This is a genomic window from Marinobacter pelagius (assembly GCF_900114925.1).
In the GTDB taxonomy this organism is placed as follows: Bacteria; Pseudomonadota; Gammaproteobacteria; order Pseudomonadales; family Oleiphilaceae; genus Marinobacter; species Marinobacter pelagius.
This window is the reverse complement of the sequence record NZ_FOUR01000003.1, coordinates 1-57328: the sequence shown is the minus strand read 5'-3', so window position 1 is coordinate 57328 and position 57328 is coordinate 1. Positions and strand designations below refer to the sequence as shown.

55 protein-coding genes (1 of these 55 cut by a window edge) are annotated in these 57328 nt (G+C 57.4%); 28 read left to right on the top strand and 27 right to left on the bottom strand.

The window, feature by feature from the left end; genetic code table 11:
- Nucleotides 1-91, top strand: the 3' end of a protein-coding gene (locus tag BM254_RS07275; protein ID WP_092000980.1) for a YhdP family phospholipid transporter. It extends 3644 nt beyond the left edge of the window; only the last 91 of its 3735 coding nucleotides appear in the window; its start codon lies off the left edge, out of view; it ends in the stop codon at nucleotides 89-91.
- 20 nt (nucleotides 92-111) lie between these two features.
- Complete coding sequence (locus BM254_RS07270; RefSeq protein WP_092000977.1) at nucleotides 112-957, top strand: carbon-nitrogen hydrolase family protein; 846 nt, start codon at nucleotides 112-114, stop codon at nucleotides 955-957.
- 325 nt (nucleotides 958-1282) lie between these two features.
- On the opposite strand, the gene yjgA is transcribed toward BM254_RS07270, so the two are convergent.
- The 12 genes from yjgA to BM254_RS07210 form a co-directional block, all read right to left on the bottom strand.
- Nucleotides 1283-1804: a ribosome biogenesis factor YjgA gene (gene yjgA / locus BM254_RS07265; RefSeq protein ID WP_092000973.1), complete on the bottom strand. Its 522-nt coding sequence runs from the start codon at nucleotides 1802-1804 to the stop codon at nucleotides 1283-1285.
- A 231-nt stretch (nucleotides 1805-2035) separates the two neighbouring features.
- Entirely contained in the window at nucleotides 2036-3397 is a 1362-nt protein-coding gene (gene mgtE / locus BM254_RS07260) for a magnesium transporter (protein WP_092000971.1), read from the bottom strand.
- 305 nt (nucleotides 3398-3702) lie between these two features.
- Complete coding sequence (locus tag BM254_RS07255; protein ID WP_092000968.1) at nucleotides 3703-3972, bottom strand: HPr family phosphocarrier protein; 270 nt, start codon at nucleotides 3970-3972, stop codon at nucleotides 3703-3705.
- Nucleotides 3973-3978: 6 nt separating this feature from the next.
- Nucleotides 3979-4863 (bottom strand): RNase adapter RapZ, encoded by an 885-nt coding sequence (rapZ, locus tag BM254_RS07250; protein ID WP_092000954.1) that lies wholly within the window; start codon nucleotides 4861-4863, stop codon nucleotides 3979-3981.
- 28 nt (nucleotides 4864-4891) lie between these two features.
- Nucleotides 4892-5362, bottom strand: a complete 471-nt coding sequence (gene ptsN / locus BM254_RS07245) for a PTS IIA-like nitrogen regulatory protein PtsN (RefSeq protein ID WP_092000951.1) — start codon at nucleotides 5360-5362, stop codon at nucleotides 4892-4894.
- A gap of 83 nt (nucleotides 5363-5445) precedes the next feature.
- Entirely contained in the window at nucleotides 5446-5757 is a 312-nt protein-coding gene (gene hpf / locus BM254_RS07240) for a ribosome hibernation promoting factor (protein WP_092000948.1), read from the bottom strand.
- 15 nt (nucleotides 5758-5772) lie between these two features.
- Nucleotides 5773-7290 (bottom strand): RNA polymerase factor sigma-54, encoded by a 1518-nt coding sequence (locus BM254_RS07235; RefSeq protein ID WP_092002172.1) that lies wholly within the window; start codon nucleotides 7288-7290, stop codon nucleotides 5773-5775.
- A gap of 421 nt (nucleotides 7291-7711) precedes the next feature.
- The gene (gene lptB / locus BM254_RS07230) at nucleotides 7712-8437 is read right to left on the bottom strand and encodes an LPS export ABC transporter ATP-binding protein (protein WP_092000945.1); all 726 of its coding nucleotides are present in this window, start codon (nucleotides 8435-8437) and stop codon (nucleotides 7712-7714) included.
- Nucleotides 8415-8966, bottom strand: coding sequence for a lipopolysaccharide transport periplasmic protein LptA (gene lptA / locus BM254_RS07225; RefSeq protein ID WP_092000942.1), 552 nt, complete (start codon nucleotides 8964-8966; stop codon nucleotides 8415-8417). The genes lptB and lptA overlap by 23 nt, the downstream gene beginning before the upstream one ends.
- Complete coding sequence (gene lptC / locus BM254_RS07220) at nucleotides 8950-9555, bottom strand: LPS export ABC transporter periplasmic protein LptC (protein WP_092000939.1); 606 nt, start codon at nucleotides 9553-9555, stop codon at nucleotides 8950-8952. Before lptC ends, lptA begins: the two co-directional genes overlap by 17 nt.
- A complete protein-coding gene (gene kdsC / locus BM254_RS07215; RefSeq protein WP_092000936.1) occupies nucleotides 9552-10121 on the bottom strand; it encodes a 3-deoxy-manno-octulosonate-8-phosphatase KdsC in 570 nt (189 codons plus the stop codon). Before kdsC ends, lptC begins: the two co-directional genes overlap by 4 nt.
- The gene (locus BM254_RS07210; protein ID WP_092000932.1) at nucleotides 10121-11101 is read right to left on the bottom strand and encodes a KpsF/GutQ family sugar-phosphate isomerase; all 981 of its coding nucleotides are present in this window, start codon (nucleotides 11099-11101) and stop codon (nucleotides 10121-10123) included. The genes kdsC and BM254_RS07210 overlap by 1 nt, the downstream gene beginning before the upstream one ends.
- Nucleotides 11102-11268: 167 nt before the next feature.
- Between BM254_RS07210 and BM254_RS07205 the strand changes: the two genes are divergently transcribed.
- The 11 genes from BM254_RS07205 (at nucleotide 11269) to BM254_RS07155 (ending at nucleotide 20341) form a co-directional block, all read left to right on the top strand.
- On the top strand, nucleotides 11269-12081 hold the full coding sequence (locus tag BM254_RS07205; protein WP_245777412.1) for an ATP-binding cassette domain-containing protein: 813 nt from the start codon (nucleotides 11269-11271) through the stop codon (nucleotides 12079-12081).
- Nucleotides 12081-12863 carry a lipid asymmetry maintenance ABC transporter permease subunit MlaE gene (mlaE, locus tag BM254_RS07200; RefSeq protein WP_092000926.1) on the top strand — a complete coding sequence of 261 codons (783 nt, stop codon included), beginning with the start codon at nucleotides 12081-12083 and terminating at the stop codon, nucleotides 12861-12863. Before BM254_RS07205 ends, mlaE begins: the two co-directional genes overlap by 1 nt.
- A gap of 22 nt (nucleotides 12864-12885) precedes the next feature.
- Nucleotides 12886-13335: an outer membrane lipid asymmetry maintenance protein MlaD gene (mlaD, locus tag BM254_RS07195; RefSeq protein WP_092000923.1), complete on the top strand. Its 450-nt coding sequence runs from the start codon at nucleotides 12886-12888 to the stop codon at nucleotides 13333-13335.
- Nucleotides 13336-13376: 41 nt separating this feature from the next.
- Nucleotides 13377-14030 (top strand): MlaC/ttg2D family ABC transporter substrate-binding protein, encoded by a 654-nt coding sequence (locus tag BM254_RS07190; protein WP_092000920.1) that lies wholly within the window; start codon nucleotides 13377-13379, stop codon nucleotides 14028-14030.
- The gene (locus BM254_RS07185) at nucleotides 14027-14335 is read left to right on the top strand and encodes an STAS domain-containing protein (RefSeq protein ID WP_092000918.1); all 309 of its coding nucleotides are present in this window, start codon (nucleotides 14027-14029) and stop codon (nucleotides 14333-14335) included. Before BM254_RS07190 ends, BM254_RS07185 begins: the two co-directional genes overlap by 4 nt.
- A 48-nt stretch (nucleotides 14336-14383) precedes the next feature.
- Nucleotides 14384-14626, top strand: coding sequence for a BolA family protein (locus tag BM254_RS07180; RefSeq protein WP_092000915.1), 243 nt, complete (start codon nucleotides 14384-14386; stop codon nucleotides 14624-14626).
- 28 nt (nucleotides 14627-14654) lie between these two features.
- Nucleotides 14655-15917, top strand: coding sequence for a UDP-N-acetylglucosamine 1-carboxyvinyltransferase (gene murA, locus BM254_RS07175; protein ID WP_092000912.1), 1263 nt, complete (start codon nucleotides 14655-14657; stop codon nucleotides 15915-15917).
- Between the two features lie 29 nt (nucleotides 15918-15946).
- Entirely contained in the window at nucleotides 15947-16594 is a 648-nt protein-coding gene (gene hisG / locus BM254_RS07170; RefSeq protein ID WP_092000909.1) for an ATP phosphoribosyltransferase, read from the top strand.
- A gap of 149 nt (nucleotides 16595-16743) precedes the next feature.
- Nucleotides 16744-18051 carry a histidinol dehydrogenase gene (gene hisD, locus BM254_RS07165; protein WP_092000906.1) on the top strand — a complete coding sequence of 436 codons (1308 nt, stop codon included), beginning with the start codon at nucleotides 16744-16746 and terminating at the stop codon, nucleotides 18049-18051.
- 331 nt (nucleotides 18052-18382) lie between these two features.
- Nucleotides 18383-19435, top strand: a complete 1053-nt coding sequence (gene hisC, locus BM254_RS07160; protein WP_092000902.1) for a histidinol-phosphate transaminase — start codon at nucleotides 18383-18385, stop codon at nucleotides 19433-19435.
- 162 nt (nucleotides 19436-19597) lie between these two features.
- Complete coding sequence (locus tag BM254_RS07155) at nucleotides 19598-20341, top strand: Nif3-like dinuclear metal center hexameric protein (protein WP_092000899.1); 744 nt, start codon at nucleotides 19598-19600, stop codon at nucleotides 20339-20341.
- Between the two features lie 351 nt (nucleotides 20342-20692).
- Here the strand turns inward: BM254_RS07155 and BM254_RS07150 are convergent, their stop codons facing one another.
- Nucleotides 20693-21139, bottom strand: a complete 447-nt coding sequence (locus BM254_RS07150; RefSeq protein ID WP_092000896.1) for a Z-ring associated ZapG family protein — start codon at nucleotides 21137-21139, stop codon at nucleotides 20693-20695.
- 230 nt (nucleotides 21140-21369) lie between these two features.
- Between BM254_RS07150 and zapE the strand changes: the two genes are divergently transcribed.
- The 5 genes from zapE to BM254_RS07125 all read left to right on the top strand — a co-directional run bounded on the left by zapE (nucleotide 21370) and on the right by BM254_RS07125 (nucleotide 30597).
- Nucleotides 21370-22467 carry a cell division protein ZapE gene (gene zapE / locus BM254_RS07145; protein WP_245777411.1) on the top strand — a complete coding sequence of 366 codons (1098 nt, stop codon included), beginning with the start codon at nucleotides 21370-21372 and terminating at the stop codon, nucleotides 22465-22467.
- A 281-nt stretch (nucleotides 22468-22748) separates the two neighbouring features.
- A complete protein-coding gene (locus BM254_RS07140) occupies nucleotides 22749-23933 on the top strand; it encodes a thiolase family protein (RefSeq protein ID WP_092000890.1) in 1185 nt (394 codons plus the stop codon).
- A gap of 399 nt (nucleotides 23934-24332) precedes the next feature.
- On the top strand, nucleotides 24333-26165 hold the full coding sequence (locus BM254_RS07135; protein ID WP_092000888.1) for a DUF1302 domain-containing protein: 1833 nt from the start codon (nucleotides 24333-24335) through the stop codon (nucleotides 26163-26165).
- Nucleotides 26166-26198: 33 nt separating this feature from the next.
- Nucleotides 26199-27560 carry a DUF1329 domain-containing protein gene (locus BM254_RS07130; protein ID WP_092000885.1) on the top strand — a complete coding sequence of 454 codons (1362 nt, stop codon included), beginning with the start codon at nucleotides 26199-26201 and terminating at the stop codon, nucleotides 27558-27560.
- Between the two features lie 346 nt (nucleotides 27561-27906).
- Nucleotides 27907-30597: a LuxR C-terminal-related transcriptional regulator gene (locus BM254_RS07125; protein ID WP_092000882.1), complete on the top strand. Its 2691-nt coding sequence runs from the start codon at nucleotides 27907-27909 to the stop codon at nucleotides 30595-30597.
- Between the two features lie 288 nt (nucleotides 30598-30885).
- Here BM254_RS07125 and BM254_RS07120 read toward each other — a convergent pair whose 3' ends face one another.
- From BM254_RS07120 to pilB, 12 genes are all read right to left on the bottom strand, one after another.
- Nucleotides 30886-31794 carry an acyltransferase gene (locus BM254_RS07120; protein ID WP_092000879.1) on the bottom strand — a complete coding sequence of 303 codons (909 nt, stop codon included), beginning with the start codon at nucleotides 31792-31794 and terminating at the stop codon, nucleotides 30886-30888.
- A gap of 40 nt (nucleotides 31795-31834) precedes the next feature.
- Nucleotides 31835-32764 carry a glucosaminidase domain-containing protein gene (locus tag BM254_RS07115; RefSeq protein ID WP_092000877.1) on the bottom strand — a complete coding sequence of 310 codons (930 nt, stop codon included), beginning with the start codon at nucleotides 32762-32764 and terminating at the stop codon, nucleotides 31835-31837.
- Between the two features lie 89 nt (nucleotides 32765-32853).
- Nucleotides 32854-35031, bottom strand: a complete 2178-nt coding sequence (locus BM254_RS07110; RefSeq protein WP_092000874.1) for a hypothetical protein — start codon at nucleotides 35029-35031, stop codon at nucleotides 32854-32856.
- Nucleotides 35032-35151: 120 nt separating this feature from the next.
- Complete coding sequence (locus tag BM254_RS07105) at nucleotides 35152-35712, bottom strand: YfaZ family outer membrane protein (protein ID WP_092000871.1); 561 nt, start codon at nucleotides 35710-35712, stop codon at nucleotides 35152-35154.
- Nucleotides 35709-35906 carry a DNA gyrase inhibitor YacG gene (gene yacG, locus BM254_RS07100; protein WP_092000867.1) on the bottom strand — a complete coding sequence of 66 codons (198 nt, stop codon included), beginning with the start codon at nucleotides 35904-35906 and terminating at the stop codon, nucleotides 35709-35711. Before yacG ends, BM254_RS07105 begins: the two co-directional genes overlap by 4 nt.
- 44 nt (nucleotides 35907-35950) lie before the next feature.
- A complete protein-coding gene (locus BM254_RS07095; RefSeq protein WP_425434486.1) occupies nucleotides 35951-38188 on the bottom strand; it encodes a response regulator in 2238 nt (745 codons plus the stop codon).
- Between the two features lie 157 nt (nucleotides 38189-38345).
- On the bottom strand, nucleotides 38346-39038 hold the full coding sequence (gene tsaA, locus BM254_RS07090; RefSeq protein ID WP_175497237.1) for a tRNA (N6-threonylcarbamoyladenosine(37)-N6)-methyltransferase TrmO: 693 nt from the start codon (nucleotides 39036-39038) through the stop codon (nucleotides 38346-38348).
- A gap of 354 nt (nucleotides 39039-39392) precedes the next feature.
- On the bottom strand, nucleotides 39393-40382 hold the full coding sequence (locus BM254_RS07085; protein ID WP_092002169.1) for a hypothetical protein: 990 nt from the start codon (nucleotides 40380-40382) through the stop codon (nucleotides 39393-39395).
- Nucleotides 40383-40470: 88 nt separating this feature from the next.
- Nucleotides 40471-41163, bottom strand: a complete 693-nt coding sequence (coaE, locus tag BM254_RS07080) for a dephospho-CoA kinase (RefSeq protein ID WP_281248035.1) — start codon at nucleotides 41161-41163, stop codon at nucleotides 40471-40473.
- Nucleotides 41164-41165: 2 nt separating this feature from the next.
- Nucleotides 41166-42041 (bottom strand): prepilin peptidase, encoded by an 876-nt coding sequence (locus tag BM254_RS07075; protein WP_092000858.1) that lies wholly within the window; start codon nucleotides 42039-42041, stop codon nucleotides 41166-41168.
- A 97-nt stretch (nucleotides 42042-42138) separates the two neighbouring features.
- The gene (locus BM254_RS07070) at nucleotides 42139-43359 is read right to left on the bottom strand and encodes a type II secretion system F family protein (protein WP_092000855.1); all 1221 of its coding nucleotides are present in this window, start codon (nucleotides 43357-43359) and stop codon (nucleotides 42139-42141) included.
- Nucleotides 43360-43361: 2 nt separating this feature from the next.
- A complete protein-coding gene (gene pilB, locus BM254_RS07065; protein ID WP_092000852.1) occupies nucleotides 43362-45080 on the bottom strand; it encodes a type IV-A pilus assembly ATPase PilB in 1719 nt (572 codons plus the stop codon).
- A gap of 437 nt (nucleotides 45081-45517) precedes the next feature.
- Here pilB and BM254_RS17860 point away from each other — a divergent pair, with 437 nt between their 5' ends.
- From BM254_RS17860 to BM254_RS07035, 6 genes are all read left to right on the top strand, one after another.
- The gene (locus tag BM254_RS17860) at nucleotides 45518-45976 is read left to right on the top strand and encodes a pilin (protein WP_281248034.1); all 459 of its coding nucleotides are present in this window, start codon (nucleotides 45518-45520) and stop codon (nucleotides 45974-45976) included.
- Nucleotides 45977-46042: 66 nt separating this feature from the next.
- A complete protein-coding gene (locus BM254_RS07055; protein WP_139227041.1) occupies nucleotides 46043-47950 on the top strand; it encodes a hypothetical protein in 1908 nt (635 codons plus the stop codon).
- Nucleotides 47947-48852, top strand: coding sequence for a glycosyltransferase family 2 protein (locus tag BM254_RS07050; RefSeq protein ID WP_092000846.1), 906 nt, complete (start codon nucleotides 47947-47949; stop codon nucleotides 48850-48852). Before BM254_RS07055 ends, BM254_RS07050 begins: the two co-directional genes overlap by 4 nt.
- On the top strand, nucleotides 48849-49904 hold the full coding sequence (locus tag BM254_RS07045; RefSeq protein WP_092000843.1) for a DUF354 domain-containing protein: 1056 nt from the start codon (nucleotides 48849-48851) through the stop codon (nucleotides 49902-49904). The genes BM254_RS07050 and BM254_RS07045 overlap by 4 nt, the downstream gene beginning before the upstream one ends.
- Before the next feature lie 18 nt (nucleotides 49905-49922).
- A complete protein-coding gene (locus tag BM254_RS07040; protein ID WP_092000840.1) occupies nucleotides 49923-50834 on the top strand; it encodes a glycosyltransferase family 2 protein in 912 nt (303 codons plus the stop codon).
- 45 nt (nucleotides 50835-50879) lie between these two features.
- Nucleotides 50880-52841, top strand: coding sequence for an acyltransferase family protein (locus tag BM254_RS07035; protein ID WP_175497215.1), 1962 nt, complete (start codon nucleotides 50880-50882; stop codon nucleotides 52839-52841).
- Between the two features lie 70 nt (nucleotides 52842-52911).
- Here BM254_RS07035 and BM254_RS07030 read toward each other — a convergent pair whose 3' ends face one another.
- Together BM254_RS07030 and BM254_RS07025 are read right to left on the bottom strand one after the other, a co-directional pair.
- Complete coding sequence (locus tag BM254_RS07030; protein ID WP_092000833.1) at nucleotides 52912-54273, bottom strand: MBL fold metallo-hydrolase; 1362 nt, start codon at nucleotides 54271-54273, stop codon at nucleotides 52912-52914.
- A gap of 155 nt (nucleotides 54274-54428) precedes the next feature.
- Nucleotides 54429-54953 (bottom strand): hypothetical protein, encoded by a 525-nt coding sequence (locus tag BM254_RS07025; protein WP_139227039.1) that lies wholly within the window; start codon nucleotides 54951-54953, stop codon nucleotides 54429-54431.
- 207 nt (nucleotides 54954-55160) lie between these two features.
- On the opposite strand from BM254_RS07025, the gene BM254_RS18005 reads away from it, so the two are divergent.
- The 4 genes from BM254_RS18005 (at nucleotide 55161) to rfaH (ending at nucleotide 57171) form a co-directional block, all read left to right on the top strand.
- Nucleotides 55161-55421 (top strand): DUF4258 domain-containing protein, encoded by a 261-nt coding sequence (locus tag BM254_RS18005; protein WP_092000828.1) that lies wholly within the window; start codon nucleotides 55161-55163, stop codon nucleotides 55419-55421.
- Nucleotides 55418-55609 (top strand): DUF2283 domain-containing protein, encoded by a 192-nt coding sequence (locus BM254_RS07015; protein WP_092000825.1) that lies wholly within the window; start codon nucleotides 55418-55420, stop codon nucleotides 55607-55609. Before BM254_RS18005 ends, BM254_RS07015 begins: the two co-directional genes overlap by 4 nt.
- Nucleotides 55610-55729: 120 nt before the next feature.
- Nucleotides 55730-56497 carry a 3'(2'),5'-bisphosphate nucleotidase CysQ gene (gene cysQ, locus BM254_RS07010; protein ID WP_092000822.1) on the top strand — a complete coding sequence of 256 codons (768 nt, stop codon included), beginning with the start codon at nucleotides 55730-55732 and terminating at the stop codon, nucleotides 56495-56497.
- A gap of 194 nt (nucleotides 56498-56691) precedes the next feature.
- Nucleotides 56692-57171, top strand: coding sequence for a transcription/translation regulatory transformer protein RfaH (gene rfaH, locus BM254_RS07005; protein WP_092000819.1), 480 nt, complete (start codon nucleotides 56692-56694; stop codon nucleotides 57169-57171).
- Nucleotides 57172-57328 lie beyond the last annotated feature (157 nt).

Sequence of the window (57328 nt, the reverse complement as noted above, 5' to 3'; positions counted from 1 at the left end):
GAGTAAACTGACCAGTGCCACCTATAGTGTTACCGGGACCTGGGATAATCCCGAGGTAGACCTGCGCCGGGTCTTCGACACCGGCGAATAGTGCGAGTGGAGAAGGATTTTATGAGCACACAGACAAAACAGCGGGTAGCCGCGATTCAGATGGTGAGCACGAGGGACATCGAGGCGAACCTGCGGGAAGCGGAGCACTTGCTGGCCGAAGCCGCCCGGCAGGGGGCGAAAGTGGCGGTGCTGCCGGAGAACTTCGCGGTGCTGTCCACCGCCGATATGATCGACTGTGGTCGCACCGAGGCTGGCGAAAAGCCGGTGATCCGGGAATTCCTGTCAGCCCAGGCCCGGAAACTCGGAATCTGGATTGTGGGTGGTTCCCTGCCGCTGGCACAGAGACCGGATGGTACCGAAATCGGGGATCGGGTGCGGGCCACCTGCCTGGTGTATGACGACCAGGGCCAGGAAGTGGGCCGTTACGACAAGATCCATCTCTTCGACGCCAAAGTGGACGATGCACACGGCCAGTACCGGGAATCGGACACCTTTGAGCCCGGGGAGCAGGTGATGACCGTGGATACGCCGGTGGGCAAGCTCGGGATGGCCATCTGCTACGACCTGCGCTTCCCGGAGCTGTTCAGGCTCTTGCGGGAGCAGGGTGCTGACTGGGTCTGCCTGCCAAGCGCCTTTACCTGGCAAACCGGCGATGCCCACTGGCACGCCCTGATCCGCGCCAGGGCCATCGAAAACCAGGTCTGGGTCGTCGCCCCCGGCCAGGGCGGCCAGAACAGCGAACGCCGCCGCACCTACGGCCACACCCTTATCTGCGACCCCTGGGGCAAAATTATCGCGGAACGCGAAGAAGACGGCCCCGGAGTGATTACCGCCGAGCTGGACCTGGAGCGACTGAAGCAGGTGAGGGCAAACATGCCGGTGTGGGAACACCGGCGGCTGGTTTAACTCAGAGGGCTAACGCCGGGGTCTGATGAACTCGTTCATCTGACCCCATTTTGGCGTCTGATTCCGACTCAGGGGTCTGATGAAAACCTTCATCTGACCCCTTGTTCAGGCCAAACTCCGGGATCGCATCTAAAAACGGGGTCAGAAGAAAGCGTTCTTCAGACCCCTTGGCGGGATGACCCCGACTTCTTCCTGGCTCAGGGGTCTGATGAACTCGTTCATCTGACCCCATCTTGGCGTCTGATCCCGAAGCTGCATCTGAAAACGGGGTCAGAAGAAGGCGTTCTTCAGACCCCTAGGGGGGGAGGATGACCCCAATTTCTCCCTATTCAACCTCGTCAATACACTCCCGCAAATACCGAAACAGCTTCTTCGCCTGCCCGGTATTCTTCTCCTTCTCGGCATCCCGCTTCGCATTCCGTGCCAGGTTGCGCAGGTGCTGGATATCCGCCGACGGGCAGTAGTCAATAAACTCGCCAACCGCCGAATCCCCCTCGGCCACCATCCGGTCACGCCAGCGCTCGGCCAGGTGATGGCGGCGGGTATGCTCGGCGCTGCCGGAATCAAAAGCATCCAGGCCACGTTCGATGGCTTCCGGGTCTTCCTCGTTACGCATGACCTTGCCGATGTAATGCAGGTGCCGCCGGCGTGCCTCATGCTTGCGGATTCGCCGGGATTCAACGATGGCCGCTTTCAGGGTATCGCTGATGGGCAGGCTGTTGAGCTGCTCGTCACTCAGGTCCAGCATGCGCTTGCCCACTTCCTGCAGGGCATGCATTTCCCGCTTGATCTGGGATTTGCTGGGACCGAGGTCTTCCTGGAATTCGTCGTCGTGTTGATCTGTCATAGTTGCTACCTAAAGCCTAAGTCGGGGTCAGATGAACGCTTTCATCTGACCCCATTTTCAATCCTGACTCCGGGGCGTGCGTGAAGAAGGGGTCAGAAGAAGGCTTTCTTCAGACCCCGAGTTCGCGGCCACCTCAGGGGTTAGATGAAGGCTTTCATCAGACCCCATATTCGCGCCCACCTCAGGGGTCTGATGAACTTGTTCATCTGACCCCATGTTCAGTTGCAACGCTCACGCATAAAAAATCGTCGCCAGCCCCAGAAACGCCATAAACCCCACCACATCCGTCACCGTGGTGAGAATCACGCTTCCGGCCAGTGCCGGATCAATGTTCCGGGACTTGAGAAACAGCGGCAGCATGGTGCCAACAAACGCCGCGGCCACAAGGTTGATGACCAGGGCAGCGGCGATAATGCCGCCGATCAGCAGGTCCTGGAACCAGGCCGCTGCGGCTGTGGCCACCACCAGGGCCCAGAACAGCCCGTTGAGTGCGCCGACAAAAAATTCCCGATTCAGCAGCCATCGCACGTTGGCGCCGCTGATCTGGCCCACCGCCATGCCGCGGATCACCAGCGTGAGGGTCTGGCTGCCGGCAATGCCGCCCATGCTGGCGACGATGGGCATGAGCACCGCCAGGGCGACCACCTTGCTGATGGTGGCTTCGAACAGACCGATCACCCCTGAGGCGATGAATGCGGTAATCAGGTTGATTCCCAGCCATACCGCCCGGCGGCGGGTGGTTTTCCACACCGGGGCGAAGGTGTCTTCGTCCTCGTCCAGACCGGCCATGCTCATCAGCGAATGATCGGCATCTTCCCGGATAACGTCGACCACGTCATCGATGGTGATGCGCCCCAGCAGTCGGCCTTCCTCGTTGACCACCGGCGCCGAGATCAGGTCGTAGCGCTCGAACATGGTCGCTACCTTGGTGTCGGATAGGGTCACGGGAATGGGTTCGACTTCGGTGTCCATGACTTCCCGCACGGTCGCCGCGGGGTTGGACACCAGGATTCGGGTGATCGGCAGCACGCCGATAAAATCATCCCTCCGGCTGACCACGATCAGGCTGTCAGTCATCGGCGGCAGGTTGCGGTGCCGGCGCAGGTAACGGAGCACAACGTCGATACTGATGTCCGGGCGCACCGTGATGGTGTCCGTGTTCATCAGACCGCCGGCGGTGTCCTCCGGGTAGGACAGTACTTCCTCGACCCGGAGACGGTCCTGCTCGTCCATGGTGTCCAGGACTTCCTGGATCACTGTATCCGGCAGCTGCTGCAGCAAGTCGGCGAGGTCGTCCGACTCGAAATCCTCGATGATGTCCGCCAGTTCCTGGGCGTTCAGCTGACTCAGGAAGTAGCTACGGATGTCATCGCTGAGGTACTGGAGGACTTCACCCTCCAGGTCCTTCTCCACCAGATTCCAGAGCAGGGCCCGCTGGCGGGGAGGGGAGGATTCCAGAAGGTGGGCGATATCACTGGGGCTCAGGCCGCCATTGAGGATGCGGGAAACCTGCTTGAGGGCACCACTATCCAGCGCCTCACTCAGTGAGCGCAAACGCTGCTTGGCCTGGCTTTTTTCCAGAATATCGGTCATGGATCACCTGCTTGCTGAAAACGCCTTTATTATAGCGGAGTTAGGCGTTACAGGTGAGTGAAAACGGGGTTAAATCCCCAGGGGTCTGAAGAACACTTTCTTCTGACCCCATTTTCAGGTCTGGCGCGGAGGATTAGTCGCAACCCCAGGGGTCTGAAGAAGGCTTTCTTCTGACCCCATTTTCAGGCCTGGCGCGGAGGATTAGTCGAACTCGGGGTCAGAAGAAGGCTTTCTTCAGACCCCTGTGCATCCAGACCCCTGTGCATCCAGACCCCTGTGCATCCAGACCCCTGTGCATCGGCCCCTCATTCCCCCTCACCGAAGTAGTCATCAATCAACGCCACCAGCGCATCAACCGCCTCTTCCTCATCCGGTCCCTCGGCAATCAGTTCCACCTCGGTACCCTGGCTGGCGGCGAGCATCATCACCTGCATGATGTTCTTGGCGTCCACCTCGCGGCCGTTGCGGGCAATCCGGACCTGGCTATCGAACTCGGAGGCGGTGGCCACCAGTTTGGCGGTGGCGCGGGCGTGCAGGCCGAGTTTGTTAATGATGGTGACGGGGCGGCGGATCATGGTGGTTCAGGTCTCCCCCCGGGCTTGCAGGTGGGGCAGCTCGGTGTGGCGCACCTGCACGTTGTTGTAGTGTTCGCGGAAATGCTTGCCCAGTTGCTCGCAGATATACACGGAGCGGTGCTGGCCGCCGGTGCAGCCGATGGAAATGGTCATGTAGCTGCGGTTGCTTTCGGCAAAGCCGGGCAGCCAGGTGTCCAGGAAGGCGATCAGGTCATCGACCATCTTTCGACTGGCCGGCTCCCGCTCCAGGAAATCGATCACCGGCTGGTCGGTACCCACGTACTTGCGCAGGCTCGTGTCCCAGTAGGGATTGGGCAGGCATCGGACATCGAATACGTAATCGGAGTCCAGCGGAACCCCGTGCTTGAAACCGAAGGACTGAAACAACAGGGCCAGCTCCTGCTCCTTGCGGCCCACCACCCGTTGCTTGACCTGGTCCCGCAGCTCGTACATCGACATGCCGGTGGTGTTGATATAGAGGTCGGCAAGCTTGGACAGCGGCTCCAGCAGTTTCTTCTCGCTGGTGATGGCCTCGCGCAGGGAGGTCCTGTCGTCACTCAGGGGGTGCTTCCGGCGGGTGGCATGGAAACGCTGGAGCAGGGACTGTTCGTCGGCGTCCAGGAAAATGATTTCCACGGTAATGCCGGTTTCCTGGAGCTGGCTGTAGATATCCTCGAAATTGGCGAGCTCCCCGGACAGGTTCCGGGCATCAATGCTCACGGCCATCTTGTTCAGCCGGCCCGGGGTTGCCTGCGCGGCCGCTTCCCGGGTTAACGGAAACAGCAACCCGATGGGAAGATTGTCGATGCAGTAGAAGCCCAAGTCTTCCAGTACATGCAGTGCGGTACTCTTGCCTGAGCCTGATCTGCCACTCACGATGATCAACTTCATGCCCAGTGTGCCTCCGGTACAGTAGGGGTCAGCCGTTAGCGGCTGTCATGCGTTCGTACAGGGTCCTGGCATCCTCGCACTCGCGCAGCCTGTTGCAGAAGGAGCGCTCATTGAATTTCTCGGCCAGCTGGCTCAGCAGCTCCAGGTGTTCGCTGGTCGCCTCCTTGGGCACGATCAGGGCAAACACCAGGTCCACGGGCTGGTTATCGATGGCATCGAACTCGACGCTCTCATCCAGCGTCATCAGCACACCGATCACCCGGTCCAGGCCTTCCAGGCGGCAGTGGGGGATGGCAATCCCCTGGCCGATTCCGGTGCTTCCGAGCCGCTCCCGTGCGATCAGGTTGTTGAAGATCTCGGTGTCGCTGAGGGTTTCATCCTGCTGGTGGATCTTTTCAGCGATGAACTCCAGAACCCGCTTCTTGCTTGATGCCGGCACCCGGCAGAGGGTCAGCTCCGGTACAAGGATGTTGTCTATGGTCAGGGATGTGTCGCTCATGGATCGACTGCATTTCCGTAAAAAAAAGGCTGCGACACCCGAAGTGCCGCAGCGCCATTGGATTCCAGCATGGAGACGGACTGTTAACGTTGTCCGTTACCGTGCATCCGGTCTACGTTCTTTTCCTTGTACTTGAGAACCTGACGATCCAGCTTGTCGATCAGGGCATCGATCGCTGCGTACATGTCCTCGTTCTCGGCCTTTGCATGAATTTCACCGCCACCCGCTACATGCAGAGTCCCCTCCGCAATCTGGCGCACCTTTTCGACTTCCAGGGTCACCTGACAGTTGGAAATGTGGTCAAAGTGGCGCTCCAGCTTGTTGAACTTCTCGGTGACATAATCCTTGAGGGAGGGAGTCAGTTCTACGTGATGGCCTGAAATATTGAGTTGCATAGGCGTCTCCTGTTGTTACACCAGTCGTTTGCGTTCATTGGAAGGCGGAATATGCATCGCCTCCCGGTACTTGGCCACGGTGCGTCTTGCCACCTTGATGCCCTGTTCTCCTAGCATGGCTGCAATTTTACTGTCACTCAATGGCTTTTTGGGAGTTTCCGCGGCAATCAGTTTCTTGATCATCGCGCGAATCGCCGTTGAGGAACATTCACCCCCTTCATCCGTGCTGACATGGCTGGAGAAAAAGTACTTCAGCTCAAAGATGCCACGGGGCGTATGCATGTATTTCTGCGTGGTCACCCGGGAGATCGTGGATTCATGCATTTCCACGGCCTGGGCAATGTCGGACAGGATCAGCGGCTTCATCGCCTCCTCACCCTGGTCCAGGAAGCCCTGCTGGTGCTCCACGATGCGGGTGGCCACCTTCAGCAGGGTCTCGTTCCGGCTCTGCAGGCTCTTGATGAACCACTTGGCTTCCTGCAATTGATCCCGCAGGTAGGTGTTGTCTGCACTGCTGTCCGCACGCCTTATAAGAGAAGCATAGCTCGCATTTACGCGGATGCGGGGGGCAATTTCCGGATTCAGTTCCACCCGCCAGCGGCCGTTGTGTTTGCTGACGATGACATCGGGGATGACGTAATCCGGCTCGCCGTGGTCGATGACATCGCCGGGCCGCGGGTTGAGACCGGTGATCAGCGCCAGGACTTCCCGCAGCTGATCTTCCTTCAAACGGCTTCTGCGCAGCAGTTGGGCGTAGTCGCGGTTACCCAGGAGGTTGATGTAGTGGGTAATTACCAATCGGGCCTGGGCCAGCCAGGGGGTGTCCGGCGGCAGCTGGTTGAGCTGGATCAGCAGGCATTCCTGCAGATCCCGGGCAAACACGCCAGCCGGGTCCAGATGCTGCAACCGGTGCAGTACGGCTTCCACCTCGTCCAGTTCCAGGGGATCCTCGTCGGTGTCGTCCTGCAGGCCGGCATGGATTTCCTCCAGCGGGCTGGTCAGGTAGCCGCGGTCATCCACCGCATCGAGCAGGGCATGGGCGATGGCCCGGTCCCGCTCGCTCATGGGAGTCAGGTTGATCTGCCATTCCAGGTGATCGTGCAGGGTTTCCGTGGGCGAATTGCGGGTCTCGAAATCCTGCTCGTTGTCGTCGTCATTGCGGGCTGAAGACGCCGGGGCGGACTGATAGATGTCGTCCCAGGCGGTGTCGACCGGCAGGTCATCGGGGATGTTGTCCGGGACCTCGCTCTCGTTGGTCCAGTCCGGGCCGGCGTCGTCCCAGTCATCACTGCTCTCGGCGCTGGCAGTGGAACCCTGTTCGTGGTCGTTGTCGTCCCGGTTTTCGGTGTTGTCCGCCGGCGCGTCGGCGTGGTCGTCGTCCTCGGAGGTTTCCAGCATCGGATTGGAATCGAGGGCCTGCTGGATTTCCTGTTGCAGATCGAGGGTGGAGAGCTGCAGAAGCCGGATCGCCTGTTGCAGCTGGGGTGTCATGGTCAGGCTTTGACCCAGCTTTAACTGTAATGAAGCTTTCATCACCATACGTTCAGGATCCGTTACTCGTCACGCTCTGTCGCCTTGGCATCAGAGAAAAAATGCTTTGTATGCTAGCTAGTTGCCGTAGCAAGCAAGTTCTTTGCCGAGTTTACTGGAAACGGGGGCCAGATTGAACATGAAAGGTAACTCAGGGGTTCTTAACTCCGGGGTCTTAACTCAGGGGTCTTAACTCAGGGGTCTGATGAAGACCTTCATCTGACCCCAACTTAGACTCTTGGCTCGTGCTTGAAGTTAACTCGGGGTCAGAAGAAAGCTTTCTTCAGACCCCAGCTTAGACCTTTAGCTCGTGCCCAAATCTAACTCGGGGTCAGAAGAAGGCGTTCTTCTGACCCCTGGGGTGGCGTCTGACTCAGGGGTCTGATGAAAACTTTCATCTGACCCCATCTTTACCCTGGCACCGTTAGAGCCGGAACTCATCCCCCAGATACACCTCCTTCACCTGCTGATTCGCCAGAATCTCTTCCGAACTCCCGGAAGCAATAATATGCCCCCCGGAGACGATGTAGGCGTTCTCGCAGATATCCAGCGTCTCCCGCACGTTGTGGTCGGTGATCAGCACGCCGATGCCCTTGTCCCGAAGGTGGCGGATGATGTGCTTGATGTCGCTCACGGAGATCGGGTCGACGCCGGCGAAGGGTTCGTCCAGCAGGATGAAGGCGGGTTCCATGGCCAGGGCGCGGGCGATTTCCACCCGCCGGCGCTCGCCACCGGACAGGGCCATGCCGACGCTGTCGCGGATGTGGGTGATGTGGAACTCTTCCAGCAGTTCTTCCAGCTTGGCATCACGCTCGGCGCGGCTCAGGCCCTTGCGGGTCTCCAGGATCGCCATGATGTTGTCCCGCACGGTCAGCTTGCGGAACACCGAGGCCTCCTGGGGCAGGTAGCCGATACCCTTGCGGGCCCTTCCGTGCATGGGCAGCGGCGTGATGTCCTGATTGTCGATGGTGATGCGGCCACGATCAGCCGGCACCAGGCCCACAATCATGTAAAAGCAGGTGGTCTTGCCGGCGCCGTTGGGGCCGAGCAAGCCGACGATCTCGCCACTCTGGATTTCCAGGGAAACGTCGATCACCACCTTTTTCTGTTTGTAGCTCTTTGCCAGGTTACTGGCTCTCAGTACTGCCATCGGATCCCTGTCTGGTGCTGCGGGGCTGGATAACCATTTCAACCCGGCCAGTGCCGGATCCCGTGTCCTCTCCGCCCTCGGCGGTCACTACCCGGCGAACCGTGTCGTAGTGGATCAGGTCGCCGCGGAACAGGTTGCCATTCTGCTCAATCACCGCTTCCCGTTCAAAGGTCAGCTGACGATCCGTGGCGGACCAGGTGATGTTGAGGGCCCGGGCATCGGTCTCGCCCTGACCTTCACGGCTGGGCTGGGTGTAGTGGGCCGGGGTGCCGGAAGCCTCGATGCGTTTCAGGCCTTCGTCGTTGCGGTACAGAACCACCCGTTCAGCGGTCAGTCGGGTTTTACCCTGGGTCAGGATGACATCGCCGGTATAGGTGGCCACGCCCTTGCTGTCGTCCAGCCGCGCGCTGTCGGCGCTGACGGTGATGGGCTGGTCGGAGTCCATGTCGAAGGCCAGGGCAGGGCTGCCGAGGGTCATCGCCAGCAGGGCGGCCAGTACGCCGGACGGGTATCTAATGAACGGTCTCATAACGTCCTTCCACGTCGGAGTTGAGCTCCAGAATTCGGTCGTTGATCCAGGCTTTCATGCCGGTGGCACGGGTAACGCCGATACGATCGGTGATTTCCACCGGCGCGTCGGTGTAGATAATGTTCTGGTCGTTGTCCAGCGTCAGCTTGGATGTCGTCAGGGTCGCTTCACGCTCGCCGACCTGACGGATGATACGCACGTTGTCCGTCAGGTACAGCAGATTCTCGTTCTGCAGCAGGCTGCCGTTGTCTGCCTGGATTGTCCAGGGCTCGGTGCCGGGTTCGCCCTGGATACGGGCTGTGGGTGATACCATGGTGGCCGTGTTGCCTTCCTCGAACTGTTCGATCCGTGGGCTGGAGAAGCGCACTTCCAGGTTACCGCTCTCGTCATAGGCAGTGTAGGTGCCGTCCACCACGAAACCATCGGGTTCGGTCGGGCCGCGCAGGGCAGCGGCTTCGGGGTCCGGTGCTGGCGGCTCGTCGCTGCGCCACAGCAGGAACAGCGCCACGGCGACCAGGGCAATCGCCGCGAGCGCCCGAACCAGCGGGCGCTCGGTGAGTTGCCGGAGCGATTCCAGGGGGCTGCTCATCCGGCCGGCTCCAGGTAGGGCGCCAGGGCGGCGTCCAGCTTGTTCTGGGCGGTCAGGATGAGATCACAGGCCTCCCGCACGGCACCGCTGCCGCCGGGCACGCTGGTGCAGTAATGTGCGTGCTGTCGCACCAGCCAGTAGCCGTTGGGTACGGTGATGCCCAGGCCGGCAAAGCGCAGCGCCGGCAGGTCAGGCAGGTCGTCACCCATGTAGGCAATTTCTTCCGGGGCAATGTCCATGGTGCGGACCAGTTCCTGCAAGGCCACTTTCTTGTCTTCACGGCCCTGCATCAGGTGCGGGATGCCAAGGTCGTTAATGCGCTTCTCGGTCAGCGGCGAGCGCCGACCCGTAATGACGGCCACGGTGATGCCGGCGGCCATCAATTGTTTGAGGCCCAGGCCGTCCAGGATGTTGAAGCCCTTGAGTTCATCCCCGTTGGCGCTGAAATAGAGCTTGCCGTCGCTCATGATGCCGTCCACGTCCAGCGCAATCAGGCGGATGCGGGCGGCCCGGGCGATCAGCTCTTCGGGCCATTGGGAGGCGAGCGGACTGGTCAGTTCGGCCATCAGATGACTCCCGCCCGCAGCAGGTCGTGCATGTTGATGGCGCCGACCAGGGTGCCTTGTTCATCGGTGACCGGCAGGGCGTTGATCTTCATCTCTTCCATGATGTTCAGCGCCTCGGCCGCCAGGTGGTCGGCGGCAATGGTCTTGCCGTGGCGGGTCATCACCTCCTCGATGGCGGTGTTGTGGATGTCCACGGACCGGTCCAGGGTGCGGCGCAGATCACCGTCAGTAAAGATGCCGGTGAGGTTGCCTTTGGCGTCTACCACCGTGGTCATGCCCAGGCCCTTGCGGGAAATCTCCAGCAGGGCGCCACTGAGGGTGGTGCCCTCGGTCACGACCGGAATCTGCTCGCCGGTGTGCATGATGCCGGAAACCTTGAGCAGCAGGCGCCGGCCCAGGCTGCCACCGGGGTGGGAGAAAGCGAAATCCTCGGCGCTGAAGCCCCGGGCTTCCAGCAGGGCCACCGCCAATGCATCTCCCATGACCAGTGTTGCCGTAGTACTGGAAGTGGGGGCCAGACCCAGCGGGCAGGCTTCGGCGTCGACACGGACGTCCAGATTGGCCACCGCTTCCCGGGCCAGCACCGAGTCCGGATTGCCGGTCATGCTGATCAGCGGGGCGCCCATGCGTTTGATCAGGGGCAGGATTGTCACCACCTCGCTGGTGTTGCCGCTGTTGGAGATGGCAATGACCACATCCTGGCTGGTGATCATGCCCAGGTCCCCATGGCTGGCTTCGCCGGGATGCACAAAGAAAGAAGGCGTGCCGGTGCTGGCCAGGGTCGCCGCGATCTTGTTGCCGATATGGCCGGACTTGCCCATGCCGGTCACCACGACCCGGCCCTTGCAGGCCATGATGGTCTCGCAGGCGCGGAGGAAGTGGTCGTCAATTCGGGCTTCGAGGGCCTCGATGGCATCGCGCTCGATGCGGATGGCTCGTAGGGCGGACGTCCGGAAATCGTGGCTGGTCTGTTCAGTCATCGGGCTCTGGCCTGGCTCGTATCGGGGGAATTCGGCAAAAAGCGTTGAAAGTGGCGGAAGTATATCATTTTCAGTAATTCCGGTGATGACCATCAGGACATTTTACCGCCCAGACATTGAGGTTAGGCGCCGCATCGCATAATGTAGCCCCTCCTCGAAAGGGACAGATTATGGGTTCGAATGCATACATATCTCTGAAGGACGTTGTCTTCTCCCGTTCCGGCCGGCGGATCTTCGATGGCATCACTCTGGACATTCCCAGGGGCAAGATCACCGCGATCATGGGGCCCAGTGGGACAGGAAAGACTACTTTACTGCGGCTGATCGGGGGACAACTGCGCCCGGACAGTGGCAGCGTCCAGGTGGATGGCCACGAAGTGCCGCGCCTCAAGCGCAAGGACCTTTACGCCCTGCGCGAAAAGATGGGCATGCTGTTCCAGAGTGGCGCCCTGTTTACCGATCTGAGTGTCTTTGAAAACGTGGCGTTTCCTCTGCGGGTACACACGAAACTGCCTGAAGACATGATCCACGACATCGTCCTGATGAAGCTTGAAGCCGTCGGCCTGCGGGGTGCGCGCCACCTGATGCCTTCGGAGCTGTCCGGCGGTATGACCCGCCGGGTCGCTTTGGCGCGCAGTATTGCCCTGGACCCGGAACTGATCATGTATGACGAACCCTTCGCCGGCCAGGATCCCATTGCCATGGGCGTTCTGGTCAAGCTGATCCGGGATCTCAACAGTTCCATGGGCCTGACCAGCGTGCTGGTCTCCCACGATGTGCCGGAGTCGCTGAGTATCTGCCATTACGCCTGTATCATTTCAGATGGCCAGATCATTGGTGAGGGCACACCCGAGGAGCTGAAGGCCCATCCGTCGGACCAGGTCCAGCAGTTCCTGCAAGGCCAGCCAGACGGGCCGGTGCCCTTCCATTATCCGGCGGATGATGCCGGCAAGGACTTTGGCCTGGGAGGAGGCGCCTGATGCTGGATCGTATCGCTTCCATGGGCCGACTGGGCCTGGATGTTGTCGCCTCCCTCGGTCGCTCCGGTCGCTTTCTGGCTGGCGTGCTGAGTGGCGTACCGCGCCCGGTGACCGGCTTTCCGCTGCTGATCAAACAGATTTATACGGTCGGGGTGTTGTCCCTGGCCATCGTGGTGGTCTCCGGCCTGTTCATCGGCATGGTGCTGGGGCTGCAGGGTTACACCATCCTCTCCGATTACGGTTCCGAGGCGGCCATCGGTCAAATGATTGCACTGACCCTGGTGCGGGAGCTCGGGCCGGTGGTCACCGCCCTGCTGTTCGCCGGCCGGGCCGGCTCGGCGTTGACGGCCGAGATTGGCCTGATGAAGGCCACCGAGCAGCTGTCCAGTATGGAGATGATGGGGGTGGACCCCCTGCGCCGGGTGATCGCACCGCGCCTGTGGGCAGGGTTCATAGCCATGCCGATACTGGCGGTCATCTTCTCCGTGGTCGGTATCTGGGGTGGCATGCTGGTCGGTGTGGAATGGCTGGGTGTGTTTGAAGGCTCGTTCTGGGGCAACATGCAGTCCTCGGTGGACTTCCTGGATGACGTGATGAACGGCTTTATCAAGAGCGTCGTATTCGGGTTCGTCTGCGCCTGGATCGCGGTGTTCCAGGGCTACGACTGTGTGCCCACGTCCGCCGGAATCAGTTCCGCCACCACCAAGACCGTGGTTTACTCGTCCCTGGCCGTGCTGGGGCTGGATTTTGTGCTAACCGCCGTAATGTTCGGCGATTTCTGAGATTGATCAACGGGAGCCGGTAATGGCACAGAGAACCATTGAAATCATAGTTGGTCTGTTCATGGTTGCGGGGCTGGCGGCTTTGCTGGTGCTGGCGCTTCAGGTCAGCGGGTTGTCGCCCAAGGCCGCCGAGAGCACCTACACCCTGTACGCCAATTTCAACGATACCGGCGGCCTGACACCCCGGGGCAAGGTCTCCATGGCCGGGGTGACGGTCGGCACCATCGAGTCCATTTCCCTGGACAAGGAAACCTTCCAGGCGAGGGTGGAGATGTCGATCCATTCCGAGGTGGACAACATCCCGGCGGACAGTTCCGCAGTAATACGTACATCCGGCCTGCTCGGTGAGCAGTACATTGATATATCCATTGGTGGAGACATGGAATCGCTGCAAGCGGGCGATACCTTCTACTCCACTCAGTCCGCCATGAACCTTGAGCGGCTGATCAGTAATTTTGCTTCCGGTAAATGAGCACCGGAGCACTGACCAAACAGAGATAGCGGGAGATCCTGATGGTTGCTTTGACCCAACGACTTTTCCTGGCGCTGGCGCTCGTGGTCGCGGCGGTTGCCCAGGCGCAGGCGGGGCAGGCCGAAGAGTTGCGCGAATACGTGGACGTCAACACTCAGAAGCTGGTGAAGAAGCTCAATGAAGAGCGTGGTCTGTATGAGAGGGACCCCGAGGCCTTCTACCAGAGCATGGATGAGGCCCTGACCGATTTCGTGGATTTCCGTCGCATCGCCGCCCGCGTCATGGGGCGCTATGCCCGCCAGACAACGCCCGAACAGCGTGATGAGTTTGTCGAGAAGTTCAAGCGCAGCCTGTTCGACAGCTATGCCAAGGCCCTGGTCGATGCCGAGGACTTCGAGATCAACGTGAGGGAAGCCTCCATCCTGCCGCGCGACGAAAATCGTGCTTCGGTAGAGCTGGAGGTGATCAGTTCTACGGGCAACCGCTACCCGGTGGTGTACTCCATGTACCGGAATGGGGATGGTCAGTGGCTGATGGAGAACGTAATCGTCGAGGGTGTGAACATTGGCCTCGCCTTCCGGGACCGTTTCAGCCAGGAAATGGAAGAGAATCGGGGCCAGATCCAGGTCGTGATTGACGGCTGGAGCGATGCCGCCAAGGCGGTCAATCTGGAAACGGACGCGGACAAATCATGAGTCCGTCCGCACCGCGTGCCGAGCTCCGGGATGGCGAAATGATCGTGGCTGGCGAGGTGGACGCCTCGTCGGTCATTGACCTTCGCCAGCAGGGGGAAACGCTGATTTCAGGCATCAAGGACGGGCTCGTGGTTGATGTCTCCGGTCTTGAAACCGCCCACAGCGTGGTGCTCTCCATGATGCTGTGCTGGGAACGGCTGGCCAGGAAGCAGGGCATCGACCTGAGTTTTCGTGGCATCAATGGTCGCCTTGCCTCGCTGGCATCGTTGAGTAATCTGAGTGCCCAGCTGACCCGCGCCGACTAATTGGTTACAATCTCGCCCCTGATTTTCCAAAACACCCGAGGATAGTTTATGGACGCCGCCGAAGTCACAAAACTGGTCGAAGAAGCCTTGCCCGGTTGCGAGGTTCAGGTCCAGGTCGATGGTACCCATTACATGGTCGTCGTCGTGGGTGACGTATTCGAAGGCCTGCCGACCATCAAGCGGCAGCAAATGATCAACAAGGCGCTGTTCCAGCACGTTATGGACGGCACTATCCACGCTCTGCATCCGCGTGCCTTCACTCCCGCAGAATGGGCCGAGCGCCAGGGCTGATACGCCCGCCAGACACAGGAATTCTATTTTGGACAAACTTCTGATTCGCGGGCGCAAACCCCTCGATGGCGAAATCCGTATTTCAGGTGCCAAGAACGCGGCATTGCCGATTCTCGCTGCCACTCTGCTGGCGGACGAGCCGGTCACCGTGGGCAACCTGCCGCACCTGCATGACATCACCACCATGATCGAGCTGCTGGGCCGTATGGGTGTTGAGGTGATCATCGACGAGAAGATGAGCGTCGAGATCCACGCCAATACCATCAAACACACCCACGCGCCCTACGAGCTGGTCAAGACCATGCGAGCGTCGATCCTGGTGCTTGGTCCGCTGGTGGCCCACTTTGGCGAGGCCGAGGTGTCGCTGCCGGGTGGTTGTGCCATCGGTAGCCGGCCGGTAAACCTGCACATCCACGGCCTCGAGCTGATGGGTGCGGATATCAAGGTCGAGAACGGCTACATCAAGGCGAAGACCAACGGCCGCCTGAAGGGTGCCCACATCTTCCTGGATACCGTGACCGTAACCGGTACCGAGAACCTGATGATGGCTGCGGCCCTGGCCGACGGCAAGACCATCCTTGAAAACGCCGCCCGCGAGCCGGAAGTGGTCGACCTGGCCGAGTGCCTGATTGCCATGGGTGCGGACATCAAGGGCCACGGTACTGCCACCATCGAGATCAACGGTGTCGAGCGTCTGCACGGCTGTCACTACAACGTGCTGCCGGACCGCATCGAAACCGGCACCTTCCTGGTGGCGGCCGCCGCCACCGGTGGCCGGGTGAAACTGAAGGATACTCGGGAAGATCTGCTGGAAGCGGTCCTACTGAAGCTGGAAGAGGCGGGCGCCCACATCGAGACCGGTCCGGACTGGATCGAGCTGGATATGAAGGGCAAACGGCCGAAAGCGGTGAGCCTGCGCACGGCACCGTACCCGGCGTTTCCCACCGACATGCAGGCGCAGTTTGCCGCCATGAATGCGGTGGCGGAAGGCACCGGCACCATCGTGGAGACGGTGTTCGAGAACCGGTTCATGCACCTGCAGGAACTCGGCCGCATGGGCGCCGACATCACCCTGGAAGGCAACGCGGCCATCATCAAAGGCGTGGAGCATCTGACCGGAGCCCCAGTCATGGCGACCGACCTGCGGGCCTCGGCCAGCCTGGTGATCGCCGGCCTGGTGGCCGATGGTGACACCATCGTCGATCGCATCTACCACATCGATCGCGGCTACGAGTGTATCGAAGAGAAATTGCAGCTGCTGGGCGCGAGTATCCGCCGCCTGCCGGCCTGACAGACACAGACGGGAAACCGGAAGGACGCATGACAGATTCCATCACCATCGCCTTGTCGAAGGGACGAATCCTCGAAGAAACCCTGCCGCTGCTGGCGGAAGCCGGCATCGAGCTGGTGGACGACGTGAAGAAATCCCGCAAGCTGGTGTTTCCGACCACCGATCCGGATGTTCGCGTACTGATCATCCGCGCCACCGACGTGCCGACCTACGTCCAGTACGGCGGCGCGGACCTCGGTGTGACCGGCAAGGATGTGCTGATGGAGCACGGCGCGGAAGGCCTGTACGAGCCCCTGGACCTGAATATCTCCCGCTGCCGTCTGATGACCGCCGGCCCGAAAGGCCAGACACCGCCGAACGGCCGCATCAAGGTAGCCACCAAGTTCGTCAACCTGGCTCGAAGGTACTATTCCGCCCAGGGCCGCCAGGCCGATATCATCAAGCTGTACGGCGCAATGGAACTGGCCCCGATCCTCGGCCTGGCCGACGAGATCGTGGATATTGTTGATACCGGCAACACCCTGAAGGCAAACGGCCTCGAAGCCCGGGACCTGATTGAAAACATCAGCAGCCGGCTGGTGGTGAATCGGGCGTCCATGAAGATGAAACATGGGCGGATTAACCCCATAATTGAAAAGATGGCGGCTGCAGTAGAGAAACGGCGGACAGAAAAGTAGGGGTCTGAAGAAAGCCTTCTTCTGACCCCGGTAATTTGGATCTGGCCTTGGAATTGAAGTTGGGGTCAGATGAAAGCTTTCATCTGACCCCTGTAATCCAGCACCACAGCAAAACCAAAGCAATGTCCTCCTGAAGCAGGAACAATGAAATGACCGACGTAACCATCAAACGACTGAACGCCTCCCAAAGCGACTTTGAAAGCGCACTGGCCAAACTCCTGGCATGGGACGACAGCGTGGATCATCAGGTGAATGAGTCGGTGCGTCACATCCTGCACGAGGTCAAAACCCGCGGCGATCAGGCGGTTCTCGAATTCACCGAGAAATTCGACCGCCTGGCAGTCGGCTCGGTAGCCGAGTTGGAAATGGGCAAGGACCGGCTCCAGAAAAGCCTGGACGCCATTCCCCAGGACCAGCGCGACGCTCTGGAAAAAGCTGCCGAGCGCATCCGCGATTACCACGAGCGTCAGGATCAGAAATCCTGGCAGTACCAGGACCAGGACGGCACGATCCTGGGTCAGAAGGTAACCCCGCTGGATCGCGCGGGACTCTACGTGCCCGGTGGCAAGGCGGCGTACCCATCATCCGTACTGATGAACGCGATTCCGGCGAAAGTGGCTGGCGTCAGTGAGGTCATCATGGTGGTGCCAACGCCAGACGGTGTCGTCAACGACATGGTCCTGGCCGCCGCCGCCATTGCCGGCGTAGACCGGGTATTCACCGTCGGCGGTGCCCAGGCAGTCGGCGCACTGGCCTACGGCACGGAAACCATCCCCTCCGTGGACAAGATCGTCGGTCCCGGCAACATCTTCGTGGCCACGGCCAAGCGCGAGGTGTTCGGCGTCGTCGGCATCGACATGATCGCCGGCCCGTCCGAGATCCTGGTGATCTCCGACGGCAAGACCGATCCGGACTGGATTGCCATGGATCTGTTCTCCCAGGCCGAGCACGACGAGCAGGCTCAGAGCATTCTGATCAGCCCAGATGCGGAATTCCTGGATGCCGTGGAAGCCAGCATCAACAAACTGCTGCCGACCATGGAGCGGGCCGAAATCATCCGCACCTCCATGACCGACCGCGCGGCCCTGATCAAGGTGGCAGATCTCAAGGAAGCGGCCGAGGTGTCCAACCGGATTGCCCCGGAGCACCTGGAGCTGTCCGTGGAAGATCCGCAAGCGATGCTGGACGACATCCGTCACGCCGGCGCCATCTTCATGGGCCGCTACACCGCCGAGGCCCTGGGCGACTACTGCGCCGGCCCGAACCACGTACTGCCCACCAGCGGCACTGCACGGTTCTCCTCGCCACTGGGCGTCTACGACTTCCAGAAGCGCTCGTCCATCATCGGCTTCAGCGCCGATGGCGCCGACCGCATGGGCCGCGTAGCGTCCGTCCTGGCGAGAGGTGAAGGCCTCACTGCCCACGCCCGCTCGGCGGAGTACCGGATCAAAGTTTAAGTGGGGAGTTGAAGGCGGGGTCAGATGAAAGCTTTCATCTGACCCCATGTTCACCTCGAATTCCCCTCCGGGGTCTGATGAAAACCTTCATCTGACCCCATGTTAACGCAGCATGCAGGCAGGTGGGCGGCACGTCTCCCGGGAATGGAACGCCTTCTTCTGACCCCACGTTCAACATGCCAGCACCAAAGTTGGTAGGCAGGTGGGCAAGGCTCCGCCCGGGAATGTAGAGGGCCAAGGATGGCCCGAAACAAGCGCACATGGATGTGCTCGTAGCGGTTCCCGGGCGGAGCCTTGCCCACCTGCTGTCGACTCGGAGTAAGAGGATCAAATGAGCAAATTCTGGAGCCCCCTGGTAAACGACCTGGTCCCCTACGTCCCGGGCGAACAGCCGAAAATGGCAAACCTGGTCAAGCTCAACACCAACGAAAACCCCTTCGGCCCATCGCCCAAGGTCATCGAAGCCATCCAGGCCGAATTGAACGACAACCTCCGCCTCTACCCGGACCCGGAAGGCGAGGCCCTGCGCCAGACCATCGCTGACTACCACAAGGTCCAGCCCGAGCAGGTATTCCTCGGCAACGGCTCCGACGAAGTCCTGGCTCACATCTTCTACGCCCTGTTCCAACACGGCGAACCGATCCTGTTCCCGGACGTGACCTACAGCTTCTACCCGGTCTACTGTGGTCTCTATAACATTGAAGCCAAGCCGGTACCGCTGACCGAGAGCTTCGAGATCAACCCGGAGGATTACCAGCAGCCCAACGGCGGCGTCATCTTCCCGAACCCGAACGCCCCGACCGGCCGCTACCTGCCACTGGAGCAAGTAGAAGCGGTCGTCCAGGCCAACCCGGATCGCGTGGTCGTAGTTGACGAAGCCTACGTAGACTTCGGTGGAGAGAGCGCCATCACTCTCGTGGACAAGTATCCGAACCTGCTCGTCAGCCAGACCTTATCCAAGGCCCGTTCTCTGGCAGGCTTGCGTGTCGGTCTCGCCATTGGCCACAAGGATCTGATCGAAGCACTGAACCGAGTGAAAAACAGCTTCAACAGTTACCCCCTGGACCGCCTGGCTCTTGCCGGCGCGAGAGCCGCCTACGAAGACGAAGCCTGGTTCCGGAACTGCTGTGATCGTGTAATCAGCGAGCGCGAGCGTGTTACCGAGGCGCTGGAAAACCTCGGCTTCGAAGTGCTGCCATCCAAAGCCAATTTCGTATTCGCCCGCGACAAGGAACAATCTGGTGAGACGCTGGCTAAAGGCTTGAGAGAGCAGGGCATCATCGTCCGGCACTTCAATAAGCCCAGAATCAGCGACTTCCTGCGCATTACAATCGGCACCGCCGAGCAGAATGATGCATTGATCAAAGGCCTTCAGTCTCTGTAAAACTGAATGGTTCGCGGAGGCAGGCGGGGAGGGCCTTCCGGGAATGTCGGAGGCCATGGATGGCCGGAGTCAAGCGCACATGGATGTGCTCGTAGCGGTTCCCGGAAGGCCCTCCCCGCCTGCCGGCCACTCCCAACTCAGAAGGCAATCAGGAGGAGCTCTATGGCAGCTCGAAACGATATCCTGAACACCATCAACGAATGGCTCCAACCCGAAAACTTTCAGGACTATTGCCCGAACGGACTCCAGGTCGAAGGTAAAGACGAAATCAACACCATCGTCACCGGCGTAACCGCATCCAAGGCGCTGATCGAAGCCGCCATCGAAGCCAACGCCGACATGATTTTGGTCCACCATGGCTACTTCTGGAAAGGCGAGGACCAGCGAATCCGGGGCATGAAACGCGAGCGTCTCAAGCAGCTGCTGGACCACGATATCAACCTGGTCGCCTACCACCTTCCGCTGGACGATCATCCGGAATATGGCAACAACCGCCAACTCGCTGACGTCCTGGAAATCAAAAACCCGCGCCCGCTGGGCGGCCTGGTCTGGGAAGGTGAACTGCAAGAACCGATGACCCCGGAAAAGTTCGGTCTCCATATCGCCAGAAAACTCCACCGCGAGCCGCTCTGGGTGGGTGAGGGCAAGCAGGAGATCAAGCGGGTAGGCTGGTGCACCGGCGCAGCGCAGGGCTTCATCAACATTGCCCTGGATGCGGGTCTGGATGCGTATATCAGCGGGGAAATATCGGAGCCGACGACTCATACTGCTCGGGAGTGCGGTATCCACTACTTCGCAGCGGGTCACCACGCGACGGAGCGTTACGGCGTACAGGCGCTTGGGAAGGCTTTGGAAAAGGAATTCGGGGTAACCCACCAGTTTATTGATTGCGATAATCCGGTGTGAGGTGAAGACGGGGTCATGAAAATGGGGTCAGAAGAAGGCTTTCTTCAGACCCCGGTGCTGGAGTCAGACTTCTTCGGAAAATTAAAACACCATGGGAAATGAATTCCCTCGGAGTGAAAACCTCTCCCCCGGGGTCAGATGAAAGCTTTCATCTGACCCCTTCTTCATTCCATTAGAGCGAATTGCATCAAAGTCTGACTGAGCGGCTCTGGAAAGGCTGTCCAAAACTGTGCGGAGCCATGGATGGCGGAGCTCAAGCGTCACATGGACGTGCCGAAGGAGCGGGTTTTGGACAGCCTTTCCCGAGCCGCTCACGCAACCAAGTTCGCAGTCCTGGCGTGAAAAGTAACTTCAAGCCTCAGAAGAAGCCTTCCGCTCCTTATCCAGCCCGAAGTCCTCAGCCAACGTCCCCTTCGCCTCCGGATCCTTCTTCGGCGCATAATCCCGGGGCGGCTCGGCCGGCGCGTCCTCGCGAACTTCCTCAAGGCGCTTCTTGGAAGTCTCGTGCTGAAGCTCCTCCATCCAGTCCTCATCATTGCAGAGACGATTCGCGCCCCGGGCCATGTGCTGATTCACATCCCGGTAGGCGTCATTGAACCGACGAAGCAAATGGGCTGACTCCATGAAGTGCTCATTCACCTGAGCCTGGTAACGAGTAAACTCGCTTCGCAGCTCATCAATCTGCTGCTCTGCACGGCGCTGCCGAAGAGTCTGTCCCTGACCGGAGCGGCCAACCAATACCCCGATGACAATGCCAACAACCAATGCGGCAATCGCTGCCAGAATCAGGTTCGTCATATGCTGTGTCGTCCTTTTAGCTAGAAATGAGCCAAGCCCTCAACGCAGTATAACGCGCCGGGGCGCTCCCCGCCCACGGTTACTGCCTGCAACAATCGTCGTATTGCCCCTGCGGCCGCTGCGAATGGCGAAAAATCCCGAAATAAGCGACAATACCGCGCCCAAATTCATGTCCAACTTCCGGGAATACCTTGATGACAGCAGCGATGTCCTCCGAAACCAGTGCGAACCTGACTCCTTGGCAGCGGTACCTGAAGGATCTTGAACGCCCGGATTTTCACAAGGACCCGGCCCAGGAAGATGCAGTAAAGCGCCTGCAGGCACTGTACGACAAACTGGTCGAAGCTGAAAGTGAACGCAACAAGGCCATGGCCAAGCTTCGCCGCAAACTCAAGAAGGGCAGGGAAGAGCCCATCAAGGGCCTGTATTTCTGGGGTGGTGTTGGCCGCGGCAAGACCTACCTGATGGACACTTTTTTCGAGTCCCTGCCGTTTGATCGCAAGATGCGGGTGCACTTCCACCGCTTCATGCAGAGGGTGCACAACGAACTCAAGGCCCTCAAGGGCGAGAAAAATCCCTTGGAGCAGGTGTCGAAGAAGTTTGCCGACGAAACCCGGGTCATCTGCTTCGACGAATTCTTCGTTTCCGACATCGGCGATGCCATGATCCTCGCCACCCTCATGGATGGTCTGTTCAGCCGGGGCGTGACCCTGGTGTGTACCTCGAACATCGTCCCGGATGGCCTTTACAAGGATGGCTTGCAGCGCCAGCGCTTCCTGCCAGCAATTGAGCTGGTGAAAAAGCATACCGATGTGGTCAATGTGGACGGCGGTGTGGATTACCGCCTGCGCACCCTGGAGCAGGCCGAGCTTTACCATTGCCCGCTGGACAACGAGGCCGATGTGAGTCTGCGCGAAAGCTTCGACCGCCTGGCGGTGGAAGCTGCGAAGCACAGCAAAACCATGGAAATCAACGGCCGCAAGATCCCGGCCCAGGCCCATGCTGACGACGTGGTGTGGTTTGACTTCAAAGACGTCTGCGACGGCCCGCGCTCCCAGAACGACTACATCGAAATGGCCCGCCAGTTCCACGCCATCATCGTCAGCAATGTGCCGGTCCTCGGCGGCGACAAGGACGACCAGGCCCGCCGATTCATCAACATGATCGACGAGTTCTACGACCGCAACGTCAAAGTCATCATCTCCGCGGCAGCGCCCATCACCGAACTCTACGCCGGCGGCCGCCTCAGCTTCGAATTCGAACGCACCGAATCCCGATTGTTGGAAATGCAGTCCCACGAATACCTGGAGGCGCCGCATAAGCCCTGAGTGGGGAAAGGGTCTGATTTAACTCAGGGGTCTGAAGAGCTTCGTTCTTCTGACCCCATCTTGGAACCGGACCCCGAGCCAAACCACTAACACGGGGTCAGAAGAAGGCTTTCTTCAGACCCCAATTTCAACTCAGGAGTCTGATCTAACTCAGGGGTCTGAAGAACTTGTTCTTCTGACCCCATGTTCAACCAACCCCCAACTCAAAAAACAAAAAAAGGGGTCAGATGAAAGCGTTCATCAGACCCCACCAACAGATCAAACCGAGAGGTCCAACACCAATGAGCAACGACAACGTAGTCATCGTAAGCGGCGTCCGCACCCCCATGGGCGGCTTCATGGGCAGCCTGGCGGACGTCTCCGCCCCGGAACTCGGCGCGCTCACCATTGCCGAAGCGGTCAAGCGCGCTGGCCTGCAGCCTGCGGACGTCCAGGAAGTGATCATGGGCAACGTTCTGCCCGCCGGTCTCAAACAGGGTCCGGCCCGTCAGGCGATGCGTCTGGCCGGTCTTCCGGACAACACCGGTGCCACCACCATCAACAAACTCTGCGGCTCCGGCATGAAAGCCGCGATGTTCGCCCACGACCTGATCAAGGCTGGCAGCAACGACGTCATGGTCGCCGGTGGCATGGAGAGCATGTCCAACGCACCTTACGTGCTCCTCGGTGCCCGCAAAGGTTACCGCATGGGCCCCGGCCAGGCGCCGCAGGACCACATGTTCCTGGACGGCCTTGAAGATGCCGAGACCGGCCGACTGATGGGCGCCTTCGCCCAGGATATGGCGGACAAAAAAGGCTACACCCGCGAGGAAATGGACGAATACGCCATCCAATCCCTGACCCGCGCGAAGAAAGCCATCGAAGCAGGTCTGCTGAAAGAGGAAATCATCCCGGTGACCGTCAAGACCCGCAAAGGTGAGGTCGTTGTCGAGGATGACGAGCAGCCCCACAACGCCAACATTGACAAGATCCCCAGCCTGCGCCCGGCGTTCAAGAAAGATGGCACGGTGACCGCCGCCAACTCCTCCTCCATCTCCGACGGCGCTTCCGCACTGCTGCTGATGCGCGAATCCGAGGCCGAGAAGCGCGGCCTCAAGCCCATGGCCCGGATTGTTGCCCACAGCACACAATCCCAGCATCCGTCCGAGTTCACCTGCGCACCGGTGGGCGCCATCGAAACCCTGTTCGCGAAGACCGGTTGGAGCAAGGAAGACGTCGACCTGTTCGAAATCAATGAAGCCTTCGCCATGGTCGCCATGATGCCGATCAAGGAACTGGGCCTGGACCCGGAAAAGGTCAACATCCACGGCGGCGCCTGCGCCCAGGGCCACCCAGTAGGCTCCACCGGCTCCCGCCTGCTGGTTACCCTGATGCACTCGCTGAAGCACTATGGCAAGAAGAAGGGCATTGCCGCCCTGTGCATTGGTGGCGGCGAGGCGACTGCCATGGCCATTGAAATGCTCTGAGGCGAACTCCGGGGGCTGGCCAAACTCAGGGGTCTGAAGAAAGCCTTCTTCTGACCCCAACTTCACTCCCACTTGGGGCGAGCCTCTAACTCGGGGTCAGATGAAGGTCTTCATCTGACCCCATTTTCATTCCCACCCAAGTCAGGCATCCAAACCCCTTGTTTACTGACCGCTTTTTTATTGGTTGCAACCAAATTTCTTGTCTATAGTGATTCACAGTGCGAATCAACAGGGCGGCCGGCGAGGTGTGATAGCAAAATCATACTTTTGACTGATCAAAGCCCCGAACAGCGTTAGCTATAGTGCCAACATCACGAGCACTGTGCATGAAGCCTCCAATACATCGTGAACACCAATAATCAGAGCAGCGACTCAGAACAACAATGGAGTAGCCTTCCAATGACAAGAAAAACTCATCAATGGCAGCGTTGGACCAAACTACCGCTGGCCGTGGCGATTGCCGCCGGTGCCGCCGGCCAGGCGTCCGCCTATTCGTTTTACATGGGAGACGTGGAAGCCCAGTTCAATACGACGCTGTCAGCTGGTGCCGGGTGGCGGCTTGAGGACCAGGACCGCCGTCTGATTGCCCAGGGTAACCTGGGACCAGAGTATGCCGACACCGACGTAGGTGCCTCAACCAACAACTACGACGACGGCAACCTGAACTTCGACAAAGGCGACACGTACTCCAAGATTGTCAAAGGCAACAGTGAGCTGTTCCTGGATTATGCGGTGGACAGTGACACCCTCACCCGTGTGGGCGGTTTCGTCCGTGGCCGTTACTGGTACGACTTCGAACTGAAGGACGAGAGTCGTGCAGTGGACTTCGTTGGCCAGCAGCGTGAGCTCAACCCGGAGGCCAAGGATAACGCCTCAGGTGGTGAATTCCTTGACGCCTATGTCTTCTCCGACTGGTATTTCGGCAATGTTCCCGTGAGCCTGCGTTATGGTAAGCAGGTGGTCAGCTGGGGTGAGAGTACCTTCATCCAGGGCGGTATCAACACCATCAACCCGGTGGACGTCCCGGCTTTCCGGGCACCGGGTTCACAGCTGAAAGACGCGTTGCTGCCGGTGGAAATGTTCTATGCCTCCGCAGGTGTCACCCAGAACATCACCCTGGAAACCTTTGTTCAGACTGACTGGGAACCGGTCCGTCCGGACGACTGCGGCACCTTCTTCTCCACCAACGACTTTGCTGCCGACGGCTGTGGCCCGGTACTGCTGGCCGGCCAGTTGCCGGACTCCCAGGCCTACGCTCAGGGTTTCATTGCGCCCCGCGTCGGTGATCGTGAGGCCGACGAAAAAGATCAGTTCGGTATCGCCATGCGCTGGTACGTGCCGGCCCTGAACGATTCCGAGCTGGGCTTCTACTACATCAAATACAACAGCCGTCTGCCTTATGTCAGCGGTGTCGTAAATGATCCGGAAAATGGTGTGAGCTTCCCGTCTTACTACATCGAATATCCGGAGAACATCGATCTCTATGGTATCAGCATCAACACCACCACCCCCGGTGGCTGGTCCCTGGGTGCAGAATACAGCTTCCGAGAGAACCTGCCGCTTCAGTGGAACGCCTTCGAACTGATCTACGGCGGTATTCAACTTGAGAACCCGGTCACCGGGGAGAACGCCAGTTTGCTCCAGGACCAGCGTGAGGCTGAGGCCGGTGGTGCCAGTCTTGCAGGCCAGGACGTGTCCGGTTGGGACACCTTCAAGGTCTCCCAGGCCCAATTCACCCTGATCAAATTCTTCGATCAGGTGATGGGTGCCAGCCGTCTGTCCTTTATCACCGAGTTTGGTGCCACCTACGTGCACGATCTGCCGGATGAAGACGAGGCTCTGTACGGCCGCTCCGGTACGTTTGCTATTGGCACTCGCCCGGGCGGCGGTTGTGAGGAATTGAACCTGAACGACACCTACTGTACAACAGACGGCTTCACCACCGACTTCTCCTGGGGCTACCGCGCCCGTTTCGTGTGGGATTACCCGAATGCGATCGCCGGTATCAACCTGTCCCCGCAGCTGGCCTGGAGCCACGACGTGAAAGGTTACAGCCCGCAGCCGGGTGGCGCCTTCAACGAGGGTAGCAAGGCGATCGGCCTGTCCCTGCAGGCGGTGTACCAGAACAGGATTACCGGTAATATCGGTTATACAAACTTTTTCGGCGGGAAGCCGTATAACGAGTTGACTGACCGAGATTTCGTGAGCGCGAGCGTTTCGTACTCCTTCTGAACCGGAAACAATTCGTCTGACGAGGAAACCTAAATGAGACTGAACAAGAAACTACTGACCACAGGTGTCCTGGCTGCCAGTCTGTGTGCCGGCCAGGCCTGGGGTGCGGTTTCTGCGGCGGAGGCAGCCAAGCTGGGTGACTCCCTGACACCAATGGGTGCCGAGAAAGCCGGTAACGGTGGAGCCATTCCGGCCTGGGACGGCGGGTTGACCACCCCTCCGGCCGGCTACAAGGGTGACGGCATCTACGTGAACCCGTTCCCGAACGAAAAGCCGAAGTTCGTGATCGATCAGAGCAACGTGGACCAGTACGCGGAGAATCTGTCTCCCGGCCAGGTTGCGATGATCAAGAAGTACGACGACTACTTCATGCCGGTGTACGAGACCCATCGTACCGCGGCATACCCGGAAGCGGTCATGGAAGAAACGGTCGAGAATGCGACCAAATCCGAGCTGATCAAGGACGGTAACGGTCTGGGCAACTACCAGAGCGCCACACCGTTCCCGATCCCGCAGAACGGCCTGGAAGTAATCTGGAACCACATCACCCGCTATCGGGGTGGTTCGGTCCAGCGTAACGTTGGCCAGGTAACTCCGACCGCCGGTGGCGCGTTCTCTGTGGTCCGTTTCCAGGACGAACTGACCTGGCGGACCTACCTTGAGGACTACAGCCCGGAAGACGACGCGAACGTACTGTTCTACTTCCGTCAGGCCATCACCGCGCCGGCGCGCCTGGCGGGTAACGTGCTCCTGGTTCACGAGACCCTCGATCAGGTCGCCGAGCCCCGCCGTGCGTGGATCTATAACGCCGGTCAGCGTCGGGTTCGTCGTGCACCGCAGGTTGCCTATGACGGCCCGGGTACCGCTTCCGACGGTATGCGTACCTCCGACAACTTCGACATGTTCAACGGCGCTCCGGACAAGTACAACTGGGAGCTGGTGGGCAAGAAGGAAATGTACATTCCGTACAACTCCTACAAGCTGATGGACCCGGACCTGACCTACGACCAGATCGTCAAGGCCGGCCATATCAACCAGGACTTCACCCGCTATGAACTGCACCGGGTATGGCACGTGCGCGCAACCCTGAAAGAAGGCGAGCGTCACATCTACGCCCAGCGTGACTTCTTCATCGACGAAGACACCTGGCAGGCCTCTGTCATCGACCACTTCGACGGTCGTGGCGAGCTCTGGCGTGTGGCCGAAGCCCATGCGGTCCAGTTCTACGATCAGGTTGTACCCTGGTACGCCATCGAAACCCTGTACGATCTCCTCTCCGGTCGCTACCTGGCCCTGGGCCTGACCAACGAGGAAGAGAACCCGTACACCTTCGGTATCGACCGCCGCTCCCGCGACTACACCCCGGCCGCCCTGCGCCGCGCGGGCACCCGCTAAGCCAACCCCGGGGGTCATGACACAGGGGTCTGATGAAAACCTTCATCTGACCCCATCTTGGCCCCAACTCGAAGTCAGCCACACCCCAGGGGTCAGATGAAATCCTTTTCATCTGACCCCATCTTCGACCTAACTCGGGGTCAGAAGAACAAGTTCTTCAGACCCCAGTGCCAGCCGCCAACCCCATCCCACACCCCAAACCTTTGCAGCCCAACCCCCCTTTGGTTTAACCTTCCACTCATACTAAAGGCGTACCCAAAGCAGGTCGTCACTCAAAAGTCATTGGATTCTTCCAATTGCGGCCCAAGGCGTTTCTTCGTCCGGCCGGTTGTCAGCGGGGCAGTGTGTGAAACCATTCAGTGACGGCAAGGCCGCCAACGACGAATTTCAGTCTGCCAATAACGGCCTTCAGCGTGGGGAGCTGGTGCGTGATCTGCTTCGCCAGCGAGTCCGGGTACCATCGATACCGAGCGATATGCTCGCCCGGCCGGTTGTCGATGAGTGGATAAACCAGGCCATATCGCCCAGCCATGCGGTGCTTGTAGAAGCCCCCAGCGGGTACGGTAAATCCCATTCCGTCCTGAGCGCCCTGGGCAACCGCTATGTCAGTGACAAAGAACTCCGCTGGGTCTCACTGACTCCGCAGGATAACGCCCCCACCCGATTCCTGACCCTGCTTTCCATGGCCTTTGACATGCCCGAAGCGCTGGAAAGCGCGTTGCAGGGCGGCGCCGGTTTTTCCGATGCCCTGGCCATGATGCTTGTGGCCCATGCCCGCCAGTCGGATGGTGCCATGCAGGTGCTGGTGCTGGATAACCTGCACAGCCTGAGCAATCCCGCGGTGACGCCATTGCTGCAGCAACTGACCAAAGACCTGCCTGCCAACCTGTGTGCCGTGCTGATTTCCCGCCGTGGCCTGCCGTTTGAAACCCACGGCCTGGAGCTGGAGAACCGGTTTACCCGTCTCGGCCCTTCGGTTTTTGAATTTTCCCGCCCGGAAACTTTCGATTTCTTCAGCCAGGAACTGGCGGCCAACAAACTCACCAGTGTCGCCGTTGATAACCTGTACGACCTTACCGAGGGTTGGGCCACGCCGTTGGCTCTCTACCGCCGCGAAGTGCAGCGGGAGCTGGAACGCAAACCTATCCAGGAAAGCCCGAGCGTGGAACGTTTCCTGAAGGACTCGGTTCTGGGCGGACTGACGCCGGGCCAGGTCCGCTCGGTTCGCGCCATCGCTGAACTCGAGCTTTGTTCCGACGAGCTACTGCTGGCACTCCAGTCGGCGCTGCCCGAGGTTGCTTTGTTGCCCTCCCAGGTGTTTGAGCAGGGCCTGCCAATCCGCCCGATGCCGGGTCGCGGCCGGTGGTATCGCCTGAACCCGTTGATGCAGGAATGGCTGCGAACGTCCCCCATGGTTGGCTACGAAGCCCGGATGACCATTGCCAGCCGCTGGTTTGGCGAGCGCCAGCAGTTCCCTGAAGCCTTGCGTTATGCCCTGCTGGCGGGGAATGGAGATGAAGTAATCCGGATTGCCTCCGAGGGCTCGGAGGCCTTGCTCCTGGGCCAGGACACCGCCTCGCTGCTGCGGTTGCGCAAAAGCCTTCCGGTAACCCTGCTCGAACGCAGCGCCCGTCTGCGGATCGTGTACAGTTGGGTCCACGCCATCGGTGGCCAGTTCAAGCAGGCGAGGGCGCTGCTGGATGATCTCTCCGAGGAAGACCGGGAAGAACACAACGCCCGTATCGCCGCGCTCCAGGCCTTTATCCTGCGGGGTGAGGGCAAGGTGCAGCCTGCCCTGGAAATGGCAGACCAGGCACTTGCGGAGGGCGACCTCTCGCCCCAGGGACAGCTGGTCACCCAGATCGTACGCTCCAGCGCCTTGTGTGCCGCCGGGCAGTTTGCCGAAGCCCGGGAAGCGAACCGGGCTGCCTCACGCCTTGCCAGAGAAGCGGGGGATTCCGGCTCCGAAGCCCTGGCGGTGTATTCCCATGCCCGTATCGAGTTGGGCAAGGGGGCGCTTCGCCATGCTGAACAACTGCTGCGTACCGGCCTGGATACCGCGATGCAGGAGTTGGCACGGCCGGCACGGATTGGTGAAACCCGCCTGCAACTGAATCTTGTACTGGTACTCTGGCACCAGGGTCGGATCGCCGAGGCCGATCGCCTGTTGGTGCTGTGCGGTCGACACGCCGAACAGACCCGGGATCTGGGTCTGCTACTGGCCATGGCCATCCGGGTACTGATCTGCCGGGGCGAGAACCGCCTGGAAGACGCTTTCGTCTGGATCGGCCGTGCCGAGCGCACTATGCATGCCTGGCAGGTGGATGAATCCCTGTTCGTACCGGTTCTGGAAGCCCTGAAAGCTACGTGCTGGCTGGCCCAGAACCAGATCGAAAGCGCTGTCCAGGCCCTCCAGAAACTCCAACCCTACCGGGACAGCGGCTGCGTGCCGGAACTTTTCCCCATGATGCCCGGCCTGCTCGACTGCCTGCAGGTGCGCGTAGACCTGGCGAGAGGGGACGGCATCCGGGCCCGGGAAACCCTCGAGGGCATCCGCGACCGCTACGGCAAGGCCATCCCCTGGGGCGTCGAGCTGCACATCCGCCTGCTGGAAGCCGTATTGCTGAACGAAGAGAAAGGCCTGAACCCGGCCCGCAAGGTCCTGACAGCCGTAGTCGAAGAAGCCGCCACCGAACACTTCATCAGCCCCTTCACCGAACTGCGGGCGGAGCTGCAGGAACTGATGGAGAAAAGCTACGGCCAGCTGGAAGACAGCAAGTTCAAAGACGCCCTGGGCAACCTGTTCGGTATCAAGGCCACCACGACAGGCGCCGAAACCCTCGCCGAACCCATCAGCGACCGGGAGCAGGCAGTGCTGGAACTCATCGCCAAAGGCCTCTCCAACCAGGAAATTGGCGACAAGCTGCATATCTCCCTGCACACGGTGAAGACTCATGCCAGGCGGATCAATGCCAAGCTGGAGGTGAAGTCACGGACGCAGGCGATAGTAAGAGCCCGCGAGCTGGGGCTGCTTTGAGTGAAAAAGGGGTCAGATGGCCCCAGGGGTCTGAAGAAATTCTTTCTTCTGACCCCGAGTTAGCGCCGAACTTCGGAGTCAGAGCCATAAAAATGGGGTCAGATGAAGGCTTTCATCAGACCCCGACCTGGCGCCGACTCCACCCCAGGGGTCTGAAGAAAGCTTTCTTCTGACCCCAAGTTTAACGTCCAAATTGGGGTCAGATGAACAAGTTCATCAGACCCCGACCTGGCGCCGACTCCACCGCCGGGGTCTGAAGAAGTCCCTTCTTCTGACCCCAACTTAGCGTCAAACTCCCAAGTCACCGCCCACCTTCAACTCTTCAATTCGGCGGTCCTTCTCCGCCCAAATCTCGCTAACCCATCGCTGAAACGCCACCCGCGTCTCCCGGTCATTCTCATAATCCATCCCCAGAAACTGCTCCGGCACTTCCCGCACCCTTACATCAATCACAATCCGCCGGATCCGCCCGCACAGGTAATCCCAGAACCCCTTCCGCCCGTCGGGATACACAATGGTCACATCCAGCATGGTGTGGATCATCTCCCCCATGGCCCCAAACACAAAAGCCGTCCCGCCGGCGCGGGGCTTGAGCAGGTGTTTGTAGGGCGAGTTCTGCCGCTTATGCTTTTCCGGGGTAAACCGGGTGCCTTCCATGAAATTAAAAATGGTCACCGGCGTATAGCGGAACTTCTCACAGGCAGCCTGGGTGGCGGCGATGTCCTTGCCCTTGAGCTCCGGGCGCTTGGCGATCTGTTCCTTGGTGTGGCGGTGCATGAACGGGAAGTCCAGGGCCCACCAGGCGATGCCGAGCAGGGGTACCCAGATCAGCTGTTTCTTCAGGAAGAACTTCAGCAGGGGAATGCGGCTGTTGAGCACGTACTGTATGGCGGGAATATCCGCCCAGCTCTGGTGGTTGCAGGTCACAAAATACCAGTGCTCCCGACAGAGGTTCTCCACCCCGCGCACGTCCCACTCCACCTTGTGCAGGATGTCCATCAGCAGGTTGTTGAAGCCAATCCAAACCCAGGCAATGTTATTGAGCACCACGGTGCAGAACTTGCGCACCGGCGTCACCGGGATGATCAGCTTGATCAGTGCGAACAGAAGCAGGAAGGGGAACAGGATCAGGGTATTCAACAAAATCGAAAGTGCCGCCAAAGTCCCCTTCAGCGGTGCAGGCAGAAAATCAAGCATTCCGTGTGTTCTCTGGTTTATTGCGGGTTAGCGGTGTCTGTCAGCCTTCGGCGGCGCTTCCGGTGTCAGCGGCCCGGCCCGGCAGTAACCGGCTCTCGGAGTCGGTGGAGGCCAGCTGCTGCAGGTCGGACGGCGCCTGATCCCTCACCGAATCCCGAAAGTCTTCATCGTAGAAGCCCAGGTTGTTGTAATGGATCATGGACCGGATCTCTTTTACGTATTCTTCGCCGCGCTCGGAATAGCCAAGCAGGCCTTCCGCCATCTCCAGGCCAGACAGGGGATCATCGGAGCGCCGATCCCGTATCCGGATGTCGCGCAGGGTTTGGTAGGTTTCATGCCGGTTCAGGTTCTGGATATAGGCCCGTATCGAGCGATAGGGGGAGGCAAATTTTGCGACTTCATGACTGGCCCCTTCCACCCGGTTCTTCGGCACCAGGCCGCAGCCTTTGGAAAAGCACCACTGACCAAACAGGTTGTTCCCCTTTCGGGCAAAACGGGACGTACCCCAGGCAGATTCGTTGGCGGCCTGGGCAAGCACCAGCGAGGGTGGAATCACATCCAGGCGTTTTTTCAGCAAAGCGAACTGCTCGGGACTACCGGTGGCAGCCTCAATCTTGAGGCTTTTGGCCTGGTCATCGAGCCATTGTTTTTCAGTCGACGTCAGCTCGGATCTCTGCTCCAGCCGCATCAGGTAGCTGCGCTCCAGCAGGATCCGGGAGTTGGCCAGCACGATGCGCGGGTAAAGGAACGAGAAAAACGCAGCTTTTTTCTCAGTGGTGTCCCGATAAGTGGAGAAGTCCGGCAGCGGGTCGTCAGCCCAGTCGGGGAGGGCGGGGAGTTCCCGGAGCGTCACTTCGGAGCCGTCAGAATTCCTGTCACCAAAGTTTCCGGGTGGAATATAGAAACCACCGCCAATTGCAAAGGCAATCATCGGAATCAGGAACAGCAGCGCCCGGCGACCAACAGTCATAGAACCTCTCGTCAAAATGGATATGGCAACGATTATAACAGGTTATGTGGGGAGGACTCTCGCCGGGATTCCCGAACCCTCCGGTCGCCTTAGGGAATCCGGGTTGCCAGCAGCAATCCGACGGCGTGGGCACCGGTACCCGAGCGGTTGAGCCGTAGGTACAGCTGGGAGTGATCGTCCGTGTAGAAGCCGTCCAGTACCAGGCTGCCACTGGTGAGGGAGACGGTGCCGGGACCGGTCTGGGCGTAGGCAAAGGTGGTATCCACGACCGTTTCTGCCGGGGTGGTCACCTCATTGCTATTCACCGTGTTGACCACCGAGATCGCCTCGCCACTCAGAGTAGCGGTGGCCCCGTTAATTACCAGTTCAGCATTATCAAAGTGCCGCAATTCGTTGCTGCCGCCGGAAATACCCATGGAAACCCCCTGAACCCGGTACCGGCCACTTTCCGGGGCGTCCGAGGTGGCCTGTTCGGCGGCCACCAGCAAACCATCCCCAAACGGACTGTTATCCAGATTGAACGCCAGGAAAGAGCCATCGGGGGTACTCGCCCCCACACCCACGTCGGGTTGCTCTTCATCCCCGGACTGGGTCGAAATGTCCAGATTCAGCCGGCCAAGATCCCGTTCGCCAGTACTGAGAATCGAGGTCCGGGGACTGATCAACCAGTCGGTAGCAATCGCCGCAGCCGGCGCCCGGAAAACCGCTCCCGAGTTGTCACGGCTCACGGTGGCCACCTCTAGCGCCTGTACCACATTGCCCTCATCATCAATCACCCAGGTGCCCAGACCACCCTCCAGCTCCAGCGGTGTGGTATCGTCAGCAAACCGCGAGGCCAGATACACCACGTTATAATTCCGGTTATCCAGCACGTCCGCATCAAACTCCGCCTCCCCGGCCGGCCGCAGCAGGTTCAGCTCCAGCGCCGACAGGTAATGGTTCTCCAGCACCGGCCCCCGGGTAAGTGCCTCGCCATCACTCTCCAGCTTGATGGCCTTACCGGCGCTGAAATAGCTGCCAACCACCCGGTCCGGCCCCACAGACTTATCGGCAGGCGGGCTGGTGTAAGCATCCAGGTAATAGGGATTACGGGTCCAGCCAATAATCCGGGCGCTGTCCCGGCCGGTGATGCTCTGGTACAGGGCCCGCCCGGCCAGCAGGCGGGTATCACCAAGCAATGTCGCCGCACCGGGTGAGGAGGCGTGGGTGTTCTGTTCCCAGTAATCCGAGCCGCGCAGGAAGAACTCGTTGCCCTCGGAATGCAGCAGCACCTCCCGCTCATAGGGAATGTCCGTGGCCAGGGAAGTCACCTTGATGTTGAAGGCATCGAAACTGGTCAGGGTTAGCGCCGGGTACACATAGCCAACCCCGTTGCCGTCCTCCAGGCGTTCCTCATAGGCCGTTCGCATGCCCCAGAGCCCCGTACCACTGATACTGGGCTCGGCAAAGCTCTGGCCCAGCTCCACGCCCAGGAATACCGAGTTGTAATCGGCGGAGCTTGCGCTGATCTTGCCGGACGAGCTCTCATCCAGCAGGGCGTAGTCAGCCATGGCGGCCACATAGCGGGCAAAATCCGCCCGGCTTTCCAGCAGTGACAGCGCGCCCGGCACATCCAGGTTACCGGGAATGTCGATCTCGAAGTCATGGACCTGGTCGGCCAGTGTCGACCACACATACTTGTTCAGGCAGAGCTCGCCACTGGCGTCATTCACGCAGTCCCTGATGGTCTCCAGCTCCCCGGGCGTGTAGCTGGCCAGGGTATTGCGCACCAGGTACTCGGAAAACGGATTGATCTTCACATCCCGGTCCGAGTCCGCCGCGAGCGCCCGCATCCGCGCATTGCCGTAGGTGGCCTCGATCACCACATCCGGTGCCAGGGGCTGGCCGTCCGGAAAGGCGATGATGGTATAGCCCTCGGCATCCTCCCGGGTGGTCACGCCCACACTGCCCAGGTTCTGCAGGGAGGTATTGGTGGTGTACACGCTGAGGGTTTCCGGCTGCACGATCCGCAGATTCCGCCGGGTCACCTCGGCATCCGGCGCCACCGCACCCGGCACTTCCAGGGTGATCCGCACTTCGTTGTCTTCAAGGTCGCCGGCATTGCTGGAATCGCCGGTGCTGCCGGAACTGAAATCGTCCAACGGATTCTTTGAGGCGGCGAAGTCATTGGTCTGGGAACGGGCGCCGTCAATGGCATCCTCGCCACTGCCGCAACCGGCCAGTAACAGGGCAGACAGGGAAATCCAGAGTCCGTGCTTGAAGTGCATGTCTGACAATCCGTGCAGAAGATTCAGGTTGTCAGTCTAGCAGCGGTAGAGAAGGGAAATCGTGAGGGAAGGCACGAAACAGGCGCCCGGAAGATCGGGCGCCTGCGAGGGGTCAGGCGATCAGTAGTAGATCTTGATACCGGCCATCACACCTTCATCCAGGTTGATGTCGCCACGGAACGGCGCATCCAGATCGGTGTTCAGGTAACGGTAACCGGCAAACACCTCGGCGTTGCGGATCACCCGGTAGCTGCCGCGCAGCTCGACGCTGGTCATGTCCTCGGAATCGCCGAAGGCCAGAATGTCCGGGGCGTAGTGCAGGCCGCCGGTGAAGGACAGGCCCGGAACCCGGGGTACGTTCACGGTGGCGAAACCACCGATACCCAGGGCACCGCCATCCAGGCTGTCGTCATCCCAGCCGATGCCCCGAACGCCAATACCAGCGGTGGTCGGCAGGTTACCCAGTGCGGTGCGGCCCTGGGCATGGAAGTCCACGTTCATGATGTGGCGACTGCCTTCGTGGTAGGTGTAGCCGGCACCCAGCTGGGTATCGCTGTTGTTGCCCAGGAAGTTGACCTGGCCCTTCACGGAATCGTTGGTCAGGCTCAGATCCACATCGCCTGCGAAGGCCGGTGCAGCGGCCAGGGTCAGTGCCATCAGGGAAACTCTTGAGATTCTCATTCTTCTACCTTCTTGCTGTCGGTTAATTGGTACGCGTCCGATAAAGAATCTTCATCTTCAGCCGGCACCCGGTATTCCTCGTTGGCCCAGGCGCCCAGATCAATCAGTTTGCAGCGCTCCGAGCAGAATGGCCGGTACCGGTTATCTTCGGACCATTCTACGGATTGCTTGCAGGTAGGGCATTGCACAAACATGGCGATTTTTTCAGATTGGTGACGAAATAGCCGGCGGCCAATCCTCAGGTGGCCGCCGATGCGGTGCAGTATTGTTCCAGCACTGCCCGCAGCATTTCAATATTGACAGGCTTGGCGACAAAAGAATCCATGCCGGCCCGGCGGCACCGTTCCTCGTCTTCCTCCATGGCGCTGGCGGTCAGGGCGACCACCGGCACCGGCGGGCGGTTGTGCGTTTTTTCCCATTCCCGCAGGCGGCGGGTGGCCTCGAAGCCATCCACCCGGGGCATCACGCAATCCATGAACACCAGATCGAACGGATGCCATTGCCAGAGGCTGGCGGCAGCTTCGCCATCGTTTGCTGTCATCACATCGCAGCCGAGTTTTTCCAGCAGCCGGCGGGTGAGGGTACGGTTGACCGGATTATCCTCCACCAGCAACACCTTCATGCGGCCACAGGGCAGTTCCCGGCGCTTGGAAGTGTCGGTGACCGCCTGCAGGGAAAACCGGGTGAGGAACCGGCGTTCGTCCTTGTCCGCATCCGTGAACAACTGGTTCAGGATGGCCATGAGGCAGGATTCCCGCAGGGACTTGCTCAGGAAGGCATCGGCGCCAGCCTGGCGGAAATGCTCGGCATCGCCCCGTTGCGGGTTGGAGGACAGGATTAGCAGGCGCATATCGGCCCAGTTGGGATTGCTGCGGATCTGACGGCACAGCAGGTCACTGTCCATATCCGGCACAAAGCCATCGAGGATGATGGCGTCGAACGGTTGCTGGCTGTCCGAGGCCTGGCGCAGGGAGGTCAGCGCCTCACCGGCGGATTTCACCGCCTCGATGTTCACCTCGTAACGGGACAGCATCTCCAGGGTGATCTTGCGGGACAGCTCGTAGGAGTCCACCACCAGGATATGCTTGCCTTTTACCTTACGGGTATCCGGCCGCACCCGGGTAGCACTCTCCGGCGCCACCGGCAGGGTCAGTTCCACCCAGAACGTGGAGCCCTCACCGGGTCGGCTTTCCAGATCCAGGGAGCCGTCCATCAGGTTCACCAGCTGACGGCAGATAGTCAGGCCCAGACCAGCACCCGGCAGCTGACGCTGGAACTGCTGGCCGAGCTGAACGTAGGGCTCGTACACCAGCGGAATATCCTCGGGATTGATGCCTACGCCGGTGTCTTCCACCGCCAGGCGCAACCGGGCTTTCTCATCCCGTCGGCCCAGCACCTCGATGCTGATCAGCACATGGCCGGAATCGGTGAACTTGATGGCGTTGGAGACCAGGTTGAGCAGAATCTGCCGGATACGCACCGGGTCGCCCTTCAGTGCCCAGGGCAGATTTTCATCAATGCGCAGTTCGAGTGCGAGTCCCTTCTCCCGGGCCCGACTGCCGAGCATGTGCACCAGATCGTTCAGGGTTTCCCGCAGATCGAACGGAATCTCCTCCAGCACCAGCTTGCCGGCCTCCATGCTGGAGATATCCAACAGATCATTGATGATGGCGGACAGGCTCTGGGAGGCATTGAGCAGGGTGCTCACGTATTCCCGCTGCTCCTGGTCCAGCGGCGTGTCCGTCAGCAGGTTGGCGTAACCCAGCACCGACTGGAGCGGAATGCGCAGCTCATGACTGACATTGGCGAGGAACTGGTTCTTGGCGTGGTTGGCACGGATGGCCTCGTCCCGCTCACCCTGGGACTGGATGGTGGTCTGCCGGAGCGAGCGGGTGTCCTCAAGAATCTGCAGCCGCATCTTGTTCAGGGCCTGCTCCAGCTCGGACAACTCATCCGGCGATTTCGGCGGTTTGCGGCGCAGCTGCAGCGGATCCACCAGGGCATCCAGGTTCAGCTGGGCGGCGTAATCGGCCATGGCTTCGAGGTGGCGGGAGAGGGTGGCCCGCACAATCAACAGCAGGCCAAAGGTACCCAGCATGACTACGACTGTCACAGACAGCAGAGTCAGCAGGCCGGTTTTCCAGAGTTCATCGTGGATCTGCTGAACCGAAGACACCACCGTGAGGCTACCCACCTCCTGCGGCGGCTGGAAACTGGAACGGTCAAAAATCAGGGGAATGGTCTGGGAAATCACCTTGCCGTCAGGATGGGTGCCGGTGGTGAACTCCTCGCCCGTGGTGGTGGTCACCCGGGCAAACTGGATCGCCGGCACCGCCTTCATGTCATCCAGACTGTTGGCTACCTCACTGAAATTCATCAGCCAGAGGTTATTGCTCATGCTCCCGGCGACCAGCTCGGCGGCCTTCTGCTGGGTATTGATCAGATCATTCTTGCGGCGCTCGAACTCGCCGATCATCTGCACCCCGGTGGCCGCCAGGGAAAGCACCAGGCTGAACAGCAGCACATACACCAGCAGACGCGCTGCCAGCGGCCGAACGCCAAATCGCCTGAAAAACCGGTATGGATACAAGATTGCGACTTCCCTGTGTCGACTACAAATCAATCAAACTAGTTTAACAGACAGTTAGGACCTCGACACGCTTCTCACCATCCTCTGTTACAAACCGGAACCTAACGTTCACATCATACAGATGCGCCCCGTAAATCCGCGCCTCAGCCCGCCCCCGCCGAAACGACGGCCGGGGATCGTAACTCACCACATCCTCGATCAACGCCCGGAAATCCGGATAATCCTCGGAGGGCAGGGCAGCCAGCTGCTGCTCGGCCTCAGCCAAAAACACCACCTCAAGTCTCTCCGTCGGCGGCGAATCCGCCCACCCCAAACTCGCCTCCGGCACCGAATCCGCAAACGGCAAATACGGCTTGATATCCAGAATCGGCGTGCCCTCGATCAGATCATGATTACTGATCCGCAGCACCAGCCTCCCATCCCGACGCGCCAGCCCCTCATTCCGAACCACCGACAACCCCAGACTGTTCGGCCGAAACGGCGAGCGACTGGCAAACACCCCCATCTTCTTGTTCCCCCCCAGCCGAGGCGGCCGAACCACCGGCTTCCACTCCGCCCGAACCGCCTCATGAAACTGGAAAATCACCCAAAGATGCGAAGCCGTCTCCAGCCCCCGAAAGGCATCCTCACGGTCATAGGGGGGCTGAATCACGAGTTCGGCATGAGCATGCCGGGTCAGCCCCGGCTGGCGGGGCACCCCGAACTTGTCCTGAAAACAGGACCTGGTGATAGCAATAGGGGTCACGGCAAGGCCGGGGTCTGAAGAACTCGTTCTTCTGACCCCACTTTCAACCTCCGGGGTCTGATGAAAGCCTTCATCTGACCCCTTCTTCACATCTGCTCCCAAGCTCAACTCCCACCCAGGGGTCTGAAGAAATCTTTTCTTCTTCTGACCCCGAGTTCTATTCCAAAATGGGGTCAGATGAAAGTTTTCATCAGACCCCTGAGTTACTTCTGACCCCGAGTTAGCGGTCCAAGTTGGGGTCAGATGAACACGTTCATCAGACCCCTGAGTTAACCCCGAGTTAAATTTCCAAACCCCAGGGGTCTGAAGAATTCATTCTTCTGACCCCAACTTCACGGTCAACCATCACCGCCGATCAATAGTCCCAGCAAAATACATCTCAATCCTTAAAACCACCGAAGCCCGATCCTTGAAGCTCTCCTCCCGCGGAAACGTCAACGCCGGAATCACCTCCCCGAACAACCAGTCACTATGCAACCGATACCGCCAGGTCAGATCCACAAACGCCGACGTCGTCCGCCACCCGGGCTTGCTCTCACCAAGCACCCCAAGCCGGGGAATCAACGTCGAGCGGTTATCCACCGCCTTCCGAACACTGAAAATCTGCGCCGCCAGAAACTTCTCATCCGAGTGCACATACTCCAGCTCGGAGGAAGACTGGAACCGCCAATCATCCCCCACATACCGACTGGCCCCGAACCACGTCCGGGAACCCCAGCCTTCCTGATGGAAATAATAAATCCGCTGCTGCAGACTCCCGGCCCAGTCCTCATCCAGCTGCCAGCCCTTGCCAGCCGTCACCCGCCAGAACGCATCCGGCGGAAACCGCAGCCGGCCACCAATATCGGTAGAAAGGTTAATAGCATCCCCAATCTGCGTCAGATACCGCAACGCACCGGTCGTCTCCGTCTCCGTCCGCTCCGGCTCAGTCAATTGCCGGTCCCGCTGCCGCTCCTCCAGCGGAATCAGCTCCTCGCTCTCACTCTCGATAACAATCCGAAGCTTGCGCTTGGCGGTGGGAATATCCAGCCGGAAACGGGCCTCCGGCTCGAACGACGCCAGGTTGCTGTACTCGGATTCAGCAGCTAACCCCAGGCGCAGATAACTTTCGTTGTTCGGCAACGCCTGCTGAGAGCCCGACAACGTCCTATCCGCCCAGGCACCAAGCCATTGCACCCGCGGCCCCTGAATACGCTCCTGGCGCAACACCCAGTTGGAAAACGTCAACCAGTAGGATTCCTCCGGCTCCGCCCAATACTCCTCGGGAGAAAACGTATAGAACGAAGGCCCCAGCTTCTCAGGCGCCAGAATCTCGGGAACAGAACGCTGATGCACCTCAAACACCGGCTCCGCAGCGCGTCCGGGAAGGGAAGCAAAAACCAGAAGTGACAAAAACCCGGCCGGGTAACAGCGGCGCAAACAGTCAGCCAAAATCCACCAGGAACTTCTCGTGCAATTCACGAACCTGACGCTCCACATCATCCATGGGCCGATCATTATCAATAATAGCGTCAGCTTTCTCCAAACGCTTCTCCCGAGGCATCTGAGCCGCAATAATCCGCTCCACCTGATCCCGCTCATTGGCATCCCGAGCCATCGTCCGCTCAATCTGCGTCTCCACCGGGACATCCACGACAATGATTCTGCTGACCAGGTTGTGCTGATCGGTTTCCAGCAGCAGCGGAGAAACCAGCAATACATAGGGCAGAGCATACCCTTCAGGCTTGAGCTGGCGGATCAGCTCCTCTCGGATCATCGGATGAAGCAAACCCTCCAGCCAAGTGCGTTCCTCAAGGTTAGCAAACACAATCTGCCGAAGCTGGGCGCGATCCAGGGTGCCCTCAGCGGTGAGGATGTCTTGGCCGAAGTGCTCAGCAATCTGCCCAAGCCCAGGGGTGCCAGGCTCCACAACCTCGCGGGCAACATCATCCGCATCCACCCAGTGAACCCCAAGCTCACCAAACATGCGAACGACGGTGGACTTCCCAGAGCCAATCCCCCCCGTAAGCCCGATAATAGCCGGGGTCTGCCCTAGCTCTGGGGGCTGGTCTAACTCAGGGGTCTGATGAAAAGCCTCCGGCTTTCCATCTGACCCCATCTTCGCGCTGTCACCCATGCTCAAACCCCAAGATAAGCAAACCAAGCCCTTTGAATAGCATCCCCAAACCACAAACAAAGCACCCCAGCCGCCGCCAAATAAGGCCCAAACGGAATCGGCACCTCCCGCCCATGCTTCCGGAACACCATCAAACTAATCCCAACAACCGCTCCAACCACGGAGGACAACAAAATCACCGCCGGCAACAATTGCCACCCAAGCCACGCCCCAAGCGCCGCAAGCAGCTTGAAATCCCCATGCCCCATGCCTTCCTTGCCAGTCACAATCTTGAACAACCAGTAAACCGACCAGAGCGAAAGATAACCAACCACAGCCCCCCAGAACGAACTGGTAAAGTCCGTCAAAACCCCAAAGAAGTTCAACACCAACCCAAGCCACAGCAACGGCAAGGTGATGCTATCCGGCAACAACTGCGTATCAAAATCAATAACCGTCAACGCCACCAGCGCCCAGACCAGCAACAACGCCCAAAGCGCCGCCTCAGTCGGCCCCAGCAGGTAAACCGTCAACACCGAAAATAGCGCCGTCACCGCCTCGATAATCGGGTACCGAGGCGAGATCCGTGTCTTGCACGAAGCACACTTGCCTCCCAGCACCAGATAACTGATCACCGGAATATTCTCCCAGGCCCGAATCTTGTGGCCACAGGAAGGGCAGGTGGACGCCGGCTTGGATAGCGTAACCGGCTCTTCCTTCTTCCGCTCCTTATCCGGAACCTCCAGAAACTCCTCACACTGACAACGCCAGTCCTGATGCATCATCTTGGGCAGGCGCAGGATGACTACATTTAGGAAGCTGCCGATGCAGAGGGAAACGAAAGTGACGGTGAGGTAAAGGAGCCAGGGGGTGTTGAGGTAGACGTCGAGGAACTGCATTGAGAGCCTTGATTGAGCTTAGGGGGAGAGGGAAGTGTTAAGTCGGGGTCAGAAGAAAGCTTTCTTCTGACCCCATTTTCAGATCGAAACGATGAAGTTAACCAACAACCTGACCCATCTGGAAGATCGGCAGATACATGGCAACGATCAAACCGCCGACTAACACCCCCAGAACCCCCATAATCATTGGTTCCATCAGCGCTGTCAGGTTATCAACCATGTCATCCACAACACCCTCGTAATGCTCTGCAACTTTGGCGAGCATTTCATCAAGGTTCCCTGATTCCTCCCCGATCGCTGTTAACTGAACAGCCATAACTGGGAAAAGGTCTTGTTGCCGCATGGATGCCTGAAGCTGTGTGCCGCTTGAAACATCATTTTTGATGTTCATGATTGCATCGCGATAAACAGCATTACCGGTTGCACCTGCGACCGAATCCAACGCATCCACCAACGGTACGCCTGAGGCAAAGGTAGTTGAGAGTACCCTGCCAAATTTTGCGACCGCGGACTTATCTAGTATTTCGCCCATAATTGGAAGTTTTAAGACGTATTTGTCAACAAGATCGGAAAATTTCTTGGATCGTCTTTTCGATTCCTTGAAGAGAAACAGCGTAGCGATTATCCCGATAAGAACAACGAACCACCACTTCTGAAGCCATTCAGATAGACTTACCACAAACTGGGTGAATACTGGCAATTCCGCTCCGAAGCCTTGGAAGAGACTCTCAAACTGAGGAACAACTTTTACCAACAGAATGGCTGTCACAATGATTGCCACGACGACAACCGCAATTGGGTAGGTCATCGCTTTTTTGACTTTCTTCTTTAGTATTTCAGTCTTTTCAAGATAGGTGGCAATTCGATCGAGCATTTGCTCGAGTGCGCCGGCTTTCTCGCCAGAATCGACCAGATTGCAGTATAGATCGTCAAAATATTTCGGATGCTTCCTGAGAGCCCCGGCAAAGCTGGTACCCGAAGCAATTTCGTTTCTGATCGTTATTACCAGGTCCTGGAGCCCTTTGTTCTCCAGGCCGTCTGCAACGATATCGAAACTCTGAACCAGAGGCACGCCAGCCTTCATCATTGTGGCGAGTTGGCGAGTGAGCATTGCAATGTCGAATGGGGTTATCTTTTTACTGCCCGGAAACAGTGGCTTGGGCTTTTTCTTGACCTTATCCGGAATGATCCCCTGTTTCCTGAGTTGCGCCTTGACGAGAGCCAGATTCTGGCCTGTCAGTTCGCCCTTGGATTTGTTTCCTTTACGGTCTTTCCCTTCCCAGATATACGATTCCAGCTTCTGCGCTTTCTCTGCCATGCTTAATCCTTCGTCACTCGGTTGGCTTCCTCAAGGCTGGTCACTCCCTGAATCACTTTCAGAAGCGCTGACTGCCGCAGATTACGGAAACCTTCCGCCTGAGCCTGTTTTGCAATTTTGATGGAGCTGGCCTCTTCCATAATCATGTTTGCCAGCTCCTCGGTGATCCTGACCACTTCATAAATCCCGACGCGGCCCTTATATCCTCCATTGCATTTATCACAGCCCTTGGGGCGGTACAACGTGAAGCCTGTATCAATTTGTTCCTGTGTGAACCCTTCCTTTAAAAGCACATCCTTTGGTACATCGGCAGGTTGCTTGCAGCTGTTGCAAAGGCGGCGGCCGAGACGTTGGGCGATGATGAGGCTCACGGAGGTGGCAATGTTAAAGGAGGGCACCCCCATGTTCATCATCCGGGTGAGAGTTTCCGCAGCACTGTTTGTGTGCAGGGTCGATAACACCAAGTGGCCCGTTTGCGCCGCTTTTATGGCGATGTTTGCAGTCTCAAGATCCCGGATTTCACCCACCATGATGACATCGGGATCCTGTCGCAGAAATGCCCTCAGTGCCTCCGCAAATCCCAGTCCCACTTTAGTATTGACGTTGACTTGGTTAATACCTTCGAGATTGATTTCCGCGGGGTCCTCGGCGGTCGAAATATTCCGCTCCGCGGTGTTAAGAATGTTCAGGCCGGTGTATAGCGAGACAGTCTTACCTGAGCCGGTAGGGCCCGTCACCAGAATCATGCCCTGTGGTTGCTCCAGAGCCTCAAGGTACATCTCCTTCTGGTCTTCCTCGTAGCCGAGAACATCAATCCCAAGTTTGGCCTGGCTCGGATCCAGAATACGCAGTACGATTTTTTCGCCCCAAAGCGTGGGAAGCGTGTTCACTCGGAAGTCGATGGCTTTGGTCTTGGACAGCTTCATTTTGATTCGACCGTCCTGAGGCACGCGCCGCTCGGAAATGTCCAGCTGGGACATGATTTTTACCCGGGCAGAGATCTTCGGAGCCAGCTTGATCGATGGGCGGGACACTTCCTTCAGGATGCCGTCCGTGCGATATCGAACGCGATAGGTTTTTTCGTAGGGCTCGAAGTGAATATCGGATGCTCCGCCCCTGATGGCGTCAAGGAGCATCTTGTTGACGTATTTGACAATAGGGGCATCATCGACCTCGGATGCGCTTACAGCGGCGCCGTCTTCATCCTGGTCGCCCCCTTCAGTTTCCACGCTCTCAAGGTCGGCATCATCAAGCTCTCCCATCGAGGTGTCTTGGGATTCCAGGTATTTCTCTATAGTGGTTCGCAGCTTCGCGTCGTCCACGAGAATGGCGTCAGTGCTCAAGCCGGTATTGAACTTGATTTCGTCCAGAGCCTGAATATTGGTCGGATCGGAAACGGCGATAAAAAGGCGATTGCCACGCTTGAAGATGGGCAGGGCATTGTGTTTTCGGATCAGTTTCTCGTCTACCACCTTCTCGGGCATCATCTCGGGCTGGAAGGCCTCCAGGTCGAGAACCGACATGCCAAATTCCATTGCTGCTGAGAAAGCAAGCTTCGAGCTGTTGGCTAGTTCATTCTGGGTAAGGTAGGTGATGAGTGGAATTCGATTCTGCGAGGCCTGTAAAAAAGCGTCCTTTGCTGTTGCCTCATCAAGAAGCCCGTCTTCAACAAACCGCCTGGCAAGGCCGGTCAGCGTCACGTTTCGGTTGCTGCTCGCCATAAGTGCTCTGAATAGATTGTTATAAGTCGATGAATAGTAGATTTATTAAAAAAGAGTTTAGATGTCTGGCATAGGTTTGGGAAGCACCCTGGGTCACAATCTGTTCGATCAGAAGTCAGTCTAATGGTTAATCGCGCCGTCGATCAGGCAGGGGGGGCAGATGAAATCCTTCATCTGACCCCATCTTTGCAGAGAGTTAACAAAAAGATGACAAAAAACGTCACCTCCTGACGCCATTAGACTGTATTGGCATCAAAATAAGTGGTGTGACGAAGTTCGCATAATCATATAACCTACTGACCTTCATGGTTTTTTAACTCTATTTTGCAATTGGCATACTATCTGCTTGATATTGGTCACGCTCACCGCGGTGTCGGGGCAACGCTCCACCGCCCCCGGAGCTGTAACTAAAAACGAAAAGCCTAGAGGTATTAACTATGCAAGACATCAAAATGAACCAAGGCCAGAAGGGTTTCACCTTGATCGAACTGATGATCGTTGTTGCGATCATCGGTATTCTCGCAGCCGTTGCGATTCCGGCTTACCAGGATTACGTTGCACGTTCTCAGGTAACCGAAGCGGTTAACCTGACTGCGGGTCTGAAGTCTCCGTCCGCTGAGTACTTCCAGAACACAGGTTCTGTTCCGACCTTGGCGCAGCTGGGCGCCACAGAGGTTGGTAAGTACGTTCAAGGTATGGCGATCGCAGCTAACGGAACGAACGGCTGGATTATTTCTGCCCAGATGGCGTCTACCGGCGTTAATAACAACATCGCAGACCTGTGGTTTGCTATCGCTACCGATGACGGCGGTTCCACTTGGGACTGCGGTAATGTCGGTAATGCTGCAGGTACAACCACTATTGCCGCAAATTACCTGCCTACCTCCTGTAAGTAATCTTTCAGATCGAGGCAGGCCCATCGCGACCCGGGTCGCGATGGGCCTTTTTATATGTATAAGATAATGAAATGGATTGCCGTTCCTGCAGCTCTCCTTGTATTAGTCGGGGCGCTGCTCTTTATGAATTTTCCGGGGTCAAGTGGGGCCTGGATACTTGATGATTTTGGCAACCTTGCTGGATTGGCTGGTTTGTCCGCAGGGAGTCTGGATAGTTACTATTCGTTTCTTGCCGGGGGTGTCGGTAGTCTGGGGCGACCGCTCTCGCTATTAACATTCGCCTTTCAAAACGAGAGTTGGCCTGACCCACACGACTTCAAAGTTGTGAATTACATAATTCATGCGGTCAACTTCCTCTTGGTTTTCACACTTATTCTCAATCTAACGCGAGCTACAAGGCCCACCACTACCGCGAATAGCAGCTGTATTCTGTTGTTTCTTGGCCTCGTAATTGCCTTTATATGGGCGGCTTCACCGATTCACCAGACTACGATTCAGTACGTTGTGCAGAGGATGGCAATGCTGGCCGCTTTCTGGATGCTGGTTGGGATTAATCTCTGGATCTATCTGCTCTATATTTCCGGGTTTAAAACCGCTGATTTCAGACTCGGACTGGCTTCGGCTTCGGTATTGTTGTGCACCGTTCTCGCAGTGCTTTCCAAGGAGAATGGTATTCTACTTCCGCTGCTTTGCGCTGTAGTGTTTTTCGTTAAGCCTCCTGAAAAATGCGTTAGCAGACCATTACGAATTTTGAGTATCAATGCTGTCCTCAGCCCGCTCTATCTGCTGATTGCTCTCTTTGTTGTTGAGTACCAGAAATACTTTATTGACGCCTATGCGTTTCGAGACTTTTCGCTGACTGAAAGACTTCTTACCCAATTCAGAATTCTTCCTCTCTACGCCATTAAAACGTTGTACCCGGTGGGGCAGGATTTTTTCCTACTCTGGGATAATTTTCCTGTTTCGCAAAGCCTGCTCAACCCGATTACCACTCTGCTTGGACTGGCCTTGATAGCTGTCGGGTTGCTTGTTGCATTTTTTGTTAGGAAGCGGTTTCCTCTCGTGGCAATCGGAATCTTATTCTTCTTGGCGGCGCACCTCCTCGAGTCTTCAGTTCTCGCGTTAGAGTTGTACTTTGAGCACCGCAACTACCTGCCCTCTGTCGGATTGTTTATCGTACTGGCCGGGGTCGCTGTTGAACTCCCCAGAAAGGTACTGCCGATAGTTGCGGGAGGTGCTGCCATTTTCTCGCTGATATTCTCGTTCGTCACATATCATGAGGCCCAGATCTGGGGCGACCCGCTTAAACAAAGTGTCCGGTGGTATCACGAGAATCCGACTTCGCCTAGAACCCATAGCCACATGGCATCGATGCTGGTCTCTTACCAGTTATATGGTAAAGCCGGTGATTTTTATGCGGAGACAATCGAAGAGTTTCCCGATAATGTGACGAAGCCTTTGGCGTGGCTGGAGTTAAGCTGTGTAAATCATAGTGCCACTCCAGTACCGGAGAAGCTTTTGTATCAACGTGCGCAGATTGCAAAGTATGACAAGAATGCTGTAAACACTCTCTCGTCGATTATCGATAAACTTGAGAGTGGGCGGTGCCCTGCGGGTACCGCAGGGAAAGTTTTGAAAACATCGCTCTTATTGCTGGAAAACGAGAAGTTCGGGCGCGGAAGGGCATTTGTTGATTTGAATGTCGCTGCAGCAAAAATCTATTTTTATGCAGGCGAACTGGACAAGGCAAAGCAACACCTAGCCGATGCAGTTGAACGAAGCAAAAGACCGGATGTGCTCTTTGCAGCGGTGCAGGTTGCCATTGCAGCGGGTGAGCATTCGAATGCTGTAGTCCTCTATCAAATATTGGAGTCCAGGTGTGGAATGTCCATTGATCCCCAATGCGTCGAATTGAAGCCAGGTATAGAGGAACTTGAACAAAAATTGAAAATGGGTGGAGAAAGGGCCGGATGAGGGATTCGCTCAGCATCATCATTCCAGCGAAAAATGAACAATCAAGCCTGCCGGGTGTGCTTGACGGAATTTTCTCTTGCTGCACGCCTCTGGAAGTGATCGTGGTTGATGATGGGTCAACCGATGGAACAGCTTCTGCCGCATCGCGAGAGGGTGTGAAAGTAATACGTCATCCTTATTCCAAGGGCAACGGCGCGGCGATAAAGGCGGGTGCCAGAGCGGCCAAAGGAAAGACATTACTTTTCATGGATGCTGATGGACAGCACGATCCCCGGGATATCCCTCGTCTCCTGGAAAAATTGTATGAAGGATATGACCTTGTCGTTGGGGCTCGCGCCAAAGGGTCTCAGGCGAGTATAGGGAGGGGCGTCGCCAACAAGGTCTATAATTGGCTTGCCACCTACATGACAGGACACAAGGTCGAGGATCTAACCTCAGGGTTTCGGGTTGCAAGGGCCAAAAAGTTTCGGGAATTCCTGTCACTACTGCCGAACGGCTTCTCCTATCCGACAACCAGCACCATGGCCTTTTTCCGGGCCGGTTACTCTGTGACTTACGAGAAAATTCATGCCTCACGCCGAGAAGGAAAAAGCCATATCAGTCCGCTGAAGGATGGTCTGCGGTTTCTGTTAATCATCTTCAAGATAGGTACACTGTATTCGCCTCTGAAATTGTTCTTTCCACTGAGTGTGCTGCCTCTGCTATTGGGGCTTGGTTATTATGCCTTCACATATATGACTGTGGGTCGATTCACCAATATGAGTGCACTGCTTTTTACTACAGCAATCCTGATTTTTCTGATGGGCCTGGTGTCAGAGCAGATCACCCAGCTGATGTATAAGGAAGTTGGCTCAGAGGACGATGGTAGGGATTCAGGAAAGGGAACCGAGTCCTTAAAATGAGTCGAATCCTGATCGATATCTGTCATCCAGCACATGTACATTTTTTCAAGAATGTTATTGTCGTCCTGACAGAACGTGGGCACGAGGTTCTTGTTACCAGTCGAGAGAAAGAGGTAACGGTCCGCTTATTGGAAGATTTGGGGGTTCGTCATTGCCTGCTTTCCAGTGCCAGTAAAGGCGGGGTGATTGGCATGCTGAAGGAACTGGTCATTCGCAACCTGGCCCTTTATAAAGTTGTACGGAAATTCAAGCCCCATGCAATGAGCGCTATAGGAGGGATCTTTGTAGCCCAGGTAGGCCGACTGACCAGCACGCCCTCTGTTGTGTTCTATGACACTGAGAATGCGGCCCTGCAAAATGCGTTGACTTACCCCTTCGCTTCCAAAGTCAGCGTTCCAAGGGCCTATGAGGGTTGGTTGCCCAAACGAAGCGAAAGGTATGATGGTTACCACGAGCTGGCGTATCTTCACCCCGAATTCTTCAAGCCCAACTATACCGAGGCGGTGGCAAACGGTTTGTCGCCATCGGGGGATACTTTTCTCGTTCGTGTGGTTTCCTGGAATGCCAATCATGATCTTAATGAAAAAGGCTGGTCGGTAGAGCTTCTTCGAACTGTGGTTTCTTTCCTGAGTACCCAGGGAAAGGTGATTGTATCCTCTGAAGGGCCTTTGCCTGACGCTTTGGCGCCTTATGGCTTCAGTGGAAATCCATCGTCAATCCATCATGTTATGGCCTTCTGCCGGTTGTATGTTGGAGAAAGCGCAACAATGGCCTCGGAATCCGTTGTTTTAGGGGTGCCTGCGATCTACGCGGCACATACCGGGCGAGGGTACTGTAACGAGCAGGAAACTCGTTACGATATGCTGCGGAATGTCAGTGAGCTAAATGAAGGTTCCTTGATGGAGTGTATCAAGGAATTCCTTGAAGTGATGCCTGATGAGATTTCGATGCGACACCAGGCGTTAATGAAAGACACGATAGATGTTGTTGAATATTCGGCCAACCTGATCGAAAGCATGGTAAAAAATAATGCCGTTTCTCCAATCCAATAGAGTGTCGGGCATCGAAAGGTGAGCAGGCTACCCTTCGTAAGCGTTATTGTCCCTTATTTTAATGCCGGGATGCAGGTAGAGGGTCTATTGAGGGCGTTGTCTCGTCAATCCTACCCCCATGAGTTGCTTGAAGTTATATTGGTAGATAATGGTTCAACTGATGATTCCAGAAATATCATCGAATCATATTTGACTTCAGGGACCGATATAAATTTTCGTCTTGTGGAGGAGAATGAGTTAATCGGTTCTTATGCCGCGAGGAATAAGGGGATTCCCCTCGCACATGGTCAGGTCCTCGCTTTCACTGATTCCGACTGTACTCCCGAATCAGACTGGATAATGCAGGGTGTTACTGCAGTTTGTAGCAGAAAACAATCAATCATCGGTGGAAAGGTAGAGCTGCAACTAGTTGATCAGGATAAACCGACGCCGGCGGAGCTGTTTGATCTGGCATACGGGTTCCAGCAACAGGCGAACGTTGAGGAAAAAGGGTTTTCCGTAACTGCGAACCTCTTTGCTAAGCGAGAAGTGTTTGAAGTGGTGGGATTGTTCAATGATAACCTGAAATCTAAGGGGGACTATGAGTGGTGCAACAGAGCTGCGTCTCATGGGTTCTCCATTGTTTATCAGCCTTTCTGCATAGTAAATCACCCTGCGCGTCGAAAACTATCAGAGCTTATTGCAAAAACCCGGCGTATCGCGGGCGGGCAGCACGACATAAATGTACCGGCAAATCTTTCGGTAAACCATCGGAGGGTGCCGCCGTTGCCTATGCGCCTGGGCCAGCAGGTGAGGTTTGTTTTACGCAATAAGCGCATCGGAGGCATAAAACAAAAAGTCTGCGTCATAGGCGTTGGCCTGATTCTGATCTTTGCCAAATATCTGGAAAGAATCCGCTTGGTATTTGGTAATGAGAGTCGAAGATCATAAGGATGGCGCAGCCTCAGTGCAGTATTGGTTAATAGAGGTTCAACTTTGAAACCGCGGCATACCCATAGAATTCCTGAAATCGAGGGGCTTCGCGCCATTGCGGTTCTGGCAGTTGTCCTTTATCACGCAGGAGTCACAGGCCTTTCTGGTGGTTTTACGGGGGTTGACGTTTTTTTTGTAATCTCCGGCTACGTCTTTACGCGATTGCTGCTTCATGAATTGGCGGCTCAGGGATCGATCGATTTATTTTCATTCTATGCCAAGAGAGCCAAACGTCTTTTCCCGGCACTCTTATTTATGGTTGTTGCGGTTTGCTCTTTGTCGTTTATTCTACTCTCGCCCACAGAGCAGGAAACGCAGCAAAACTCTGCCATTGCCTCGTTGATATGGGCAAATAATCTTTATCTTAGTTTTAGTGACAGTGGTTATTTTGATCCCGCCCAGGAATACAATCTTTTTTTGCATACTTGGTCGTTGGGAGTAGAAGAGCAGTTTTATTTGTTATGGCCGTTCTTTTTACTGGCGGGTTCAGGTGTTTTGGTAAATAGATACATGGCCCCTGATATGCCACGGCTGTTTCGGCTCCTTACCCTGGCAGCTGTTCTCGGTTTTTGCTTCTCCGTATTCCTTACTTTAACCAATCCAGTTTGGGCCTTCTTTCTCCCCATTTCCAGGGTATGGCAGTTTTCTTTAGGAGCGTTGATTGTAGTATCTGATCGAATTGTGTCGCGGGAAATGCTTCGCCGAAATTTGGTGATCTCGATTCAGATGCTGGGTGGGATATTGCTATGCGTATCATTCTTTTATTTACATAAGGAGTATTCCTACCCAGGGGTTTTCGCGTTGTTGCCTTCGCTGGGGTGCGCAATGATCATTTTTTCTCTTAAGTTCAATTTCGATACACCCCTAAACCGTGTTCTGAGAAGCAAGATCTTCATTACTATTGGCGGATTATCCTATTCATGGTACCTCTGGCATTGGCCCGTTCTGGTTTTCGGTTGGATATTGATTGAGCCATTTTCAGGTCTTAATATTTTTCTGGTATGCGCCAGTCTGATGATTGCATCTTTTAGCTATAGGTATGTTGAGACGCCTTTCAGGTATTCAGTTTTCGGGCAGCTAAAGCCGATTGGTGTGCTGTTGGTTTTCGCGTCTGTATCTGTTTTGGCTTGGGGCGCTGCTGGGGCCTGGAAAGAGCGGACTGGTGAATTGATAGCTTCTTCCGACCAAGGCTCGGACACATGGGCAACGATTGACTTCCCCGCTATTTATGAGCTGGGCTGTGATGATTGGTTCCACTCATCCGACGTGAAATATTGTACGTTTGGTTCAGAAAAAGCGAAACGAACAGCGGTTTTGGTGGGAGATAGCATCGCAGCACAATGGTTTCCCGCATTAAATGAACTATTTTCTCATGGGGATTGGCGTCTGGTTGTGGCGACTAAGTCATCCTGTCCAATGATTCAAAGGCCCTTCTTTTATGAACGCATTAACCGGTATTTCACCGAATGCGAAGAGTGGCGAAAAAAAGTTATCGCGACTCTTGAGCAGTATGAGCCGACAATAATATTTCTTGGTTCCAGTTCAGGGTACCCGTATTCCAGGAAGGAGTGGGAAGAGTCAGGCATGCCTATTGTCCGTGCGTTTGCTAACATAGCTGAAGGACAGCTCATGATGATCAGTCCGACGCCAAAGTTGGGATTTTCGGGTCCCGAGTGTGTCTCCCGTAATAGGTGGGCCCCCGCGTTCGTAGAGAGGAATTGTAGTACGCAACTTGGCAGCAAAGCTCCGCCGCTTAATCAGGCACTTGAGTACTATAAGGAAGCAGTTAATAAAGTGACGGTCCTGAACTTTAATAATCTGGTATGTCCCGAAGGCGTTTGTAGTGCCAAGCGTGACAATATATTCGTTTATCGTGACAGCAGTCACCTGACAGCTTCGTTTGTAAACCTGCTCACACCTCAAATAAGGCAGATAATTCGTGACGCCGGGGTCCCGGGCCTTTAGCCCGGTGCAAGAATAATATGTTAAGTTGTTGGAGCTTGGGCGCATCAGAATGCATTTTCTAAGTGACGCTCTAAACCTCAACCTCCTCAAACAACTCCGGCACCTCAGCATCCCACCCAAACTTCTCGGTGATGCGCTTTCGCATCACATCACTAGCCACCATCTCCCCATGGGTGACATAAACCTTCTCAGGCTTCAGTGATCCCTGCTCCAGCCACTCCAGGATCTCGTTGTAATCCCCATGGGCAGACATTGAATCCAGGTTGTAGATATCGGCCTTCACCGGCCAGTATTCACCATGAATCTTCACTGAATCTGCACCATTCACCAACGCATCCCCCCGCGTACCCGGCGCCTGGAATCCCGCAAACACAATGCTGTTCCTCGGGTTAGGTAGCAGCGTCTTGAGATGGTGTAGCACCCGCCCACCACTGGCCATGCCGCTGGCGGAAATAATGATGCAGGGATACCGCACAGAATCCAGCTCAATGGATTGCTCCACCGTCCGCACAAACTCGGTCTTATCGTCAATCAGCTCACACTGACTGGCATTGAGCTTGTGTTCCTTATGGTGTTTGCAGAAGATTTCCGTGGCTTTGATCGCCATCGGGCTGTTGAGGTAAACCGGCAGCTTCGGAATCCGCTTCTCGCTCATCAGCTTGTGTACCACGTAGAGAAGCATCTGAGCCCGCCCAACGGCAAAGGCCGGCACCAAGACAATGCCACCGCGCCCGGCGGTGCGTTTGATGATTTCCTCGAGTTCGGTCTCCGGGTCCACTTCGCCGTGGGCGCGATCACCATAGGTGGATTCGCACACCAGCACATCGGCTTTATCAATCGGCTCCGGCGGGCGCATGATCAGATCGTTCTGCCGGCCTACGTCACCACTGAAAACGACGGTGCGTTCATGGCTCTTGTGATGCACATGCACACAGGACGAGCCCAGGATGTGCCCGGCGGGGGTGAACGTTACCTCAAAGCCTTTCACCGGCTCGAACGGCTCGTGGTAGTGCAGGGATTCGAAGTGTTTCAGCGCCTCCCAAGCATCTTTTTCAGTGAACAGAGGCTCGGGGTGTTCATGCTTGGAGAACTTCTTGCGGTAGGCGTATTTGGCGTCCTCCTCCTGCAGGTAGCCCGCATCCGGCAGCAGCACCTTGCAGAGTTCATGGGTCGCCTTGGTGCAGTAGATCTTGCCCTTGAAGCCATTCTTCACCAGCGCGGGAAGATAGCCGGTGTGGTCAATGTGGCCGTGGGTCAACACTACGGCGTTAATGGTGCCCGGATCTACCGGAAACTTCGCCCAGTTCCGCCGGCGCAGGGTTTTTACGCCCTGGTACATCCCGCAGTCCACCAACATGCGGTGTTTCTCGTCCGAGAGCAGGTAGCGGGAGCCGGTGACGGTGCCTGTGCCGCCGAGGAAGCGAAGTTTCATGTTGGCGTCCTTGTTGCTGGTGAAGACGGGGTCAGACGAAAGCCTTTATCTGACCCCTGCTTTATTACTGATACTATGGCGTAAAAATGGGGTCAGATGAAGGGTTTCATCTGACCCCGGCGATGCTTTTAGAGTGAGGGCGCTGGTATTTCTGCCTATTCACACGAGTTTCCCTCCGGCAGAGACCACGATGATCCATCCAGCGCTCTGTTGAACTCCATGTATCGATTCAGACGCTCGGCAGTGTTGAACGTGATCGCCTCCAGATCGCGTGAAACGATGGCCGGCTGTTCGCTGGCAGTCTCATCACCAAAGACGATATACAGGCAGGCAGTGGCGCGGGACATTTTCTGATTTACCTGGCGAATTGCCGTCTGTTCGCTTAGATCAACGAACAGGACCGCCTGGTTGGCGCGAGCTGCTTGCGCAACGGCCGCAACCTCATCTTTATCGGAGAAGTGGCTTTCGATGTGGTTATCGATATCGTCACGAATGCCGTTGTTGTCTGAATCAGGGCCTTCAAGGTCCTGGCTTCGGTCCAGCTTGGGCACCTCACCTGAATCTTCCAGGGATTGCACGCTGGGTGTGTTTTCGGTGGGGGACGAAGTCTGGCCGCTGTCGCTTTTCGAGCACGCAGAAAGCACCAGTGCCAAGGGTAGGCACAAAAGTTCCTTTTTCACGTTTAGCTCCATATATTCTGCTTAGGCCTTATCGGGCCGGAGCGAGTTTAGTCAAAATTGAGGTAGGGTGCCAAGTCTCTTGAAATGTTGATGGTCTATGCGGGAGTGCATTACTGAGGTCTAGGAATGGGTGTTAACATGGTGCCCGAAGAGGGCTGATGAGGGATTTCATCTGGCCCCATTTTTTGGTCAAGGAGGGCCACGTTAATGCATTGCCAACGTTTTGGGTTGGACGTCCACATTACGCGCCATGCTCGCGAGCGCATGGTCCAGAGAAGCATAAGTGAGGCGGAGCTTTCCGCGCTAATGGAGACAGACGAAGTGCGCTATAAAGATGAATCCCGCCTCTGGATAGCCAAGGCATTTAAAGGCCGGTGTGATAGTCTGATCTGTATTGCAGTTGCGCTCGAAGACAAGCTGGTCCTAAAGACGGTGATGCATCACTTTAGTTGGGAGGTTGAGGGATGAGAACAACCTATGATGAGGCGGATGATATTCTGGTTTTGCACCTCTCAGAGAAGCCCATCGTGAAAGAGGCTTCCCAGGATTGGAATACGCATATCAGTTATGCGGATGACGGCACGATTGTAGAAATTGTCATTCTTGAGGCTTCCAAGCAGGGGGCTTGGCCTTTGCTTTGTAGTCACGCCGCGTAGCAGCCCATTATTGAAAATGGGGTCAGATGAACGAGTTCATCAGACCCCTGAGTTAAAATTGGGGTCTGAAGAACGCCTTCTTCTGACCCCGAGTTCAGATTCAGCCCCAGGGACCCGCCCATGCACTACAGCTCCATACTCCCCGATGTCCTCAAGATCGCCGACGAGGCCAGCGAGAAAGTCCTCCACATCTACGAATCCGACTTCAAGGTTCGCTACAAGGAAGACAACTCGCCGATCACGGCGGCTGATGAGGCTGCCCATGAGATTATCTACAAGGGCCTGCGCAACATCAGTCGGGACATCCCGATCCTGTCAGAAGAGGGCAAAAGCATCCCCTGGGAGGAGCGCAAGCACTGGCGCCGTTTCTGGTTGATCGATCCTATCGACGGCACCAAGGACTTCACCCAGCGTAACGGCGAGTTCACCGTCAACATCGCCATGATCGAAGATGGCCAGCCAGTGATGGGCGTTGTCACCGCCCCCGCTCTCAAGACTGCCTACTGGGGCATCGTCGGCGAGGGCGCCCACATGCGGGACCGCACTGGCAAGATCCACCGGATTCGCGTGGCAGAACCGAAAGAAACCAAGCGAGTGGTGGCCAGCAAAAACCACATGAACGACGAAACCCTCGCTTTCATCGAGAAACTCGGCGACCACGAACTGGTCCAGGCCGGCAGTTCCCTCAAGTTCTGCCGAATCGCGGAAGGCCATGCCGACATCTATCCCCGTATGGGGCCAACCAGTGAGTGGGATACCGCGGCGGCGCATGCCATTCTGGTGGCTGCTGGAGGGCAGGTGCAGACGCTGGAAGGGGAGCCTTTGCGGTATGGGAAAGAGGATATTCTGAACCCGTGGTTTGTGGCGGCCGGTAGTTGGTATTTTTAACCTGACAATGGGGTCAGAAGCACCCCAGGGGTCTGATGAACTTGTTCATCTGACCCCATGTTTAAATCTAGAATGGGGTCAGAAGAAAGTTTTCTTCAGACCCCGATCTGACCCCAACTTAAAGTCTAAAGCGGGGTCAGAAGAAGGCTTTCTTCAGACCCCTGAGTAGTCACACCCAACCAAACGGATTTGAAATGACCTGGTACGCCATCCAACACAAACCCGCCCAAGGCGACCGCGCCCTGCAACACCTTCAGAACCAGGACATCCGCTGTTTCTACCCGAAAATCGAGGTGGAAAGAATAAAGGCCGGCAAGCGAACCAAGAAACTGGAGCCTTTGTTTCCCGGCTACCTCTTCGTCAACCTCGAACAAACCGACCCCGTCTGGGCCAAGCTCCGCTCCACCCGCGGCGTTATCCGCGTCGTCGGCTTCGCCAACAAGCCCGCGGCCATCGAAGATGACGTTATCCAGCACATCAAAGACAGCTTGGACAAGGTGGCGGAGACCGGTGGTATTAAGGAAGGAGAGACCGTGGAGTTGGACGACGGGCCGTTCAAAGGCATCAGCGCCATCTTCCAGTCTTATGATGGAGAGGAGAGGGCGATTGTGCTCATCAACTTCATGCAGAAGCAGCAGATGGTGAGGGTGCCGGTGGCGGCTATTCGGAGGTAGGTCGAGCACAGGGGTCTGATGAACTTCGTTCATCTGACCCCAACTTCAAGCCAATCCCAAAGTGAAGTGACCCCCGAAAGTTGGACACCGACTTTCGAGGGGTTACATGAAAAGAACCTACAGCAAGACCTTTAAAATACAGGTGGCGCGGCTCTAT

Excerpts from the sequence above, each read along its gene's own strand:
- BM254_RS07270 (WP_092000977.1), top strand. The coding sequence starts at position 112 with ATGAGCACACAGACAAAACAGCGGGTAGCCGCGATTCAGATGGTGAGC.
- yjgA (WP_092000973.1), bottom strand. The coding sequence starts at position 1,804 with ATGACAGATCAACACGACGACGAATTCCAGGAAGACCTCGGTCCCAGC.
- mgtE (WP_092000971.1), bottom strand. The coding sequence starts at position 3,397 with ATGACCGATATTCTGGAAAAAAGCCAGGCCAAGCAGCGTTTGCGCTCA.
- BM254_RS07255 (WP_092000968.1), bottom strand. The coding sequence starts at position 3,972 with ATGATCCGCCGCCCCGTCACCATCATTAACAAACTCGGCCTGCACGCC.
- rapZ (WP_092000954.1), bottom strand. The coding sequence starts at position 4,863 with ATGAAGTTGATCATCGTGAGTGGCAGATCAGGCTCAGGCAAGAGTACC.
- ptsN (WP_092000951.1), bottom strand. The coding sequence starts at position 5,362 with ATGAGCGACACATCCCTGACCATAGACAACATCCTTGTACCGGAGCTG.
- hpf (WP_092000948.1), bottom strand. The coding sequence starts at position 5,757 with ATGCAACTCAATATTTCAGGCCATCACGTAGAACTGACTCCCTCCCTC.
- BM254_RS07235 (WP_092002172.1), bottom strand. The coding sequence starts at position 7,290 with ATGAAAGCTTCATTACAGTTAAAGCTGGGTCAAAGCCTGACCATGACA.
- lptB (WP_092000945.1), bottom strand. The coding sequence starts at position 8,437 with ATGGCAGTACTGAGAGCCAGTAACCTGGCAAAGAGCTACAAACAGAAA.
- lptA (WP_092000942.1), bottom strand. The coding sequence starts at position 8,966 with ATGAGACCGTTCATTAGATACCCGTCCGGCGTACTGGCCGCCCTGCTG.
- lptC (WP_092000939.1), bottom strand. The coding sequence starts at position 9,555 with ATGAGCAGCCCCCTGGAATCGCTCCGGCAACTCACCGAGCGCCCGCTG.
- kdsC (WP_092000936.1), bottom strand. The coding sequence starts at position 10,121 with ATGGCCGAACTGACCAGTCCGCTCGCCTCCCAATGGCCCGAAGAGCTG.
- BM254_RS07210 (WP_092000932.1), bottom strand. The coding sequence starts at position 11,101 with ATGACTGAACAGACCAGCCACGATTTCCGGACGTCCGCCCTACGAGCC.
- mlaE (WP_092000926.1), top strand. The coding sequence starts at position 12,081 with ATGCTGGATCGTATCGCTTCCATGGGCCGACTGGGCCTGGATGTTGTC.
- mlaD (WP_092000923.1), top strand. The coding sequence starts at position 12,886 with ATGGCACAGAGAACCATTGAAATCATAGTTGGTCTGTTCATGGTTGCG.
- BM254_RS07190 (WP_092000920.1), top strand. The coding sequence starts at position 13,377 with ATGGTTGCTTTGACCCAACGACTTTTCCTGGCGCTGGCGCTCGTGGTC.
- BM254_RS07185 (WP_092000918.1), top strand. The coding sequence starts at position 14,027 with ATGAGTCCGTCCGCACCGCGTGCCGAGCTCCGGGATGGCGAAATGATC.
- BM254_RS07180 (WP_092000915.1), top strand. The coding sequence starts at position 14,384 with ATGGACGCCGCCGAAGTCACAAAACTGGTCGAAGAAGCCTTGCCCGGT.
- hisG (WP_092000909.1), top strand. The coding sequence starts at position 15,947 with ATGACAGATTCCATCACCATCGCCTTGTCGAAGGGACGAATCCTCGAA.
- hisD (WP_092000906.1), top strand. The coding sequence starts at position 16,744 with ATGACCGACGTAACCATCAAACGACTGAACGCCTCCCAAAGCGACTTT.
- hisC (WP_092000902.1), top strand. The coding sequence starts at position 18,383 with ATGAGCAAATTCTGGAGCCCCCTGGTAAACGACCTGGTCCCCTACGTC.
- BM254_RS07155 (WP_092000899.1), top strand. The coding sequence starts at position 19,598 with ATGGCAGCTCGAAACGATATCCTGAACACCATCAACGAATGGCTCCAA.
- BM254_RS07150 (WP_092000896.1), bottom strand. The coding sequence starts at position 21,139 with ATGACGAACCTGATTCTGGCAGCGATTGCCGCATTGGTTGTTGGCATT.
- BM254_RS07140 (WP_092000890.1), top strand. The coding sequence starts at position 22,749 with ATGAGCAACGACAACGTAGTCATCGTAAGCGGCGTCCGCACCCCCATG.
- BM254_RS07135 (WP_092000888.1), top strand. The coding sequence starts at position 24,333 with ATGACAAGAAAAACTCATCAATGGCAGCGTTGGACCAAACTACCGCTG.
- BM254_RS07130 (WP_092000885.1), top strand. The coding sequence starts at position 26,199 with ATGAGACTGAACAAGAAACTACTGACCACAGGTGTCCTGGCTGCCAGT.
- BM254_RS07120 (WP_092000879.1), bottom strand. The coding sequence starts at position 31,794 with ATGCTTGATTTTCTGCCTGCACCGCTGAAGGGGACTTTGGCGGCACTT.
- BM254_RS07115 (WP_092000877.1), bottom strand. The coding sequence starts at position 32,764 with ATGACTGTTGGTCGCCGGGCGCTGCTGTTCCTGATTCCGATGATTGCC.
- BM254_RS07110 (WP_092000874.1), bottom strand. The coding sequence starts at position 35,031 with ATGCACTTCAAGCACGGACTCTGGATTTCCCTGTCTGCCCTGTTACTG.
- BM254_RS07105 (WP_092000871.1), bottom strand. The coding sequence starts at position 35,712 with ATGAGAATCTCAAGAGTTTCCCTGATGGCACTGACCCTGGCCGCTGCA.
- yacG (WP_092000867.1), bottom strand. The coding sequence starts at position 35,906 with ATGTTTGTGCAATGCCCTACCTGCAAGCAATCCGTAGAATGGTCCGAA.
- BM254_RS07095 (WP_425434486.1), bottom strand. The coding sequence starts at position 38,188 with ATGATCGGCGAGTTCGAGCGCCGCAAGAATGATCTGATCAATACCCAG.
- coaE (WP_281248035.1), bottom strand. The coding sequence starts at position 41,163 with ATGGGTGACAGCGCGAAGATGGGGTCAGATGGAAAGCCGGAGGCTTTT.
- BM254_RS07075 (WP_092000858.1), bottom strand. The coding sequence starts at position 42,041 with ATGCAGTTCCTCGACGTCTACCTCAACACCCCCTGGCTCCTTTACCTC.
- BM254_RS07070 (WP_092000855.1), bottom strand. The coding sequence starts at position 43,359 with ATGGCAGAGAAAGCGCAGAAGCTGGAATCGTATATCTGGGAAGGGAAA.
- pilB (WP_092000852.1), bottom strand. The coding sequence starts at position 45,080 with ATGGCGAGCAGCAACCGAAACGTGACGCTGACCGGCCTTGCCAGGCGG.
- BM254_RS17860 (WP_281248034.1), top strand. The coding sequence starts at position 45,518 with ATGCAAGACATCAAAATGAACCAAGGCCAGAAGGGTTTCACCTTGATC.
- BM254_RS07055 (WP_139227041.1), top strand. The coding sequence starts at position 46,043 with ATGAAATGGATTGCCGTTCCTGCAGCTCTCCTTGTATTAGTCGGGGCG.
- BM254_RS07050 (WP_092000846.1), top strand. The coding sequence starts at position 47,947 with ATGAGGGATTCGCTCAGCATCATCATTCCAGCGAAAAATGAACAATCA.
- BM254_RS07045 (WP_092000843.1), top strand. The coding sequence starts at position 48,849 with ATGAGTCGAATCCTGATCGATATCTGTCATCCAGCACATGTACATTTT.
- BM254_RS07030 (WP_092000833.1), bottom strand. The coding sequence starts at position 54,273 with ATGAAACTTCGCTTCCTCGGCGGCACAGGCACCGTCACCGGCTCCCGC.
- BM254_RS18005 (WP_092000828.1), top strand. The coding sequence starts at position 55,161 with ATGCATTGCCAACGTTTTGGGTTGGACGTCCACATTACGCGCCATGCT.
- BM254_RS07015 (WP_092000825.1), top strand. The coding sequence starts at position 55,418 with ATGAGAACAACCTATGATGAGGCGGATGATATTCTGGTTTTGCACCTC.
- cysQ (WP_092000822.1), top strand. The coding sequence starts at position 55,730 with ATGCACTACAGCTCCATACTCCCCGATGTCCTCAAGATCGCCGACGAG.
- rfaH (WP_092000819.1), top strand. The coding sequence starts at position 56,692 with ATGACCTGGTACGCCATCCAACACAAACCCGCCCAAGGCGACCGCGCC.